Annotated in this window: 38 protein-coding genes and 1 pseudogene; 24 read left to right on the top strand and 15 right to left on the bottom strand. The window is 72.5% G+C overall.

Annotated features, from left to right (window positions below):
- The 3 genes from C1J01_RS15580 to C1J01_RS15590 all read left to right on the top strand — a co-directional run.
- A partial coding sequence (locus C1J01_RS15580; protein WP_220039930.1) for a LysR substrate-binding domain-containing protein occupies nt 1-234 on the top strand: 234 nt, incomplete at its 5' end.
- A 221-nt stretch (nt 235-455) separates the two neighbouring features.
- Complete coding sequence (locus C1J01_RS15585; RefSeq protein ID WP_111179685.1) at nt 456-1,202, top strand: sigma-70 family RNA polymerase sigma factor; 747 nt, start codon at nt 456-458, stop codon at nt 1,200-1,202.
- Nucleotides 1,203-1,306: 104 nt separating this feature from the next.
- On the top strand, nt 1,307-2,746 hold the full coding sequence (locus tag C1J01_RS15590) for an alpha/beta fold hydrolase (RefSeq protein WP_146615602.1): 1,440 nt from the start codon (nt 1,307-1,309) through the stop codon (nt 2,744-2,746).
- Between the two features lie 5 nt (nt 2,747-2,751).
- On the opposite strand, the gene C1J01_RS15595 is transcribed toward C1J01_RS15590, so the two are convergent.
- On the bottom strand, nt 2,752-3,240 hold the full coding sequence (locus C1J01_RS15595; RefSeq protein ID WP_181448764.1) for a GNAT family N-acetyltransferase: 489 nt from the start codon (nt 3,238-3,240) through the stop codon (nt 2,752-2,754).
- 33 nt (nt 3,241-3,273) lie between these two features.
- The gene (locus C1J01_RS15600; RefSeq protein WP_111179688.1) at nt 3,274-4,314 is read right to left on the bottom strand and encodes an aldo/keto reductase; all 1,041 of its coding nucleotides are present in this window, start codon (nt 4,312-4,314) and stop codon (nt 3,274-3,276) included.
- A gap of 114 nt (nt 4,315-4,428) precedes the next feature.
- On the opposite strand from C1J01_RS15600, the gene C1J01_RS15605 reads away from it, so the two are divergent.
- The gene (locus tag C1J01_RS15605) at nt 4,429-5,058 is read left to right on the top strand and encodes a TetR/AcrR family transcriptional regulator (RefSeq protein ID WP_111179689.1); all 630 of its coding nucleotides are present in this window, start codon (nt 4,429-4,431) and stop codon (nt 5,056-5,058) included.
- A gap of 6 nt (nt 5,059-5,064) precedes the next feature.
- On the opposite strand, the gene C1J01_RS15610 is transcribed toward C1J01_RS15605, so the two are convergent.
- Nucleotides 5,065-6,093 carry an NAD-dependent epimerase/dehydratase family protein gene (locus C1J01_RS15610; RefSeq protein WP_111179690.1) on the bottom strand — a complete coding sequence of 343 codons (1,029 nt, stop codon included), beginning with the start codon at nt 6,091-6,093 and terminating at the stop codon, nt 5,065-5,067.
- A gap of 136 nt (nt 6,094-6,229) precedes the next feature.
- Between C1J01_RS15610 and C1J01_RS15615 the strand changes: the two genes are divergently transcribed.
- Nucleotides 6,230-7,075: a helix-turn-helix domain-containing protein gene (locus C1J01_RS15615; RefSeq protein ID WP_111179691.1), complete on the top strand. Its 846-nt coding sequence runs from the start codon at nt 6,230-6,232 to the stop codon at nt 7,073-7,075.
- Here the strand turns inward: C1J01_RS15615 and C1J01_RS15620 are convergent.
- From C1J01_RS15620 to C1J01_RS15635, 4 genes are read right to left on the bottom strand one after another with little or no spacing between them, the layout of a single operon-like run.
- On the bottom strand, nt 7,065-7,784 hold the full coding sequence (locus C1J01_RS15620; protein ID WP_111179692.1) for an SDR family oxidoreductase: 720 nt from the start codon (nt 7,782-7,784) through the stop codon (nt 7,065-7,067). The two genes, C1J01_RS15615 and C1J01_RS15620, sit on opposite strands and share 11 nt — an antisense overlap.
- Nucleotides 7,781-8,584 carry a helix-turn-helix domain-containing protein gene (locus tag C1J01_RS15625; protein WP_111179693.1) on the bottom strand — a complete coding sequence of 268 codons (804 nt, stop codon included), beginning with the start codon at nt 8,582-8,584 and terminating at the stop codon, nt 7,781-7,783. Before C1J01_RS15625 ends, C1J01_RS15620 begins: the two co-directional genes overlap by 4 nt.
- A gap of 25 nt (nt 8,585-8,609) precedes the next feature.
- Nucleotides 8,610-10,157 carry an AMP-binding protein gene (locus tag C1J01_RS15630; protein WP_111179694.1) on the bottom strand — a complete coding sequence of 516 codons (1,548 nt, stop codon included), beginning with the start codon at nt 10,155-10,157 and terminating at the stop codon, nt 8,610-8,612.
- 32 nt (nt 10,158-10,189) lie between these two features.
- Complete coding sequence (locus C1J01_RS15635) at nt 10,190-11,467, bottom strand: cytochrome P450 (RefSeq protein WP_111179695.1); 1,278 nt, start codon at nt 11,465-11,467, stop codon at nt 10,190-10,192.
- Nucleotides 11,468-11,669: 202 nt separating this feature from the next.
- On the opposite strand from C1J01_RS15635, the gene C1J01_RS15640 reads away from it, so the two are divergent.
- From C1J01_RS15640 to C1J01_RS15660, 5 genes are all read left to right on the top strand, one after another.
- Nucleotides 11,670-13,091, top strand: a complete 1,422-nt coding sequence (locus C1J01_RS15640; protein ID WP_111179696.1) for an aldehyde dehydrogenase family protein — start codon at nt 11,670-11,672, stop codon at nt 13,089-13,091.
- Nucleotides 13,092-13,209: 118 nt separating this feature from the next.
- Nucleotides 13,210-13,983 carry an SDR family NAD(P)-dependent oxidoreductase gene (locus C1J01_RS15645; protein ID WP_111179697.1) on the top strand — a complete coding sequence of 258 codons (774 nt, stop codon included), beginning with the start codon at nt 13,210-13,212 and terminating at the stop codon, nt 13,981-13,983.
- Nucleotides 13,984-13,990: 7 nt separating this feature from the next.
- Nucleotides 13,991-15,040 carry an NAD(P)-dependent alcohol dehydrogenase gene (locus C1J01_RS15650; RefSeq protein ID WP_111179698.1) on the top strand — a complete coding sequence of 350 codons (1,050 nt, stop codon included), beginning with the start codon at nt 13,991-13,993 and terminating at the stop codon, nt 15,038-15,040.
- A gap of 63 nt (nt 15,041-15,103) precedes the next feature.
- A complete protein-coding gene (locus tag C1J01_RS15655; RefSeq protein WP_111179699.1) occupies nt 15,104-17,020 on the top strand; it encodes a flavin-containing monooxygenase in 1,917 nt (638 codons plus the stop codon).
- 21 nt (nt 17,021-17,041) lie between these two features.
- Complete coding sequence (locus C1J01_RS15660; RefSeq protein WP_111179700.1) at nt 17,042-17,488, top strand: NAD-dependent epimerase/dehydratase family protein; 447 nt, start codon at nt 17,042-17,044, stop codon at nt 17,486-17,488.
- Nucleotides 17,489-17,494: 6 nt separating this feature from the next.
- Here C1J01_RS15660 and C1J01_RS15665 read toward each other — a convergent pair whose 3' ends face one another.
- On the bottom strand, nt 17,495-18,193 hold the full coding sequence (locus C1J01_RS15665; RefSeq protein WP_111179701.1) for an SDR family NAD(P)-dependent oxidoreductase: 699 nt from the start codon (nt 18,191-18,193) through the stop codon (nt 17,495-17,497).
- Between the two features lie 102 nt (nt 18,194-18,295).
- On the opposite strand from C1J01_RS15665, the gene C1J01_RS15670 reads away from it, so the two are divergent.
- Nucleotides 18,296-19,162, top strand: a complete 867-nt coding sequence (locus C1J01_RS15670; RefSeq protein ID WP_220039931.1) for a helix-turn-helix transcriptional regulator — start codon at nt 18,296-18,298, stop codon at nt 19,160-19,162.
- Nucleotides 19,163-19,166: 4 nt separating this feature from the next.
- Here the strand turns inward: C1J01_RS15670 and C1J01_RS15675 are convergent, their stop codons facing one another.
- The 3 genes from C1J01_RS15675 to C1J01_RS15685 form a co-directional block, all read right to left on the bottom strand.
- Nucleotides 19,167-19,895 carry a TetR/AcrR family transcriptional regulator gene (locus tag C1J01_RS15675; RefSeq protein WP_111179702.1) on the bottom strand — a complete coding sequence of 243 codons (729 nt, stop codon included), beginning with the start codon at nt 19,893-19,895 and terminating at the stop codon, nt 19,167-19,169.
- 49 nt (nt 19,896-19,944) lie between these two features.
- Nucleotides 19,945-21,051, bottom strand: coding sequence for an aldo/keto reductase (locus C1J01_RS15680; protein ID WP_111179703.1), 1,107 nt, complete (start codon nt 21,049-21,051; stop codon nt 19,945-19,947).
- Nucleotides 21,052-21,137: 86 nt separating this feature from the next.
- Nucleotides 21,138-21,743, bottom strand: a complete 606-nt coding sequence (locus C1J01_RS15685) for a TetR/AcrR family transcriptional regulator (RefSeq protein ID WP_111179704.1) — start codon at nt 21,741-21,743, stop codon at nt 21,138-21,140.
- 338 nt (nt 21,744-22,081) lie between these two features.
- Here C1J01_RS15685 and C1J01_RS15690 point away from each other — a divergent pair, with 338 nt between their 5' ends.
- The 3 genes from C1J01_RS15690 to C1J01_RS15705 all read left to right on the top strand — a co-directional run bounded on the left by C1J01_RS15690 (nt 22,082) and on the right by C1J01_RS15705 (nt 27,139).
- Nucleotides 22,082-23,281, top strand: a complete 1,200-nt coding sequence (locus tag C1J01_RS15690; RefSeq protein WP_111179705.1) for a cytochrome P450 — start codon at nt 22,082-22,084, stop codon at nt 23,279-23,281.
- 283 nt (nt 23,282-23,564) lie between these two features.
- Nucleotides 23,565-26,708, top strand: a complete 3,144-nt coding sequence (locus tag C1J01_RS15700; protein WP_181448765.1) for a BTAD domain-containing putative transcriptional regulator — start codon at nt 23,565-23,567, stop codon at nt 26,706-26,708.
- 77 nt (nt 26,709-26,785) lie between these two features.
- A complete protein-coding gene (locus C1J01_RS15705) occupies nt 26,786-27,139 on the top strand; it encodes a hypothetical protein (RefSeq protein ID WP_146615603.1) in 354 nt (117 codons plus the stop codon).
- A gap of 80 nt (nt 27,140-27,219) precedes the next feature.
- Here the strand turns inward: C1J01_RS15705 and C1J01_RS15710 are convergent, their stop codons facing one another.
- On the bottom strand, nt 27,220-27,672 hold the full coding sequence (locus C1J01_RS15710; protein ID WP_111179709.1) for a hypothetical protein: 453 nt from the start codon (nt 27,670-27,672) through the stop codon (nt 27,220-27,222).
- 86 nt (nt 27,673-27,758) lie between these two features.
- On the bottom strand, nt 27,759-28,460 hold the full coding sequence (locus tag C1J01_RS15715; protein ID WP_111179710.1) for an SDR family oxidoreductase: 702 nt from the start codon (nt 28,458-28,460) through the stop codon (nt 27,759-27,761).
- A gap of 92 nt (nt 28,461-28,552) precedes the next feature.
- On the opposite strand from C1J01_RS15715, the gene C1J01_RS15720 reads away from it, so the two are divergent.
- From C1J01_RS15720 to C1J01_RS15735, 3 genes are all read left to right on the top strand, one after another.
- Entirely contained in the window at nt 28,553-29,134 is a 582-nt protein-coding gene (locus C1J01_RS15720; protein WP_111179711.1) for a TetR/AcrR family transcriptional regulator, read from the top strand.
- Between the two features lie 503 nt (nt 29,135-29,637).
- Nucleotides 29,638-30,096, top strand: a complete 459-nt coding sequence (locus C1J01_RS15730) for a histidine kinase dimerization/phospho-acceptor domain-containing protein (RefSeq protein WP_111179713.1) — start codon at nt 29,638-29,640, stop codon at nt 30,094-30,096.
- A gap of 100 nt (nt 30,097-30,196) precedes the next feature.
- Nucleotides 30,197-31,042 (top strand): helix-turn-helix transcriptional regulator, encoded by an 846-nt coding sequence (locus C1J01_RS15735; protein WP_111179714.1) that lies wholly within the window; start codon nt 30,197-30,199, stop codon nt 31,040-31,042.
- A gap of 9 nt (nt 31,043-31,051) precedes the next feature.
- Here C1J01_RS15735 and C1J01_RS15740 read toward each other — a convergent pair whose 3' ends face one another.
- Nucleotides 31,052-32,392, bottom strand: a complete 1,341-nt coding sequence (locus C1J01_RS15740) for an FAD-binding oxidoreductase (protein WP_111179715.1) — start codon at nt 32,390-32,392, stop codon at nt 31,052-31,054.
- A gap of 179 nt (nt 32,393-32,571) precedes the next feature.
- On the opposite strand from C1J01_RS15740, the gene C1J01_RS15745 reads away from it, so the two are divergent.
- Entirely contained in the window at nt 32,572-33,498 is a 927-nt protein-coding gene (locus C1J01_RS15745) for an RNA polymerase sigma-70 factor (RefSeq protein ID WP_111179716.1), read from the top strand.
- Nucleotides 33,499-33,509: 11 nt separating this feature from the next.
- Here C1J01_RS15745 and C1J01_RS15750 read toward each other — a convergent pair whose 3' ends face one another.
- On the bottom strand, nt 33,510-33,926 hold the full coding sequence (locus C1J01_RS15750) for an ATP-binding protein (protein WP_111179717.1): 417 nt from the start codon (nt 33,924-33,926) through the stop codon (nt 33,510-33,512).
- Between the two features lie 282 nt (nt 33,927-34,208).
- On the opposite strand from C1J01_RS15750, the gene C1J01_RS15755 reads away from it, so the two are divergent.
- The 6 genes and pseudogenes from C1J01_RS15755 to C1J01_RS15780 form a co-directional block, all read left to right on the top strand.
- A complete protein-coding gene (locus C1J01_RS15755; RefSeq protein WP_111179718.1) occupies nt 34,209-35,258 on the top strand; it encodes an NAD(P)-dependent alcohol dehydrogenase in 1,050 nt (349 codons plus the stop codon).
- A gap of 9 nt (nt 35,259-35,267) precedes the next feature.
- On the top strand, nt 35,268-37,097 hold the full coding sequence (locus tag C1J01_RS15760; protein WP_111179719.1) for a glycoside hydrolase family 15 protein: 1,830 nt from the start codon (nt 35,268-35,270) through the stop codon (nt 37,095-37,097).
- A complete protein-coding gene (locus C1J01_RS15765) occupies nt 37,094-38,440 on the top strand; it encodes a glucose-6-phosphate dehydrogenase (protein WP_111179720.1) in 1,347 nt (448 codons plus the stop codon). Before C1J01_RS15760 ends, C1J01_RS15765 begins: the two co-directional genes overlap by 4 nt.
- A gap of 254 nt (nt 38,441-38,694) precedes the next feature.
- Nucleotides 38,695-39,534, top strand: coding sequence for a universal stress protein (locus C1J01_RS15770; RefSeq protein ID WP_111179721.1), 840 nt, complete (start codon nt 38,695-38,697; stop codon nt 39,532-39,534).
- A 38-nt stretch (nt 39,535-39,572) separates the two neighbouring features.
- Nucleotides 39,573-40,409, top strand: coding sequence for a universal stress protein (locus tag C1J01_RS15775; protein WP_111179722.1), 837 nt, complete (start codon nt 39,573-39,575; stop codon nt 40,407-40,409).
- A gap of 64 nt (nt 40,410-40,473) precedes the next feature.
- Nucleotides 40,474-40,864, top strand: a pseudogene (locus C1J01_RS15780) (histidine kinase); the annotation flags it as partial.

The raw sequence follows: 40,864 nt of genomic DNA on the forward strand, positions 1-40,864 counted from the left end.
GTGCGGTATGAGGTGGGCGATTTCGCCGGGGTGGTGGATTTCGTGCATCACGGGCTGGCGGTGGCGATCGTGCCGCCGGCTGTCGTGGATCCGGCGGCGGGGGTGCGGTTGGTCCGGGTCGGCCGGCCTGCGCCGAGGGTGGTGATGTCGATCGCGGTGGCGGCGGATCGGGAGTTGAGCCGGGCGGCGTCGGCTCTGTTCGAGGCGATTCGGAGGAGCGCTTCGGACCGTTAGGGCGCGCGGCCCGGCATGTCGTCGATCAAGCGACTTGTCCCGTGCCGGAGGTGCGGGTGCTGCGCCGGGCCGGGTGTGGGGTGATCTGCGTCATGTGTGTCACAACGGGCGGGCGTGCGGTGTCTTGAGGGCGTAAGCCTGCGAGCGAAGGAGACGCCATGACCGGCACCACCGAAGCGGCGGTCCGCTACGACGATCAGGCAGTCTGAGGCGGCGGGCCGGTGACTTCCGGGTCGCCCCGCGCCTATCTGGTGCGGATCACGACCCGGCTGGCGCTCAACCGGCTGCGGACGATGCGGCGGCGCAAGGAGGCGTATGTCGGGCCGTGGTTGCCGGAGCCGCTGCTCACCGCGCCGGACGTGGCCGAGGACGCGGTGCTCGCCGAGAGCGTGTCGATGGCGTTGATGATCGTGCTGGAGCGGTTGTCGCCGACGGAGCGTGCTGTTTTCGTGCTGCGTGAGGCGTTCGATGTGGGTTATGACGAGATCGCGGCGGCGGTGGGGAAGAGTCCGGCGGCGGTGCGGCAGATCGCGCACCGGGCTCGGCGGCATGTCGATGCGTGCCGTCCGCGTGAGGTGGTCTCCCCGGGGCAGATGCGGGCGGCGCTGGAGTCGTTCCGGCGGGCGTTCGAGACGGGGGATCGGCAGGGGCTTCTCGACGTGCTGGCTCCTGAGGTGGTCTTCGTGAGCGACGCGGGCGGCGTCAAGCGGGGTGCGCTGCGGCCGGTGGCCGGGGCCGAGAGGGTGGCCCGGTTCATCGTGGGCGGTCTCGGCAAGGCCGGGGGTGCGCTCACCGGTGATCCGGCCGTGGTCAACGGCAGTCCGGGGCTGTTCGTCCGGGTGGGCGGCGAGCTCGACGGCGTGCTGGCGTTCAGTGTCGTGGACGGGCGGATCGCCGGTCTGTGCTACGTCCGCAATCCGGAGAAGCTGACCCGCGTCGGGGTCCGAGACCCGGTCACGTTGCGCTGAGCCCTCCGGAAGGGGGAGGAGCGGGGTCCCGGATCGCCGTCGTGGCAACGGTTCCGGGGGAGGAGGAAATCGGGCGGCCGCGCGAGCAGGCTGGAGCCATGAGGATGAGCGGATGGCTGGTCGCGGCGCTGGTGCCGGTGCTGCTGGCGGCGTCGGCGCCGGCGGTGCGGGGCGAGGAGCGGCTGCGGTGGCGCGAGTGCGAGGGCGCGGGCGTTCCGGCCGGGATGCGGTGCGCGGCGGTGGAGGTGCCCGTGGACTGGGCGGAGCCGGACGGGCGGAAGGTCACGCTGGAGCTGGCGCGGCTGCCCGCCACGGAGCCGGCGCGCCGGATCGGCGGCGTGCTGGGCGTTCCCGGCGGGCCGGGCGCCAAGGGTATCGAGGACCTGAAACGCGCCGCGGGCGATCTGACCGAACTGCGCAGGCGGTTCGACCTGGTCGCCTACAACCCGCGTAACACCGTCTGGCTGGATCGGCTGCCGCCGTCGTGTCTGGAGCCGGGGACGTCGCTGGACGAGCCCCGCGATCGCGGGCAGTTCGAGGCGCTGGCCGCGAGGATGGCCAAGGCGTTCCGGGCGTGCCGGGGCGATGATCGCACCGGACTGTTCGCTCACCTGGATTCGTTGTCGGTGGCCAGGGACATGGACGCCGTCCGCCGGGCGCTGGGCGAGGAGCGGCTGAGCTTCATGGCCAACTCCTACGGCGGGGTGCCCATGGCGGCTTACGCCCGGCTGTTCCCGCACCGTGTTCGGGCCATGTACGTCGACGGGGTGGTGAACCAGACGGTCGGCTGGCCGCGGCAGGCGTTGCTGACCTTGTCGCGCGCCGAGCGGGTGTTCGGCAGGTTCACCGCGTGGTGCTCGGCCACCCCGGCCTGTGCCCTGCACGGTGAGGACGCCGGTGCGGTCTGGCGCGAGCTCACCCGGGAGGCCGATCGCCGGCCGATCCCGGTCACCTCGCCGGAGTTCGGCAAGGGGGAGCTGACCGGGTCGCGGTTGAAGAGCTTCGGTTTCGCGGGATTCCTCGGCGATCCGGGGCCGGGGAACGCGCGCTGGCTGGCCTTCGCGGACGCGGTGGACAGGGCCAGGCGGGGGGACGGGTCCGGTTTCGCCGATGTGGTGCTCGGCAACGCGGCCGTCTGGGCCATGCCGGGAGCGCTCGCGATGACGTGCGGGGACGAGCGCGGGTACACCGGCTACGAGCAGCTCGCGGAGGCCCGACAGAAGGCGCGGAAGGTCTCGGCGAACCTGGCGGGCGTGTCGTTCGACGCGCTGGGCTGTACGGGGTGGCCGCTGAAGGTGGCCAACCCGTCGCGCCCGCTGCCGGTTCGCGGCCTGCCGCCGGTGCTGGGGGCCGGCAGCACGTGGGGCGACCAGGCGCTGACGGAGAGCTTCACCAGGATGATCCCTGGTTCGGTCACGGTCGGTTATGACGGGCCCGGGCACGTCATGTATCTGTCGGGCAAGCAGTGCCCGATCCGGCACGCCATCCGGTACCTGATCGACCTGAGGCTCCCCGGGCCGGGCACCGTCTGCCCTGCCGAATGAGCGGCTCACGCGTTCCCCTCGTCGAGGGTGCGCGTCAGGCGGATCGCCTCCTCCCGGAAGCCCAGGGCGGCGTAGAAGCGGCGGGCGGTGGTGTTGGCGGCGCCCGTCTCCAGTGTCAGGTGGCGCACGCCCTGCCGGCGGGCCCAGGTCTCGGCCGCGGCCATCAGCTGCCGGCCGACCCCGCCGCGTACCGCGTGCGGGGCGACCGCCAGCTCGCCGACGTAGGCGTCGACCGTTCCGGTGAAGTGCTGGTGGGTGTTGACGGAGACCACGCCGACGACGCCGTCGTCGGTCTCGGCGACGAACACGGCGCCGGGTCGGTCCCCCTCCGGGGTGAGGGATCCGGCGAGCCATTGCCGGGCCGCCTCCACGACCGCCTCGGGGTCGCGCCACTCCGCCACGCCTTCGGTCAGCCGGTGGGCCAGTGTCAGGACGGCGTGGCGGTCCTCTTCACGGATGGGCCGTATCCGCACGCCTGGGTGCTCGACGTTCATGGCCCTCAGCATGCCGAACGGCAGGGGTTCTGGTCAGGCCTGGTTGGCGGCCGGGGTCCGGGTCGGGGCGAACCACTGCTGGATCCAGTGCGGGTAGGCGGTCGGCGGCCGGCTGACCTCGTCGAGCTCGGCGAGGTCGTGCTCGGTGAGGGTCAGGTCGCCGGCCGCGATGTTGTCGATGAGCTGTTCCAGCTTGCGGGCGCCGACGATGACGCTGGTGACGGCGCGCTGGGCGAGCAGCCAGGCGATGGCGACGCGGGCCGGGCTGACCTCGTGCCGCGCGGCGACGGCCCGCAGCACGTCCAGCACCTTGAAGCCCTTGTCCTCGTCGAACGGCACGAAGTCGAAGCCGTTGCGGGCGCGGCGGGAGTCCGGTTCGGTGGTGGCTCCGCCGCGGTCGAACTTGCCGGTGAGGAAGCCGCCGACGAGGGGCTGCCACACGGTCAGGCTCATCCCGGCGTCTTCGGCCATGGGCACCAGCTCCTGCTCGGCGTCGCGTGACAGCAGCGAGTAGTACGTCTGGTTGGCGACGAACTTGGCCTGGCCGTGCAGCGCGGAGATGCCCAGCGCCTTGCTGATCTGCCAGGCGGTGAGGTTGGAACAGCCGATGTAGCGGACCTTGCCCTGACGTACGGCGTCGTCGAGTGCGCTGAGCGTCTCCTCCAGCGGCGTGAGGTGGTCGTAGTTGTGGATCTGGTAGAGGTCGATGTAGTCGGTGCCGAGGCGGCGCAGGCTGTCCTCCAGGGCGCGCATCACGTGCAGCCGGGTGAGCCCGTGGTCGTTGGGCCCGGGGCCGACCGGAGCGATCAGTTTGGTGGCGAGCAGCACGTCGCGCCGGCGTGGCCCGAGGGCCCGGCCGAGGAGTTCCTCGCTCTCGCCGTCGGCGTAGACGTCGGCGGTGTCGATGAAGTTGATCCCGGCGTCGAGGGCGGTGCCGACGAGCCGGTCGACGTCCTGCTGCCCGAGTGCGCCGTGGGTGCTGTACACCGGGTGGTCCTTGCCGCCGAACGTCATGGTGCCCAGGGCGATCTCCGAGACCCAGACTCCGGTACGTCCCAGCAGACGGTATTTCACCAGTTCTTCCTTCCAACAGATTCTTGGTCGCTACGTCTGGACAGCGTGTCCAGAAATTACGCTACACGAACGCCGGCGTGTGACGTACGCTGCCGGGCCGCCTAGGATCCGGACATGCCTTCGATCACCCGACGCCGCACCGTGAACGTCGGCCGGCCCACCTCGGCCGAGGCGGACATCCTGGCCGCGACGCAGCGTCTGCTGATCAACGGCGCGAATTTCACCGAGCTCGGCGTGCAGCAGATCTCGGCCGAGGCCGGCGTCGCCCGCTCGACGTTCTACAACCACTTCCGCGACAAGATCGACCTGCTCATGCGGCTGGCCACCGAGCTGATGAGCTCGTCGTTCGACGTCACCTCGGCCTGGGAGCCGTCGCAGGGCGTCGACCGTCTCGCGGAGGTCTTCGTGCAGGTGGTGCGGGTCTACCGGGAGCACGCCGCCGTGCGGCGGGCGCTCGCGGAGGTCGCCGCCTACGACGCGACCGTGCGCGACTTCTGGGGCAAGGAGCTCGACCACTTCACCGCCTGGACGCTGCGGGTGTTGCGGGCCGAGCAGGAGGCGGGCCGCACCCCCGCCGGCGTCGACCCGGTGAGCGCCACCCGGCTGATCGTCATGGGCGGCGAACGGGCCCTGGTCGACCACGTCACCGCGGGGGACCCCGGTCATGACGCCGCGTTCGCCCGCGAGCTGGCGCTGACCTGGTGGCACGGCGTCTACCGCCGTCCCGCCGACCAGCGGTCCTGAGGGTGATCAGGGGGTGACGAGCGACCTGGCGAGCATGCTCTCGGCGGCCGCGAGGATCGCCTCGCGGGACGGGCGGGGCCGCACCCCGAGGATGCGCCGGGCCTTGTCGGTGCACACGTCCTTCACGACGTTCAGGTCGGCCGCGACGGAGCGGAACTCGGGGTTGACGCGGGCGGCGAGGCGTACGACGAGGTCGGGGATGGTGCGGGTCGGAGCCTTACGGGCCGCCTCGCCGAAGTGTTCCCTGAGCAGGGCGCCGATCTGCTTCATCGCCATCGCCGGCGCGTCGCCGGCCAGCAGGAAGCGCTCTCCTGCGGCGCCGTCGGCGGTCATCGCGGCGACGTGGGCGGCGGCGACGTCCCGCACGTCGACGATCGGCACGTACAGGTTCGGGTATCCCGGCATCCGCCCGTCGAGGATGCGCTGCACGATGTGGTTCGCGCCTGAGACGTTCTCTCCCATCACGGGGCCCATGACCGCGACCGGCAGGATGGTGGTGAGCTCGAGGCCGCTGTGCGACCGCGCGAAGTCCCAGGCGGCCCGCTCGGAGAGGATCTTGCTCTTTCCGTAGGCGTCGACGCCCGGTCCGTCGAGGGGAGACCAGTCGTCCTCGGTGAACACGCCGTGGGGATGCGCGTGACCGAAGCCGGCGGCGTGGAAGGCCGAGGTCAGCACGCATTGTTTCACGCCCGCGTCGTGCGCCGCGCGCAGCACGCGCAGCGCGCCGTCGCGCGCCGGGACGATCACGTCGTCGTCGTCCTTCACCCTCCCGATGGGCACGGGCGAGGCGACGTGCAGCACGAAGTCCGCGCCGCGCGTCGCGGCGGCCCAGCCGTCGTCCTTCATCAGGTCGGCTTCGAGGACGTCGAGAGCGTCGCCGCGCGTCATGCCCGCGCGGGCCAGCGCCGCGCGGACGCCTGCCTCGCGAGACGACCATCGAACGGTGGTGCGGACCCGGTGGCCGCGTTCGAGGAGTTGGAGGATGCAGTGCCCGGCGATGAAGCCGGACCCGCCGGTGACCAGAACAAGACTCACAGCTGTTCGTCCCTTCGCGTGTCGGTGGGGCTTGCTCGGCCATGCTCGCCAGGGGCGGCTTCGTGGGCCAGGTTCCTCGTGACACTGGTAGCGGCAGGGACAGGACCGCGCGGCGTCCGGTGATTACCGTGGGGGCATGAGCGACGAGCAGAACCTCCTGGGTGACTTTCTCCGCGCTCGCCGGGAGCTCGTCAGCCCGCGGCAGGCCGGCATCCCGGTGCTGGGCGTGCGACGGGTGCCCGGTCTGCGCCGGGAGGAGGTCGCGATGTTGTCCGGCATCAGCGTCGAGTACTACCTGCGTCTCGAGCAGGGCCGGGACCGGCACCCGTCCGGGCAGGTCCTCGCCTCCATCGCGCGGGTGCTCCAGCTCGACGACGACTCCACCGCCTACCTGATGGGCCTGTCCGCCGGCCGGCCGCGCCCCGCCCGGCGGCGTCCCCGCCGGGAGGTGGTGCCGGACAGCACCCGCACGCTGCTGCCGCGGCTGCCGTTCCCCGCGTTCGTGGAGGGCCGCTACCTCGACGTCCTGGCGGCGAACCACCTCGCCGGCGCGCTGTCCCCGCGTTTCACACCCGGCCACAACCGGCTGCGGGACCTCTTCCTCGACCCCGCCGAACGCGACTTCTTCTCCGACTGGGAACTCGCCACCGAAGGCATCGTCGCGACCTTCCGCCAGTCCGTCGGCACGGACACCGACGACGTGCGCTTCATCGAGCTCGTCGGCGAGCTCTCCCTGGCCAGCCCCCGCTTCCGCGACCTTTGGGCACGTCACGACGTCCGGATCCGGCAGGGCGCCTCTCTCAGCTTCGACCATCCGCAGCTGGGCGAGCTCCGCCTGCATCGCGAGAAGCTCGCCATCGCCGGCACCGACGGCATCATGCTCGTCCTCTACCACCCCGAACCCGGCACGAGCGACGCCGACAAGCTCGCCCTGCTCTCTTCCGCGACGACGAGCACCCCCCACCAGGGGGTCACAGGATGAGGCCGCCGGTGGCGCGGAGGTTCTGCCCGGTGATCCACTGGGAGTCGGGGCCGGCCAGGAACGCGACGACGTTCGCGATGTCGGCCGGTCGCCCGAGCCGGCCGAGAGCGGTCAGGGCGGCGGTCTGCCGCAGCGCCTCGGGCGGGTTGACGGCGTGCAGCAGGTCGGTGTCGGTCGCGCCGGGCGAGACGGTGTTGACCGTGATGCCGCGTACGCCGAACTCGCGCGCCGCGACGGCGGTGCACTGTTCGAGAGCGGCCTTGCTGGCGACGTACAGCACGTGACCGGGGGCCGGGACGGCGGTGCTGAGCGTCGAGATGTTGACGACGCGGCCGTGGTCGCGCAGCAGCGCCGCCGCGCGCCGCATGGCCAGCAGCGGGTATTTGGCGTTGACGGTCATCACCCGGTCGAACTCTTCGGCGGTGACCTGCTCGATCGGCGCGCGCGGGTTGACGGCCGCGTTGTTGACCAGGATGTCCAGGCCGCCGGCGACGGGTTCGAACAGCGCCTCGAGGCTGGCGGGGTCCTCCTGGTCGGCGCGGACGGCGAGCGTCCCGGCGACCGTGCGGGTGAGGTGCTCGGCGGCCGCCTTGTCGTCCTTGAAGCTGAACACGACCGTGGCGCCGTCGCGGGCCAGCCGTTCCACGATGGCGCGGCCGATGCCTCGTGAGCCGCCGGTCACCAGTGCCGTCTTTCCCTTGAGCGTCATGGCGGGAAAGGTAGGCGAGCAGGCGCGCGCCTGTCTTGAACGAATGCGAACAACTGGGTGGGCGTCAGCCCGGTCATCGCGCGGAACTCGCGGTTGAAGTGGGGCTGGTCGGCGTAGCCGCAGGCGACCGCGGCCTCCAGGCGAGCGGACGGGCTGATCAGGGTGTGCACGGCCCGCTGGAAGCGGGCGATCCTGGCGACCGTCTTGGGCGGCAGCCCGATCCGCTCGCGGAAGCCGAGCTCCAGGTAGCGGGTGCTGACACCGAGCGTGCGGGCCAGCCCCGCGATCGTCGTCGGGCGCTGCAGGCGCCACCAGGCGCGCGTCACCAGGTCGTCGCGGTCAGCGCCGGGATCGAGGGAGGAAGTCAGCTGCTCGTCCAGCAGCGCGAACCGCGCCCGCCAGCCGGGGGCGGCGGCCAGGCGGTCCGACAGCTCGGCGGCCCGCGGGCCGAGCAGGGCGTCGAGCGGGGCGCTGGTGTGCGCGAGCTCGCGCATCGGCATGCCGAACAGCGCCGACACCCCGGCGGGGGACAGGCCGACGGTCACGCCGTGCCGCCAGTCGGCCTGGGCGGATATCTCGGGAACGCTGCGGGGGCCGGTGACGACCGTCCGGCGGCCCGCGAAGTCGATGATCACCGTGGCGGCGTTCAGGGGCAGGACCCTGCGCCGCGGTACGCCGTCGCCGGTGGTGCGGAACCCGGCGTAGCCGATCACGTAGGGGCGCAGGCGCGGCGGCGCCGCGCCGGTGACCGACTCGCACGGCGGCAGCCCCGCCTGCGCCGGCAGGGAGTGCAGGTGCATGACCCCATCCTCGCGGGGCGGCGGGTCAGATCCGGCGGGAGACGCCCTGCCAGTACGGCTCGCGCAGCAGCCGCTTGTACAGCTTGCCGGTCGGGGTGCGCGGCAGCTCCGGCAGGAAGTCGATCGAGCGGGGCACCTTGTAGCCGGCCAGCAGGTCGCGGCAGAAGGTCATCAGCTCGGCGGGCAGGTCGTCGGTGGGCTGCACGCCGTCGGTGAGTTCGACGGCGGCCTTGACCTGTTCGCCGAACTCGTCGTCCGGGATGCCGAACACCGCGACGTCGCGGACGGCCGGATGGGTGATGAGCACGTTCTCGATCTCGGCCGGGTAGATGTTCACGCCACCGCTGATGATCATGTCGATGGTGCGGTCGCAGAGGAACAGGTAGCCGTCCTCGTCGAAGTAGCCGATGTCGCCGGTGGTGAACAGGCCGGCCCGGTGGATGGAGGCGGTCTTGTCCGGGTCGCCCCAGTATTCGACGTCGTCGCCGTTGGTGTAGCGGAACCAGATCTGGCCCTGCCGGCCGGGTTTGACGGGCTCGCCGTCGGAGTCGAGGATGTGGATCTCCGTGGCGGGCTGCGGGCGTCCGACGCTGCCGGGCTTGGCCAGCCACTGCCGTGAGCCGATGATCGTGTTGACGCCCGCTTCCGTGGAGCCGTAGTACTCGTTGACGATCGGGCCCATCCACTCGATGATCTGGCGTTTGACCTCGGGTGAACAGGGGGCGGCGCCGTGCCAGACGGCGACGAGGCTGCCGCCGGAGAAGGACCGCCTGGCGGCGGGGTCCAGGCGCAGCAGGCGGACGAACTGGGTGGGCACGAGGTGCACGTTGGTGATCGCGTGCCGGTCGATCAGCCGCAGCGTCTCGGCGGGGTCGAACGAGCGGCGCATGACGACGGAACTGCCGCCGAGCAGCGCCAGGAAGGAGAACATCCACTGGGCGGAGTGGTAGACGGGGCCGGCCAGCAGCGTGCGGGCCTCGTCGGGCACGGAGAAGGTGGTGGCGAAGTGGCCGGAGGCCAGGCTGAGGGCCTCGACGGGCGTTCCCGTCGTCGGCCGTTTGCGGCTGACGCCCTTCGGCCGGCCGGTGGTGCCGGAGGTGTAGAACATCGGGCCGCCCATCACCTGCTCCTCCGGCTCGCCGTCGGGTGCGGCGGCGAGGAACTGCTCGTAGGAGGTGAAGCCCGGCATGCCGGTGCCGAAGGAGATCAGGATGGGCAGGTCGAGCCCGTCCACGGCCAGGGACGCCTGCGCGGCGAAGGCCGGGTCGGAGAACAGCGCGCGCACGCCGGCGTCGCGCAGGACGTAGCGGAGCTCGTCGGCGGTCCAGTGCCAGTTGACCAGGACGTAGCGCAGGCCGATGTGGCTGGCGGCGGCCATGACCTCGAAGTACTCGCGCCGGTTGGCGGAGTGGACGGCGATGGTGTCGCCGGCGCCGAGGCCGGCCTCGAGCAGCGCGCGGGCCAGGCGGTCGACGCGCGTGTTCAGCTCGCGCCAGGTGGTGACGCCGTCCTCGTCGGTCAGTGCGGGTGCCTCGGGCCGGGTCTCGGCGTACGGGCGCAGCAGTCGGGCCATCCCTGGTCTCCGCTCTCAAGCTCGTCGGGGTGTCATCGTGCGATGCGCAGGGGAAGAGTGCGGGGGCCGCGGACCTGGCCGGGGGCCCAGGTGACGGCGCCGGGGTCGGCGAGGGTGAAGGAGGGGATGCGCTCCAGCCACACCTCCAGCGCCACCCGCAGCTCCATGCGGGCCAGGTGGGAGCCGACGCAGCGGTGGATGCCCAGGCCGAAGGCGGCGTGCCGGTTGACCTCGCGGTCGATGACCACCTCGCCGGCGCGGTCGAACTGCGCGGGGTCGCGGTTGGCGGCGGGGAACGGCAGCAGCACCCAGTCGTCGGCCTTCATGTCCACGCCGTTCCAGTGCATGTCCTGTTTGACCAGGCGGGCCATGGTGACGGGCGCGTAGGCGCGCAGGAACTCCTCCATCGCGGTCGGCAGCAGCTCCGGCTCGGCGACGAGCCGCTCGCGGTCGGCCGGCGTCTTGGCCAGGTGCCACAGGGAGGCGCCGATCGCGCTCCAGGTGGTGTCGATGCCGGCGATGAGCAGCAGGTTGATCGTGCCGAGCACGTGGCCGGGCTCGAGCCGGCGGCCGTGCAGCTCGGCGTCGAGCAGGTGGGTGGTCAGGTCGTCGCGCGGGTGGGCGATGTGGTCGTGGATCTGCTCCAGCAGATACTCCGACAGCCTGGTCAGGCGCCGCAGGCGGACCTCGGCCGGGGCGTTGACGTCCTCCAGGGTGTTCTCGACGAACGCGCCGAACTTCTCGCTGTCCTGCTGCGGGAAGCCGAGCAGGTCGGCGATGACCCGGGTGGGGATCTGCTTGGCGTACTCGCGGGCGGCGTCCACGACGTCGCGGCCGTCGAAGGCGTCGATGAGGGCGTGGCAGTACGCCCTGGTGCCGGGCTCCTGCCGGGCGACGGCGTTCTTGGTGAAGGCGGGCAGCAGCAGCTTGCGGGCGTCGTGGTGGAAGGGCGGGTCGGAGGAGATCGGCGGCGCGCCGCCGGCCGGGGCCAGGTCGGCGGGCGGCCGCATGTTGCTGACGATGATCGCGCGGGAGGTGAAGTGCTCGGTGTCGTAGGCGATGGCCGCGACGTCCTCGTAGCGGGTGGGCAGCCACGCGCCGCCGAACCGGTCGGTGTGGGCGATCGGGCAGCTTCGGCGCAGCTCGTCCTGGATCGGGTACGGGTCGGCCGCCCACTCGGGGTCGACGTGGGAGAAGTCGGTGGCCCAGTCGGTGACGGGATCGGTGACGATCTCGCTCTGGTGGCCGCTGAGGAACCGCTGCCTGCGGGTGCGCTGGAGGTCTTCGCCGAAGCGGTCGTCCACGGTCATGGTGCGGCTCCTTGGGCGCGATCACCGCTGCGCGCCCGGTTGACCGGCATCGCGGGCGGGACGCCCGTGATGCGTTTCCTGCAGGTATCGAAAATCCATTCATTTGAACTGTCAAGGGTGAGCGGACGGGCCTTCCCAGCTCGCAGCCGCCGTGATCTAATCCTTCTAGAATTAGAATCTAGAATTTTCCGAGGTGAGGGCGATGCCGCACCGGATCTATGTCGACGGCGAGTGGGTGCAGCCGAGCGGCGGCGAGGTCATCCCCGTGGTCGATCCCGCCACCGAGGAGGTCATCGCCGAGGTTCCGCGCTGCGACGCCAAGGATGTCGCGCGGGCCGTGGAGGCGGCGGCGGCCGCGCTGCCCGCCTGGTCCGCCCGCCCGGCCGCCGAGCGGGCCGCGCTGTGCGCCGCCGTCGCCGCCGCGCTGGAGGAACGCGCCGAGCGGCTCACGGACACCATCGTCGACGAGCTCGGCATGCCGCGGAGGCTGACGCGGCTCATCCAGGTGGGGGCGCCCATCAGGACGTTCGCCTTGATGCCGGAGGTCGCCGCCGCCGTGGAGTTCGAGGAGCGGCTCGGCGGCTCGGTGGTCTACCGGGACCCGATCGGCGTCGTCGGCGCCATCACCCCGTGGAACTATCCGCTGCACCAGATCGCCGCCAAGCTCGCGCCCGCCCTGACGGCCGGCTGCACGGTGGTGCTCAAGCCGAGCGAGGTCACCCCGCTCAACGCGTTCGCGCTGGCCGAGGTGATGCACGAGGCGGGGTTCCCGCCCGGCGTGTTCAACCTGGTGTGCGGCGTCGGGCCGGAGGCCGGGGAGGCGCTGGCGGCGCACCCGCTGGTCGACATGGTGTCGTTCACCGGCTCCACCCGCGCCGGGCGGCGGGTCGCCGAGCTGGCCGCCGCGACGGTCAAGCGCACCGCGCTGGAGCTGGGCGGCAAGTCGCCGAACGTGCTGCTCGACGACCTGGACGACGCCGCCTTCGAGGATGCCGTGCGCAAGGGCGTGGCGGCGTGCTACCTGAACTCCGGCCAGACCTGCTCGGCGCTGACCAGGCTGCTGGTCCCGCGCGAGCGGCTGGCGGACGCCGAGCGGATCGCGGCCGAGGAGGCGGAGACGTACACGCCGGGCGACCCGCGCGACCCCGCCACCCGGCTGGGGCCGCTGGTGTCGGCCGTGCAGCGCGAACGTGTCCGCGAGCACCTGCGCGCCGCCGCCGAGGACGGCGCCGTCACCCTGACCGGCGGCACCGGCGCGCCGGACGGGCTGGAGCGCGGCTTCTACGTGCGGCCCACCGTGCTGACAGGTGTCGCCCCCGAGTCGCGGATCGCCCAGGAGGAGATCTTCGGACCGGTCCTGGTCGTCCTGCCCTACGCCGGTGAGGACGAGGCGGTCCGGATCGCCAACGGCACCGCGTACGGGCTGGCCGCCGGCGTGCGCGGCGCCGACGCCGAGCGCGCCCACCGGGTGGCGCGGCGCATCAGGGCCGGGCAGATCCGCGTCAACGACGGCGCGCACAACGGCCTGGCGCCCTTCGGCGGGTTCAAGCAGTCGGGGTACGGCCGCGAGTACGGCCGCTTCGGCCTGGAGGAGTTCCTCACCACCACGACCCTCCAGCTCTAGGCCGGGGGCGCGACGCGGGCACGCCTGTCGAGGTCAAGCGACGAGCCGGTGCCGGGCCGGCCAGGTGGTGGTGACCCGCTCGCCGGTCACGTTCTGACATCCGGGAAGGCAGGTGCGCATGGCGCTCGCGAACGGCGACTACGCAACGGAGTTCGAGGGGCGCGCCGCCCTCGTCACCGGCGGCGCGTCCGGGATCGGCCTGGCCGTCGCCCGGCGGCTGGCCGCCGGGGGCGCGGCCGTGGCGGTCGCCGACCTCGACGAGGCGGGGGCCGAGCGGGCCGTCCGCGAGCTGAGCGCCGCCGGGGCGCGGGCGCTCGCGGTGCCGGTCGACGTGAGCGACCCCGCGTCCGTGCGAGCCGCGGTCGAGGCCACGGTGGACGCGCTCGGCGGGCTGCACCTGGCCGTCAACAACGCCGGCGTGGCCGGCGCCGGCGGGCACGTCGGCGACCACGACCTCGCGGACTGGCGGCGGGTGATCGCCACGAACCTGGACGGCGTCTTCTACTGCCTGCATCACGAGCTGCCGGCGATCCTGGCCAGTGGCGGCGGCGCGGTCGTCAACATGTCCTCCGCCCTGGGCGTCAACGGCTTCCCCGGGCAGGCCGCCTACGTCGCGGCCAAGCACGGCGTCGTCGGGCTGACGAAGACGGCGGCGCTGGAGTACGCGCCGCGGGGCGTGCGGATCAACGCGGTCGGGCCGGGCTTCATCGAGACGCCGCTGCTGGACGACGTGGGCCAGGACGCCAGGCAGGTGCTGGCGAGCCTGCACGCCGCCGGGCGGCTCGGCCGCGCCGAGGAGGTGGCGGAGCTGGTGGCGTTCCTGCTGTCGCCGCGAGCGTCGTTCGTCCACGGCGGGTACCACCTCGTCGACGGCGCCTACTCGGCGCGCTAGGAGAGTCATGAGAGCGCTGTGTTACCGCGGCGACGCGGGCGCGCCCGTCGTGACCGCCGTGCCCGACCCGGAGCCGGGCCCGGGGCAGGTGCTGCTCAAGGTCGCCGCGGCCGGGGTCTGCCACTCCGACCTCGCCGTGATGAGCGTGCCCGGCCAGGCGCTGCCCTTCCCGCTGCCGCTGGTCCTCGGCCACGAGGGCGCCGGCACGGTGGCCGCGCTGGGCGCCGGCGTCACGCGCTGGCAGGTGGGCGACGCGGTCGCCGTGTACGGCGCGTGGGGCTGCGGCCTGTGCGCCGCGTGCGCCGAGGGCAGGGAGAACTACTGCCCGCGGGCCGCCGGGCTCGGTATCTTCCCGCCGGGGCTGGGCGCGGCGGGGGCGATCGCCGAGTACCTGCTCGTGGACGACGCCCGCCACCTCGTGCCGCTCGGCGATCTCGACCCGGTGCGGGCCGTGCCGCTCACCGACGCGGGGCTGACGCCGTACCACGCGATCAAACGCGCGCTGCCGAAGCTTCGGCCCGGCGGCGCCGCCGTCGTCATCGGCGTCGGCGGGCTCGGCCACGTCGGCGTGCAGCTGCTGCGCGCCCTGAGCCCCCCCACCGTCGTCGCGCTCGACGTGTGCGAGGACAAGCTGGCGCTGGCCCGCGAGGTCGGCGCCCACGAGACGCTGCTGTCGGACGAGCACGCCGCGGCGGCCGTCCGTGAGCTGACCGGCGGGGTGGGCGCCCGGGCGGTCTTCGACTTCGTCGGCGCGCCCGCGACCGTCGCCCTCGCCGGCGCCGTCGTAGGCATGGACGGCGACATCGTGATCGTGGGGCTGGGCGGCGGGCGGCTGCCCGTCGGGTTCGGCGCGCTCCCGTACGGGACGACGGTCTCCACCACCTACTGGGGCACGCGCGCCGAGCTGATCGAGGTGCTGGACCTCGCCCGGACGGGCGCTGTCGAGGTCCACCTCGAGACCTACACCCTGGAGCAGGCGCCGCAGGCGTACGCGCGGCTGCACGACGGCAAGGTGCGCGGCCGCGCGGTCATCCTGCCCGGCGGCCAACAATCTTGAAACCGGATTCCAGAATCTATGGCGTTCGAGGAGAGGCGTGAACCGCTACCGGGAGGTGACCGCATGACGTGGGCCGCCGAACCCATCACCGGCGGCGACGACGTCATCCGGCGCGCGCTGCTCGACGCCGAACTCCCGTCGCTGCTCGCCGCGCTCGGCGCCGCCACCGGCGATCCGGCGCTGCTGCCGGAGCGGCTGCGGCCGTCCCCGGCGAAGCGACTGCTGCCGCAGGGCGGCTACACGCTGCCGGAACAGGACGAGGCGCGCTCGCTGGCGTTCGCCGCGCTCACCGCCGCCCGCGACGGCCGGCTCCGGCTGCGCCGGGACCCGGTGGACGACGAGGCCACGATGCGCGCCGTGCGGTTCCTGGCCGGCGGCGACGCCGACCGCTACCTGCCGCTGCTGCTCGACGAACTCGCCGCCCCGCACGACCCGGCGGCCCCCCGGTGGCACAAGGACGACCTGGCCCCCGACCGGCCGTTCCACGTCGTCGTCGTGGGAGCGGGCATGTCGGGCCTGCTCGCCGGCCACCGGCTGGGGCAGGCCGGGATCCCGTACACGATCGTGGAGAAGAACGACGACGTCGGCGGCACCTGGCTGGAGAACGGCTACCCCGGCTGCCGCGTCGACGTCAGCAGCCACCTGTACGGCTACTCGTTCGTCGAGCACGACGACTGGCCGTCGTACTTCTCCACCCGCGACGTGCTGCTGGACTACTTCCGGCGCTTCGCCGACGACCGCGGCGTCCGCGAGCACATCCGGTTCGGCACGGAGGTGCTGTCGGCCGGCTTCGACGACGACACTCGCACGTGGAAGGTGCGGGTGCGCACCCCGGACGGCGGCGCCGACGTGCTCACCGCCCACGCCGTCGTCTGTGCGGTGGGCCAGCTCAACCGCCCCCACTACCCGGACATCGACGGCAGGCACGACTTCGCCGGGCCGAGCTTCCACTCGGCGCGCTGGGACCACGACGTCGACCTCACCGGCAGACGCGTCGCCGTGATCGGCACCGGGGCCAGCGCCTTCCAGTTCGTGCCGGAGATCGCCCGCACGGCCGGCAGCCTGGCCGTCTTCCAGCGCACCGCGCCATGGCTCGCGCCGACGCCCCACTACCACGACCCCGTCGCCGACGGCCTGCGCCGGCTGTTCCGGCAGGTGCCCGGTTACGCGCAGTGGTACCGCTTCTGGCTGTTCAACGCCAACGTTGAAGGCGGCCTGCCGAGCGTGCACGTCGACCCCGCCTGGCCCGCCGGCGAACGCGCGGTGTCGGCGGTCAACGACGAACGCCGAGCCCTGCTCACCGCGTACCTGGAGCACCTGTTCGCCGACCGGCCGGACCTGCTGCGCGCCGCCGTCCCCGACTACCCGCCCGGCGCCAAACGCATGCTGCGCGACAACGGCGTGTGGGCCGCGGCGCTCAAACGCGACAACGTCACCCTCGTCACCGACCCGATCCGCCGCATCACCGAGGACGGGATCGTCACCGCGCGGCAGGCCTACGACGCCGACGTCATCGTCTACGCCACCGGATTCTCCGCCTCCGACTTCCTCGTGCCGATGACGGTGACCGGCCGCGGCGGCGCGGACCTGCACAAGCGGTGGAACGGCGACGCCCGCGCCTACCTCGGCATGACCGTGCCGGAATTCCCCAACCTGTTCCTGATGTACGGGCCGAACACCAACATCGTCATCAACGGCAGCATCATCTTCTTCTCCGAGTGCCAGGCGCACTACATCCTGCAGTGCCTGCGCCTGCTGCTGCGCGACGGGCATCGGGCGCTGGAGTGCCGCGAGGACGTGCACGACGCGTACAACGAGCTGGTCGACGCCGCCAACCGGGAACGGGCCTGGGGGGCGTCCACGGTGAACAGCTGGTACAAGAACGCCCACGGCCGGGTCTCGCAGAACTGGCCGTTCACCCTCATGGAGTACTGGGAGAGAACCCGTCTGCCCGACCCGGACGACTACCGCCCGCGGTGACCCCCGCCGCCCGCTTCTGCCATGATCGGGCGGCACGCGCGGAGGGAGTCGTCATGGGAGGTGCTGGTGACCGGGGCCACCGGAGGGATCGGGACGGCGCTGGTCGGCGCGCTCACCGCGGCGGGGCATGAGGTGACCGCCGTCGGGCGCGACGTCGGGCGGCTCGGCGTACGGGGGATCGAGGCCGATCTGGCCGACCCCGGGACGCTGGCCGCCGCGGGGGAGCTGCGGGAGCTGGCCGACTCGCTGCGCGAGGAGGAGGCCGCCCACGGGATCCGCGTCACCACCGTCTATCCCGGGGCGACCGCGACCGACCTGCTGGGCGAGGTCAGGAACGCCTTCGGGAGCCCGTACGATCCCGAGGCGTGCATCCGGCCGCGGACGCTGGCCGAGATGATCGTCTGGGTGCTGAACGCCCCCGCCGACTCCTACCCGTGCGAGCTGTCGGTGCTGCCGTCGCCTCGTTGACGCCCTTCAGGACCAGGCGATCTCACCGGTGCGGCCGACGAAGCGCCCGGAGCCGGCGCCGGGCTGCTCGGTGGCGAGGCCGACGACGGCGTCCGTGCCCTCGGTGACGGTCTGGGGGCCGCTGAACCCGTTGAGAGCGGTCGCCGTGTAGCCGGGATCGGCGGCGTTGACGCGGATGTCCGGCAGCCCCTTGGCGTACTGGGTGGTCAGCATCGTGAGCGCCGCCTTCGAGGCGGTGTAGAGCGGCGCGACCACCGACGACTCGGCCCGCGACGGGTCGTGGGTGTAGGCGAGCGAGCCCATGCCGCTGCTGACGTTGATGATGACCGGATCCGCTGACCGGCGCAGCAGCGGCAGGAACGCCGTGGTCGTCCGCACCACCCCGGCCACGTTGACGTCGAGCACGCCGAGGGCGTCGGCGCCGGTCAGCGCGCCGGGGTCGCCGAACGGGCCGTGGACGCCCGCGTTGTTGACCAGGACGTCGATCCGGCCCTCGTGATCGGCCACGTCCGCGGCCGCGGCCGCGACGGAGGCGTCATCGGTCACGTCGATGTGCACGAAGCGCGCGCCGAGCTCGGCGGCGGCCTTCGCGCCCTGCTCGCGGTCGCGGGCCCCGACCAGCACGGTGTGACCGAGGCCGACGAGGCGGCGGGCGGTCTCACGGCCGAGCCCCTTGTTCGCCCCGGTGATGAAAGTGATCGTCATGTGGCCATGGTCGGATCGGCCGGGGCGTCCGGCCAGGGACGCCTCCACGGTAGGAACAGCAGTACCACCATCGGGGTCGCGTACTGACGGATGATGGATGTCATGATGACGAAACCCGGGGCCGGGCTCGGCGCGATGATCCGTACGTGGCGGGATCGGCTGCCCCCGTCGGCCGTCGCGCTGCCGGTGGGCCGGACCCGCCGGGCGACGGGGCTGCGCCGCGAGGAGCTCGCCGAACTCGCCGGCGTGTCGGTCGACTACATCGTGCGCCTGGAGCAGGGGCGCGCCACGACGCCCTCGGCGCAGGTGGTCGCCTCCCTGGCGCGTGCCCTGCAGCTGACCGTCGCCGAACGTGACCACCTGTACCGGCTGGCCAACCTCGTGCCGCCCGCGGATCGCATGATCTCCGACCACATCCCGCCGGGTGTCCACCGGGTGCTCTCCCGGCTGGGAGACGTCGCGGTCGCCGTGTTCGCGGCGGACTGGCAGCTGATCTGGTGGAACCGCAGCTGGTCCGCGCTGCTGGGCGACCCCTCGTCGGCGCCGCCGCGGCTGCGCAACTTCGCCCGTCACCGGTTCCCGGTGGGCGGCGGCCCCTCCCGCCTCGCGCCGTGGCCGGTGATCGAACCGGACAAGGACGCCGCCGACGTCGCCGTCGTGTCCGACCTGCGCCGCGCCACCGGCCGCTTCCCGCAGGACGCGCGCCTGGCGGCGCTGATCCACGAGCTGAACACCGGCAACGAACGCTTCGCCGAGCTGTGGGCGATGGGCACGGTGGGCGCCCACCGTGAGAACCACAAGACGGTCGAGCACCCCTCGGTGGGACCGGTCTCGCTGGACTGCGACGTGCTGACGGACGGCGACTCCGAGCTCAAGATCGTGATCTTGACTCCGGAACCCGGCAGCGAGCACGAGATCAAGCTGCGCCTCGCCGTGGTCGCCGGCCCGCCGGTCACCACGGGCGGCTGACCGCTCACGGGGCGTCGCGTCCGGGCCGGTCCAGGCCGGCGGCGAGCTCGCCGATCGCCGCGTCGAACCGGCGGCTCAGCGCCGCCATGTCCGCCGCCATGTCCGGCGGCATGTCCGGCGGCATGTCCGGCGGCACGTCCGGGTCGGCGGACTGCCGCAGCCATTCGTCCAGGACCACGCGCAGCGACGTCAGCACGGCGGCCGCGCACACGACCGGATAGATCGAGTCCGGGGACCCGGCGGGCAGGCCGACGCGTTCGGCGATCGCCTCGGCCAGCGCCCTCTCCTGGGCGGCGAGCACGGCCAGCTGCTGGGGCACCAGTGTGGGCGTGGAGCGGATCAGCCGCAGCGCCCGGATGTGGTCGCGGCTGACCGTGTCACCGTCGTTCATGACGACCATCACCGCCTCGCGGAACGCCCGCAGGACGGTCTCCGTGCGCGGCCTGGCCCTGAACTGGGTGATGAGCTCCTGCGCGGCCGACGCCACGGACGCCATGACCGCTTCTTCCTTGCTGGAGAAGTAGTTGAAGAAGGTCCGCAGCGCGATGTCGGCCTCTTCGGCGATCTGCTCGACGGTGACGTTCTCCACGCCGTGGCGCAGCGACAGGCGCAGGGCGGCCTCGCGAAGCGCGGCCCGGGTGGCCTGCTTCTTGCGCTCCCTGCGCCCGGCGACCGGTGCGGCGGCTGGTGTGGACGGGCCGGCCGCCGCGCCGGCCGATGTGGGACGAACCACCCAACCTCCTCCTCCACGCCAGGGTTCCCCATTATGAGGGGGTGCGGGATCAGGCGGCGCTGCCCGGCACCCAGTTCCGCACGGCCGGGGCGTATCCGGCGGGTTTGTCGGCGACCTTCAGACCGGGGTTGATCAACCAGCTCTGGTAGGCGGGCGTGAACATGCGGTAGACCGACGGCGGGGGCGCCGAGCTCGCCTCGTCGAGCTCGGCGCGCAGACCGGCCGGCAGCTCGAAGTCGAGCGCCGCCATGTTCGCGTCGAGCTGCTCCGCGCTGCCGGCCCCCACGATCGCCGAGCCGACGCCCGGCTGGGTGGCGACCCAGTTGAGCGCGACCTGCGCCATGCTCACGCCGAGTTCGGCGGCCACCTTCTCCAGCGTCGCCAGCAGCCGCCAGTCCCGCTCCGTGCGGGCCCCTCCGGACGCGTCGCCGGCCAGCCGGCCCTCCCCGGCCAGGCCCTGGCCGTCGGCGCGGTACTTGCCGGTCAGGAAGCCGCCGGCCAGCGGGCTCCACGCGGTGATGCCGAGCCCCAGACTGCGCCCCATGTCGACGTGTTCGAGCTCGATAGTCCGGTCGACGAGGGAGTAGGGCAGTTGCAGGCCCACCACCGGGACGAGCGAGTCGGCCTCGGCGAAGCTCTGGGCGCGGGCCGCGTACCAGGCGGGCACGTCCGACAGGCCCGCGTAGCGGATCTTCCCGGCCCTGGTGAGGTCGTCGAAGGTCCGCATGACCTCCTCGACGGGCGTGATCCGGTCCCACGTGTGCAGCAGGAACAGGTCGATGTAGTCGGTACGCAGGCGGCGCAGTGACGCCTCCACCGCCCGGATCATGTGCTTGCGCCCGTTGCCTCCGGCGTTAGGATCCGCGGGGTCGACGCTGTTGGTGAACTTGGTCGTCAGCACCACCCGGTCGCGCACGCCGGCCTCGGCGATCAGGTTCCCGAGGATGGTCTCGCTCTCCCCGGCGGTGTAGAAGTCGGCGGTGTCGACGAAGTTGCCGCCCGCTTCGAGGTAGTGGCGGAAGATCGGGCGGGCCTGCTGCTCCGTCTTGCCGTAGGCGGCGTGGAAGCCGCCGGTGCCGAAGTTCATCGTGCCGAGCGCGAGCCGGCTGACGCGCAGCCCGGAACGTCCGAGCAGGTAGTAGTGGTCCACAGGCATGAGGGTGTTGCTCCGTTCGCATTCCGTACCGTGCGGTCCACAGCCTGCGCGGTCAGAAATGGACTGTCAAGTCCAAACTTGTGGTGTCAGGACGACGGGGGGCGGCCGGTCCGCAGGTAGGCGAGGCCCAGGTCGAGGGCGGCTTCCAGGTGCGTGGTGCGGCCGGTGGACAGCTGGATCAGCACGCCGCCCTGGATGCCGGCGAGCAGCGCGGCCGCCGCCTGGCCGGGATCGAGGCCCGGGTCGATCTCGCCCGCGGCCTGCATATGCCGTACGCCGGCGGCGAGCTCGGCCTGCCAGTGGTTCATCAGCTCGGTGACCACGGCCTGGGCGCCGGGCGTGTTCCCGCGCAGCTGCGACATGACGGAGTTGAGCGGGCACTGGCTGCCCTGGGCGCGGTAACGCTCGACGACCCGGTCACGCCACTGCCGCCAGGCGTCCCAGGAGGTGAGGTCGCCGAGCTGGGGCTGCTGGTCCTCCAGCACGCGGTCGGCCTCGAGGCGGGCCACGGCGAGCAGCAGCTCCTCCCGGCCGCCGGGGAAGTAGTGGAAGAGCTGACTCTTGCTCGTCGACGTCCTGGCCAGGATGTCGTCGAGGGTCGTGTCGGCCACACCGTGCTCGCGGATGTGCAGGGCGGCCCCTTCGAGGATGCGCTGCCGCGTCGCGGCTCCCTTGCGTGTCAGCTGACGCATGACAACCCTCCCGACTGGACGTGGCAGTCCAGCCTATGCGGCCGCGGCCGCACCGCCGCGGCGGTCGGGCGGTCACGCGGGCGGGTGAGCGGGACCCGGAGTCATGTCAGCGGCCATGTCAGCGGCCATGTCAGCACGGCGACGGCCCAATGTCAGCGCGGTCGGCGATGGTGAAAGCCATGAACGGTTCAGCGAGTGCGCGGCGGAATGGCCCGCTCGCCGGCGAGGCCGATCACGGCGGCTCCCGCACCCGCCCCGGGCAGCGGTCGGGCACGGTCGGCAGGAACCCCGAACGCGGCCTCCGAGTTGCTGAACCGCCAGTGAACGGGAGGACGACCATGGAACACACCATCGCGACGATGCCGACCACGCGTCAGGCCGGCTGCCCCTTCGACCCGCCGAAGGAGCTGACCCAGGCCCGCGAGCAGAGCCCGATCAGCCGCTTCACCTTCCCGGACGGGCACCAGGGCTGGGTGGTCACCGGCTACGACCTGGTCCGGTCGATCCTGGCCGACCAGCGGTTCAGCTCCCGCAGGGAGCTCATGCGCCACCACCCGTTGATCGACTACGGCGACATCGAGGTGCCCCCGGCGCCGCCCGGCGAGTTCCTGCTCATGGACGAGCCGCAGCACAGCCGCTACCGCAGGCCGCTGGTGGGCAAGTTCACCGTCCGCAGGATGCGGCTGCTCACCGAGCGCGTCGAGCAGATCACCGCCGACCATCTGGACGCCATGGAGCAGGCCGGGCCGCCGGCGGACCTGGTGACCGCGTTCGCCAAGCCCATCCCCGCCATGGTGATCTGTGAGCTGCTGGGGGTGCCGTACGAGGACCGCGCCGTCTTCCAGGAGAACATCGACAAGTTCATGAGCGGCGAGACCAGCGACGAGGAACTGGTCGCCGCCTACACCGCGACCCAGCAGTACCTGGCCGAGCTGGTGGCCGCCAAGCGCGCCAACCCCACCGACGACGTGCTCAGCGACCTCACCGACGGCGATCTCACCGACGAGGAGCTCAAGGGGATGAGCCTGGTCCTGCTGGCGGGCGGGCTCGACACCACCACGAACATGCTGGCGCTCGGCACCTTCGCGCTGCTGCGGAACCCGGCGCAGCTGGCCGCGTTGCGCGCCGAGCCCGCGCTCGCCGACCAGGCCGTGGAGGAGCTGCTGCGGTATCTGACCATCGCCAAGACGGGCCAGCGGGTCGCGCTGGAGGACGTCGAGGTGGGCGGCCAGACCATCAAGGCCGGCACGACGGTCGTCCTGTCGTACAACACCGCCAACCGCGACCCCGAGCGCTTCCCCGACCCGCACGTGCTCGACCTGCGCAGGCGGGCAGGCGGACACGTGGCCTTCGGTCACGGCATCCACCAGTGCCTCGGTCAGCAGCTGGCCCGCGTCGAGATGCGGGTCGCGTTCTCCGCGCTGTTCGGCCGCTTCCCCACGCTGCGCCTGGCCGTGCCGGCCGACGAGGTCGCCCTGCGCCCGGAGACCGCCGACATCTACGGCGTGAAGAGCCTGCCGGTCACCTGGGACGCGTGACCGCGAACGCCGCCCACAAGATCGCCTGCCGGCCCTGACCGAGGCCATGAGCCTGCTGAAGAGGCATGCCCTGCTGGACATGACCTGCAAGATCACCGAAGCCCTCGACGCCGCCTGACCTCCCATCGACGCCGTCGGTACTCCTCTGGGCGGAGCCGTAGCGTCCGCCGGAGATAACCAACATTCGCCTGACCTGCGATGATTCGAGGAAAATGGTGGGATTCGCGGATTGCGTACGGCGGCGGTGACTCAATAACCGCCACGGTTCGGCACAATGACCGATGTGCGAGTTGGATTGCTCGGGCCGTTCGAGGTCCGGAACGGCGATGGGTCCGTGGTCGACGTTCCTGGGATTCGGCTGCGCGCCCTGCTCGCCGCACTCGCCCTCGAACCCGGCCGGATCGTCACGCGGGCGAGGCTGGTCGACTGGATCTGGGGGCAAAGGCCGCCCGCGGACGAGGTGAACGCCCTGCAGGCGTTGGTGTCCCGGCTGCGCAGGGTGTTGCCGGACGGTGTGATCGAGGCGGATTCGGGCGGGTACCGGCTGGCCGTGGCTCCCGATGCCGTGGACGTGTCCCGGTTCGAGCACCTGGTCGGCCAGGCCCGTGCCGCCGAGCCCGCGGCGCGGGCCGATCTGCTGCGCTCGGCCCTGGCGTTGTGGCGCGGCACGGCCATGGCGGACCTCGCACTGCGCGACAGCGACGCGTTCGACGCCGCGGTCGCGCGTCTGGACGACCTCTACGTCGCCGTGCTCGGGGACCGGGTGGACGCGGACATCCGCCTCGGCCGCGGCTCGGAGCTGATCTCGGAGCTGACCGAGCTGGTCGCCGCGTATCCGCTGCGGGAGGGGTTCGTCGCGGCCTTGATGCGGGCGCTCGCCGAGGCCGGCCGGGGGAACGAGGCGCTGACCGTGTACCAGCGGACGCGCGAGCGGCTCGCCGAGGAGCTGGGCGCCGACCCGTCGGCCGAGCTGTCCGCGCTGCACACCGCGCTGCTCCGTGGTGAGCTGGGCGAGCGGGCGGAGAACCGCAGGACCAACCTGCGTGCCGAGCTGACGAGCTTCGTCGGCAAGGACGATGACATCGCCGCGGTCGCCGCCCTCGCCGTCAAGCACCGGCTGGTCACCTTGACGGGGCCGGGCGGCTCCGGCAAGACGAGATTGGCCACGGAGACCGCGCGGACGATGCTCACCGAGCTGCCCGACGGCGCGTGGCTGGTCGAACTCGCCTCGGTGCCGGCCGGCGGTGACCTGGCGCAGGCCGCACTCACCGCGATCGGCCTGCGTGACCAGCCGATGCTCGGCGGCACGCGGGGCGGCGAGCCGATGGACCGGCTCATCGCCGCGATCCGGGAGCGCGCGATCCTGCTGGTCCTGGACAACTGCGAGCACGTGATCGAGGCGGCCGCGGCTTTCGCGGATCGGCTCCTGGGAGAGTGCCGGAGGTTGCGGATCCTGGCCACGAGCAGGGAACCGCTCGGCATCACCGGGGAGGTGCTGTGGCAGGTCGAGCCGCTCGCGCTGCCCGCGGCCGACGCCTCAGAGGCCTCGCCCGCGGTGCGGCTGCTGCGGGACCGCGCGGAGCTGGTGCGCAAGGACATCGGCAACGACGCGCGCACCTTGTCGGCCATGGCGCGGATCTGCCGGGCGCTCGACGGGATGCCGCTGGCGATCGAACTGGCCGCAGCACGGCTGCGCACCATGTCCATCGACCAGCTGGCGCACCGGCTCGATGACCGGTTCCGCCTGCTGACCAGCGGCAGCCGTACGGCGCTGCCCCGGCACAAGACGCTGCGCGCGGTCGTGGACTGGAGCTGGGACCTGCTGACCGAGGCCGAACGCGGCGTGCTGCGGCGGCTGTCGGTGTTCTCCGGCGGGGCGAGCCTGGAAGCGGCCGAACGCGTGTGTGGCGGCGAGGCGTTCGCCGGCGAGCAGGTGCTCGACGTGCTGACCACGTTGATCGAGAAGTCGCTGCTGGTCGCCGACGGCGAGGCCACGCCGCGCTACCGGATGCTCAACACCATCAGGGAGTACGCGGCGCACCGGCTCGCCGAAGCGGGGGAGGACGAGCGGGCGCGCCGGGCGCACCTGGCCTACTTCACCGAGCTGGCCGAGACGGCCGATCCGCACCTGCGCCGGGCCGAGCAGCTGGAATGGCTGTCCGCGCTCGAGGCCGAGCACGACAACCTCAGTGCGGCCCTGCGCGGGGCGATCGCCGAGGGATGGGCCCAGGAGGCGATGCGGCTGGTCGGGGCCCTGGGCTGGTACTGGGTCCTCAGCGGCCGCAAGGCCGAGGGCACCGACCTGAGCGTCGCGGCGGCCTCGCTGCCGGGTGAGGTGTCGGACGAGGTGCGGGCGATGGCGTACACCATCGTGGCGGTCCTGGTGACCTCCTGGCCCGGCCGCGACCAGTATCAGGCGCGGGAGTGGATCGTCGGGGCGCACCGGTTCACCCAGCGCAGCGGATATCGCCACCCGGTGCTCGGGTTCGTCGAGCCGCTGGCACGGATGCTGGAGGGGCCGGGGGAGTTCCTGCCCGCGTTCGAGCCGCTCATCGCCGACGACGATCCGTGGGTGCGCGCGCAGGCCAGGCTCGCCCGCGGCCGGCTGCGGCTCACGCTCGGCCGCGACGAGACGGACGTGGACGCCGACATCGAGCTGGCCCTGGCCGAGTTCCGCACGCTGGGCGACCGGTGGGGGATCTCCATGGCGCTGACCTTCCTGGCCGACCGGCTCGCCATGCGCGGCGAGTTCGCCCGCGCGTGCGCGTACTACGAAGAGGCCCTCACGGCGTTGCCCGGGGTGGGCGCCACCGAGGACGTGGTCAGCGTACGGACGCGGCAGGCCCAGCTGTACTGGCTGCTCGGCGACGAGCGCTCCAGCGCGGCCGCCATGGCGCAGGCGCGGCGGGGCGCGAGCGGGATCACCTGGCCGGACGTGCTCGCCGAGCTGGCGCTTTCTGAGGCGCAGCTGGCGCGCTGGGGCGGCGAGCCGGACGCGGCGCACCAGCACCTGGCCACGGTGCTGGCGATGCTGGGCAACGCCGAGGTGAACGCCGAGCTGAGCGACATGGTCCGCGCCAGGGCCCTGGACCTGTACGGCTACCTCACCGACGATCTCCAGGAGGCGAGCGCGCATCGGGGCGAGGCGCTGCGCGCGGCCGTGGAGACGACGTATCCGCCGCTGATCGCCGAGGTGCTGATCGGGATCGCGGATCTCGCGCTGCGCCGGGGAGAGCACGAGCAGGCCGCCCGGTTGCTCGCGGCGAGCGACGGCGTGCGCGGGACGCAGGACCGTTCGCAGCCGGACTTCTCCCGGATCACGGCGGAGACGCGGAATCACCTCGGCGAAGCCGCGTTCACCGAGGCGACCGGCGACGGACGACGGCGGGATTGGCGCGAGCTGGCCGAGACCACGCTCGCTTCGTGAACGTCGTAGTGCCCGGTCCCATCAGCAACGCACGCCGGATCGTGGTCTTGCCCGGTTGTGTGAGGGATGCCGATTTTGTGAAGGTTGATCTGCGGAGCTGGTGGGGGGTGCTGTGGGGCGGCCGGCTCACCCGGCGGCTCGGCGTCCTGACCCCGCCGGACGCGGCCGCCTCGCGCGGATACCCGGGAGTCAGCGCGCCGGCGTTCTCGCCCGACGGCCGCGTGCTCGCCGTCGCGAGAGGCAGGGAGTCGGTGCAGCTCTGGGACACCGTCGCCCACCGGCCGATCGGATCGGGCCTGCCGACGGCCGGCGACCACATCCTCGCGCTGGCCTTGAGCGCCGACGGGCCGCACCTTGTACGCCTCCGGCCGGCACGTGCCGCCGCAGACGTACACGATCAGCCCGGAGCGCGCCGCCGCCCGCGTCTGTGACCGCGCCGGCGGCGGCCTGTCGCCCGAGGAGTGGGAGACCTACTTCCCGCACCACGACCACCGGCCGACCTGCCCGCCGGTCACGGGTGTACGGCGCGGATCTCCGTGACGGTGAACTCGTCGACGACGTGCCGGTTCTGCACCAGGAACCCGACGACGCCGGCCACCGCCTCCGCGGCCATCGCCGCTCGCACCTGGCCGCTCAGGAGGTAGACGAGCGGCGTGGAGGGCTGGGTGAGGGCGAGACCGCGGTCGTGGCGGTGGATGTCCTGCAGCGCCCTGATCGGGATCGGCCGCGCGGTGGTGAACCACGCCGCGACGTCCCACAACGGCAGGGACGGATCAGGATCGGCGGAGGCGTGGTAGCAGGCGACACAGCCCTGACCGGCGTGCTGGCCGTGCGGGCACGTCCACTGGGCGACGTCGGCCTGCCGGTGGTCGCGCGGGTTCAGGATCGCCGACTCGACGACGCGGCGGCGCGGCGGTCGTGGCGAATCGGGCGGAAAGGGGAAGGAATCGGTGCTGATGATCAAACCCCTTCGCGCCGCGTCACATGCCTGAGCCCAGTCTCGCACGCGCCGGCGCCGGTGGAGCGTTCCGCCGCCCTGCGTTCCCGGCCCTACCCGGCCAGCTGCGGGTACAGGGCCGTGAGGTCGCCGGACAGGGCGGCCTTCACTTGCCGCGAGACGTCGTCGGCCAGGACCTCATGAGCGCCCTGCTCGATGCCGTCGAGCGCGAGCGCGGCGACGTCGTGGGCGTTCGCCTTGGGCGCGTCGACGTCCACGGTCATGTCGGTGTCGACGTAGCCGACGTGCAGCCCGGTGACGGTGATGCCACGCGGGTGCAGTCGCAGCCGCAGGGAGTTGGTCTGCGACCACAGGGCGGCCTTGGAGGCGCTGTAGGAGTTCCCGCTGGCCATCCAGGACAGCACGGAGTGCATGGTGAGGATGTGGCCGCCGCCGTTGCGCTCGATGATCGGCACGAAGGCGCGCGTGACGAGCAGCGGCCCGTAGAAGTTGATCTCGAACTCCTGCCGCACGTCGTCGGTCGTGGGGGCGAGGTAGTCGCCGCGGACCGCCGCGCCGGCGTTGTTGATCAGGATCGTCGTGTCCTGCGCCTGGGCGGCCGCCGCGGCCACGGAGGCGGCGTCGGTGGCCTCCAACGCCACGGGGACGGCGTCGGGGTGCGTCACCGTGCGCGGGTCGCGAGCGGTCGCGTAGACCTTCGCGGCGCCGCGCTCGTAGAGCTGCTCCACCAGTGCTTTCCCGATGCCGCGGCTGCCGCCGGTGACGAACGCCACCGAGCCTTTGATGCTGGTCATGAGACACCTTCCGCTGTGGAAACCGATCGGTTTCCACCTCAGCGTAAACCGATCGGTTTCCACATGGCAAGTGGGGCGGTAACCTGGGGCACATGACGAATACGACGCAGGCGGCTCCGGCCTCGACCCGCGATCGCCTGCTCGACGCCGCGGCGGAGCTCTTCTACCGGGACGGCATCGGCGTGGGCGTCGAGGAGCTGTGCCGCGCGGCAGGGGTGTCCAAGCGCTCGATGTACCAGCTGTTCGGCAGCAAGGACGAGGTGGTCGCGGCGAGCCTGGAGCGCAGGGTGCCCGCCTCGGAGGCGGTCCTGCTGCCGCCCGCCGACGACGACCGGCCGCCGCGCGCCCGGATCCTGCACGTGTTCGAACGCCTGGAGGCGATGGCGGCCGCGGCGGACTACCGGGGGTGCCCGTTCGTGGCGGCGGCCGTCGAGGTCAAGTCGCCCGAGCACCCGGCGAGCCTCGTCGCCCGCCGGGCCAAGGACGCGCTGACCGCGTTCTTCCAGCGAGAGGCCGAACGCGGCGGTGCCCCGGACGCCGTCCTGCTGGCCCGGCAGCTGACCGTCGTGTTCGACGGCTGCAGCGCGCGCGCCGTCGTGCAGGCGCGGCCGCTCGACGGACTCGCCGTCACCACGGCCGCCGCCCTGCTCGACGGCGCCGGCATGCGTGCGTGACCCGCGCTCGCGGCGCCCGCGTCAGGGCCTGACGAGGACCTTCAGCGCGTCACGCCGGTCCATGGCGCGGTAGGCGCCGGGAGTCTCGGCGAGATCCACGGTGGCTCGGAGTCCTCGGTCACCGGGGCCTTGACGAGCGTTCCGTCGGTCAGGGGGATGCGCACCGCCTCCGCCTGGCCGCCGCCGATCCCGCCGCCGATCCCGCCGCCGATCCCGCCGCTGGCCCAGAAACACGCAGGCGGTCTGCAGACCCTCCCGGCAGATTCCACCGGAGCACCGGTAGAGAGCACCGGCTGGTGGGCGCGGACGCCTTGAGCGCACCCAGCACGGCTGCCGGCGACGGGGGATCGGCGGGCCTTGGTACGTCGTGCCTCGACGGGGCGCGGAAGGTGGTACTGGCCAGACCTAGTCAGGGAAGGACCAGCCGGGGTCGCTCGCGCGCATGCCTTCCGGTGTTTCACAGGAGGGACGCCCGGAAGCCAGACACCGGAAGAGGGATCGACGTGAGCGCCATCAGCACCTCGGAGCCGCGACCGTGCACGTACCTGCTGCAGGCCATGGCCGGCGAGCTCGAACTGATCAACCGCTGCGACACCGGCGGGCGGATGAAGGAGAGACCGGATGCCGCGGCGACGCGGCTGGTCCGGGCGATCAACGCCGCGCTCGTCCGCAGCGAGGAGGCCGAGAAACGTGCCCGGTGCCTGCTGGAGGAGCAGTGCCGGCTCGGCGCGGACGCCGCGCACGCGCTGCGTACGCCCGTCGCCGCCCTGCGCGCGGAGCTGGAGGAGGCCGTGCTGAACCCGGCCCACGTCGACCTGGACGAGCTGCTGACCCGTACCCTCAGCGCCGTGGGGCGGCTCCAGGAGGTCATCGAGCAGCTGCAGCTGCTCGCCGGCCCGTCCGTCGCCGTACTGGAAGCGGGCGGGTACGGCGAGCGGCTCCGGCGGTTCGCGCCCAGGTGAGAAGGCCCAGGTGAAGGCAGAGTGAAGGCACAGGTGAAGGCACAGATGAAGGCCCGGGTGGGGCCCATGGCCTCACCTGAGCACATGCGATACTGGCCGCATGAGGCAGCCGGAGGAGCTGCGTGAGTTCCTGCGGTCCCGCAGGGCCAGAGTGACGCCCCGGGACGTGGGCCTCCCATGGCGCGCCGACGGCCGCCGGGTCGCGGGGCTGCGCCGCGAGGAGCTCGCCCTGGCGGCCGGGGTCAGCGTCGACTACTACACGCGGATGGAGCAGGGCCGCGTCGGCAACGTCTCCGACCAGGTGCTGGATGCGGTGGCCAGTGTCCTGCGGCTGACCTCCGAGGAACGGCGCCACCTGCGCGAGCTCGTCAACGGCCGGCGTGAGGCGCCGGCGCGGTCGCCGGGCCCCTCGCCGATCCGGCCGCGGGCCGCGCTGCGGGAGATGCTCGCGATGCTCGACCCCGTGCCCGCGCTGCTGATGACCGAGGTCCTGGACATCGTGGCGATCAACCGGATGGGCACCGTCCTCATGACCGACTTCACCGCCATGCCTCTCTCCGAGCGCAACGAGATCCGCTGGTTGTTCCTCGATCCCCACGCCCGCGAGGTCTTCGCCGACTGGGAGGAGACCGCGATCGAGACCACGGCCTGGCTCCGAGGCGCGCTGGGCCGGGCCGGCGCCAGCACCCGCCCGCGTGAGCTGGTCGAGGAGCTGACCGCCCGGTCCGCCGACTTCGTGCGGTTCTGGGCCGAGCATCGCGTGACGTACTGCACGTACGGGGTCAAGCGCTTCCACCACCCGGAGGTGGGCACGATGGCGCTCCACTGGGAGTCGTTCGCGCCCACCGCCGACCCCGACCTGTATCTCGTGATGTACACCGCTCCGACCGGCTCCCCGTCCGAGGAGAGACTCACGGCGCTGGCGGCGTCGGCCCTGACGCCATGAGCGGGCGGCCTACCGAGGCCGGATGTTGTGGTTGCCGGCGAACAGGTTGCCGGGGTCGTACTCCCGCTTGACCGCCGCCAGCCGCCGGTAGGTCGGCTCCGGATAGACGGCGGCGACGTCCTCCTCGGTGGCGGAGGACAGGAAGTTCGCGTACGCGCCGTCGACGTGAGGCGCGAGTCTGCGCCAGATCCCCTCCAGCGCGGGACCGGCGGCCTCCACGACCGGCGCCGGGCCCACGACGGTGGTCACCACCATCAACTCCGCCCGGCGATACGCGTAGGCGGTGGCCTCCCCGGGAACCCGGGACACCGCGCCGCCGACGCTGCGGACGGAGATGGCCGGCGGCCGCCCCGACGTCCCCACGTCGGCGAGGACCCCGAGAGCCTCCGGCACCGACTCCTCCGCCACGAACGCGCTCCGGGCCAGGAACCGGATGCCGGGCGGCGGGACCATGCCGTCCACCAGCGTGTCCGCATAGGGCCTCAGCGCGACGTCGTCGTCGATCACCGTGCCGAGCCGCCGGATCGGGTCGATCGCCTTGGCCGCGAGCCCCGCGTCGTCGCCGTCGAAGGCCACGCAGATCTCGACCGGCGCTTCGGCCCCTCCGGCGAAGGGATTGGCGAGGTTCGCGAGGGAGGTGAGCTCTTCCGGGGCGGCACGCAGGTGGTCAGCCCACCCCTGGAGCACGGTCGCCGCCTCCGCCGCCGGGAAGGTGATCCTGCCGTGGAAGACGTCCGTCGTCGGGTGCGCCGCGAAGTCGAAAGCGGTCACGATCCCGAAATTTCCACCGCCGCCGCGCAGCGCCCAGAACAGCTCCGGGTTCTCCTCCGCGCTCGCCCGCACGACCTGTCCGCCGGCCGTGACCAGCTCCGCGGCGACCACGTTGTCCAGGGCCAGGCCGTACTTCCTGACCTTCCAGCCGATGCCGCCGGTCAACGTCAGCCCGCCGACGCCGACGCTCCTGGTGTCGCCCGAGGAGATCGCCAGGCCGTGCGGGGCCAGGGCGTCCGCGACCTGGCCCCAGGTGGCGCCGCCGCCGATCCGCACGAGGTGACGCTCCGCGTCGATGATCTCCACGTCGGCGAGCTCGCGGAGGTCGATGACGACGCCGCCGTCGTTGGTGCCGAAGCCGGGAAAGGCGTGGCCGCCGCCGCGTACGGACAGCGGCGACCCCGTGGCGGCGGCGAACCGGACGCCCGCCCGCACGTCCCCGACACTCCTGGGCCGCAGCACATAGGCCGGGCTGCCCGCGGCCAGCACCGAGCGGCCGGCCGCCTCGTACTCCGCCGCGCCCGGTTCGATGATGTCGCCGCCGAAGTCGCGGCGAAGGGTCTCAAACGCTGAACTCATGACGTTCCTCTGTCGTGTGCTCCACTGAACGGACAGAAGACGCCGGCGCCCTGATCGTTGTGACAGCGCCTTCGTGTGACGTGCGCCACAGGGGGCGCTCCGGCGGCGCACCGCCGTCACAAAACGGCGGAGCCCGGAGTCAGATGGGTGACACATCGGAACGTGAAGAGGAGCCACCCATGGCCGGCACGTCGACCGCGCCCGAGGACCGCGGCGGGGACATGAGCCAGGACGACCGACCGGACGCCGCGACCACGGCGTTCCTCACCCACCGCAACCTGCTCTTCACCGTCGCCTACGAGCTGCTCGGCTCGGCCGCCGACGCCGAGGACGTCCTGCAGGAGACCTGGCTGCGGTGGGCGGGCGTCGACCTCGGCGCCGTACGCGACCAGCGCGCCTATCTGGTCCGGATCGCCACCCGGCAGGCACTGAGCCGGCTGCGCGCGCTGGGCCGGCGCAAGGAGTCCTACGTCGGCCCCTGGTTGCCCGAGCCGCTGCTCACCACGCCGGACGTGGCCGAGGACGTGGAGCTGGCCGACAGCGTGTCGATGGCGATGCTGCTGGTGCTGGAGACGCTCCAGCCGACCGAGCGGGCGGTGTTCGTGCTGCGCGAGGTGTTCGACCTGGACTACGACGAGATCGCCGAAGCCGTCGGCAAGAGCACGGTCGCGGTCCGCCAGATCGCCCACCGGGCACGGGCCCACGTCGCCGCGCGCCGGCCGCGCGGGGTGGTGTCCCAGGCCGAATCCCGCGACGCGCTCAGGGCGTTCCAGCGGGCGGTCCGGACGGGCGATCTGCAACGCCTGCTCGACGTCCTCGCGCCGGACGTCGTCCTGCTGACCGACGGCGGTGGGATCAAGCGGGCCGCGCTGGCGCCCGTCGTGGGAGCCGACCGGGTGGTCGCGTGGCTGGACAGGATCCCCGCCATGGTGTCGATGGAGCCTGTGCAGGTCAACGGGCACCCGGCGCTGATCGTCCGGCAGGACGGCGAGATCGAGACCGTCATCGCGGTGCGCGTCGACGACGGCCTGATCACCGGGCTGTACGCCGTGCGCAATCCCGAGAAGTTGTCGCACATGGAGCGGGAGACCGCCCTGCGCCGCTGAACCGGTCCGGGTCACGCCGTGATCGTCATCTCGAACCACACCGTCTTGCGGCCGCATTCCGGGCTCCAGCCGACGTCCCACTGGTCGGTGAGATCGTCGACCAGGTTCAGCCCGCGGCCGCACGCGGCCAGGGAGCCGGACGAACGCGGCGCCAGCGTCGTGTGCGGGCCGCGGTCGGTGATCTCGCCGCGCAGGCCGCCCGGCGTCCGCCCCAGGCTGAAGGTGACGGGCGGCAGGGCGTGGCTGATGGCGTTGGTGACGAGTTCGCTGACGACGAGCGTGGCGTCGTCGATCGTCGGCGGCGTCACGCCCCACGCGGCCAGCGTGGTGCGGGTGAGCCTGCGCGCCAGGGCCACCGACCGGGGTTCCGCCGGAAGGATCCAGCACTGGTCGAGCCGGCAGGGTGTGCACGCCTGGTCTGAGGACATCTCGGTCTCCGAGGACGGTCGGGTACTCACCGGGTGCAACACCGGACGACCGCCGGACACGCGGCTCGACCTGGCTCCTTCGAAACCAGGTCTGGCCAGGACCACCCTCGGGACCGGCACAGGCACGGTCCCCTAAAAATTCCTCCTTTTCATGACATCGACCGGGGCGGTGGGCCAAACACTTGGGCGGCTGGTGCTCCGGAGCGAGGAAGCCGGCGTAAGGCGGCGAACCAGGAAGGGTAGACGAGCCTCTCGGAGGGCGGCGTGCCACGAGGGGGCAGCATGAAGGCGTTCGTGATGAAGGAGATCGGCCGTGTCGGTTTCATGGACAAGCCGGTCCCGCGGCCGGGCCCCCTCGACGCCGTCGTACGCACCACCACCGCCCTGATCTGCACGTCCGACTCCCACACCGTCAAGGGCGGCATCGGGCCCCGCGAGAACCTGACGCTCGGTCACGAGGCGGTCGGCGTGGTGCACGAGACGGGCGCGGAGGTCAAGGGCTTCCGGCCCGGCGACCGCGTGCTCGTCGGCGCCATCACCCCCGACTGGGGCGACCTCGCCTCCCAGAACGGGTACCCGTCGCAGTCGGGCGGGCCGCTCGGCGGCTTCAAGTTCGCCAACATCAAGGACGGCGTCTTCGCCGAGTACTTCCACGTGAACGAGGCCGACGCCAACCTGGCGAAGATTCCCGACGAGGTCCCCGACGAGATGGCGGTCTACTGCGCCGACATGCTCTCGACGGGCTTCATGGGCGCCGAGCACGGCGACATCCCGATCGGCGGGACGGTCGCCGTCCTCGCGCAGGGCCCGGTGGGCCTCATGGCGACCGCCGGCGCCCGGCTGCGCGGCGCCGGCCGGATCATCGGGATCGAGTCGGTCCCGAGCAGGCAGAAGCTCGCCCGTCTCTACGGCGCCGACGAGATCGTCGACTTCACCACCGAGGACGTCGTCGAGCGCGTCCTCGACCTGACGGACGGGCAGGGCGTGGACACCGCCATCGAGGCCCTTGGCGCCGACGCGACCTTCCAGACCGCCATCAAGATCACCAAGCCCGGCGGCACGGTATCCAACACCGGCTACTACGGCGAGGGCGAATTCGTTCGCATCCCGCGCGTCGCGTGGGGAGTCGGCATGGCCGACAAGACGATCAGGACCGGCCTGTGCCCGGGCGGCCGGCTGCGCATGGAGCGGCTGCTGCGCGTCCTTGCGGCCAAGCGGCTCGACCCCACCCCGATGACGACCCACACGTTCCCCTTCGACGAGATGGAACGGGCCTTCGAGGTGTCGGACAAGAAACTCGAGGACGTCGTGAAAGTGCTGATCAGGTTCTGAGAGGCAGGCATGCTCGATCTCGACCCGCCGTTCCGCCCGGTTCGCCGGCCCGACGGCTACCTACCGCTGGAGGACCTCGGCATCATCGGCGACGGCTCGACGGCGGCGCTGGTCGGCCTGGACGGCTCGATCCCGTGGCTGTGCCTGCCCCGCTTCGACGGCGAGCCCCTGCTGTGCGGCCTGCTCGACCACGCCGCGGGCGGGCACTTCACCCTGACCGTCGAGGACCTGCGGGAGGCCAGGCAGCGGTACGAGCCCGACACCGCGGTGCTGGTCACCGAGCTGCGCGGCGCGACCGGCGTGGTCAGGATCACCGACGCGCTGGTCCTGCGGGCGGGCGCCGACCTCACCGACGACGCGGGCGGCGGCCGGTCGGAGCTCGTCCGCTCCGCCGTCGTGGTGAACGGGACCGTACGCCTGCGGGCGGAGCTGGAGCCGCGCGGCGGCGGGCAGTCCCGCCTGCTCGGCAGCGGCCTGGAGGTACGCGCCTTCCGCCATCCCGACCTGCGCCTGCACCTGCGCTCCAACCGTCCGCTGACCGGGCTGCGCTCCGAGCACGACCTGGCGGAGGGCGACCGGCTCGAGCTGGTGCTCTCCTGGGGCCGCATCCACCGCCACCACCGGTTCGACCCCGAGGCGATGTTGCGGGACACCGCCGACGCCTGGCGCCGCTGGATGCGCGCCTGCACCTACGCCGGTCCGCATGACGCGCTGGTCCGGCGATCGGTGATCACGCTGAAGCTGCTGGACGACTGGGCCAACGGCTCCGTGGTCGCGGCCCCCACCTCCTCGCTGCCGGCCCCGATCGGGGGTGTGCGCAACTGGGACTACCGCTACACCTGGATCAGGGACGCCGCCTTCGCCGTGTTCGCTCTGCGCCGCGTCGGCTTCGGCGAAGAGGCCGACGCCTTCCTCGGCTGGGTCCTCGACGCCTTCGAACGCAGCGGTCTGCCGCGCATCATGTACACCCTGAACGGCGACCCCGTACCCGAGGAGGTCCAGGACGGCGAGCTGGAGGGCTACCGGCGCTCGGCTCCGGTGCGGTGGGGCAACGGCGCGGCCGACCAGCGCCAGCACGACGTCTACGGCGAGGTGCTCGACTGCGCCGACCAGTGGCTGCGCCCCGGCCGCGAGCTCCAGCCCACGCTGTGGCACGGGTTGTCGGAGCTCGCCGAGGCGGCCGCGCACACGTGGCGGCAGCCGGACCAGGGCATCTGGGAGATCCGTTGCGAAGGCCGGGTCTTCACCTACTCGGCCGGCATGTGTCAGGTGGCCCTGGACCGGGCGGCGGCCATCGGTGAACGGCTCGGGCTGTCCGGGCCGATCGCGGAGTGGCGCGCCACCGCCGAGAAGTTGCGCGGGCTCATCCTGGAGCAGTCATGGGACGAGCAGGCGCAGTGCCTGAGCGAGCACCTCGACGGCGGCGGCGGTCTCGACGCCAGCCTGCTCGCGCTGCCGCTGCGGAAGGTCATCCCGGCCGACCACCCGCGGATGGCGGCCACCACCGCGGCCATCGCCGAACGCCTGTCCGCCGGTGACGGCCTGCTCTACCGATACCTGCACGATCGCTCGCCCGACGGCCTGCCCGGAGACGAGGGCGCCTTCGTCCTGTGCAGCTTCTGGCTGGTCGACAACCTGATCCTGCAAGGCCGCCTCGAACAGGCCGAGCACCTGTACGACGCGCTGTGCGCCCGCGCCAGCCCGCTGGGCCTCCTGCCGGAGCAGATCCAGCCGTCGACGGGCACGTTCATGGGCAATTTCCCGCAGGCGTTCAGCCACATCGGGATCATCGCGAGCGGTGTCAACCTCGCACGAGCGAAGGCAGGCGGCACGACATGATCAACCGACTCGTCGTCGTCGGCGCCACCGGCGACCTCAACGCCCGCTACCTCCTGCCGGCACTGGCCGCCCTGCGCGCGGGCGGACACCTCGACGACCGGTTCGAGCTGACGTGCGCCGACAGGGGGGAGCGGACCGACGAGGAGTTCCGGCGCTGGGCGGCCGCCCAGCTCGACCGGCACTGCCCGTCCGAGCCGGCCCACGCCAGGAAGGCGATCGCGGACTCCGTCCGCTACCGGCGGGCGGACGCCACCGACCCCGCCGACGTCGCCTCGCTCGTCGCGGGCGACGGGCCCGTCGCCGTCTACCTCGCCCTCCCACCGGGGATCTTCCCCGGCACGGTCACCGCCCTGCACCGGGCGGGCCTGCCGCCGGGCAGCCGGATCGTGCTGGAGAAGCCGTTCGGCGAGGACCTGGACAGCGCGGTGGAGCTGAACCGGCTGCTGGCCGGCGTGGTGCCGGAGCAGGCGGTGTTCCGCGTCGACCACTTCCTGGCCATGACGACCGTCCAGAACGTGCTCGGCTGCCGGCTGGCCAACCGCGTGCTGGAGCCCATCTGGAACAGCGCGCACATCGCCGAGGTGGAGATCGTCTGGAACGAGACGCTCACCCTGGAGGGCCGGGCGGGCTACTACGACGGCGTCGGCGCGCTCAAGGACATGGTGCAGAACCACCTGCTCCAGGTGTTGTGCCTGGTCGCCATGGAGCCACCGCTCAGCCTCGGTGAGCGCGACCTGCGCGACCGGAAGATCGACGTGCTGCGCTCCGTGCGCCCCCTCACGGACGACGACGTCGTACGCCGGACGCGCCGGGCCCGCTATCTGGCCGGCCGGATCGGCGACCGCGTGATCCCCTCCTACGTCGACGAGGACGGCGTGGACGCCCGCCGCCGCACCGAGACGTTCGCCGAGATGGAGCTGGAGCTCGAAAGCTGGCGCTGGTCCGGCACGACGTTCCGGCTCCGCAGCGGCAAGGCGCTCGCGGACGACCGCAAAGAGGTCGCCGTGCGCTTCCGGCCCGTGCCCCACCTGCCGTTCGAGCAGGACTGGGAGGTCACGCCGAACGTGCTGCGCTTCGGGCTCGAACCCGAGAGCATGACCTTGGCCCTGACCGGCACCGGCTCCGGCGGGCGTGCCCTCGCACCGCTCACCCTCACCGCCGCGATGGAGCCGCCCGACCTCCCCCCGTACGGCCGGCTGCTGCTGGACGTGCTCCACGGGAACGCCGCCCTGTCCATCAGGGGCGACGAGGCCGAAGAGGCGTGGCGCGTGCTCGCCCCGGTCATGTCGGCCTGGTCCAGAGACGTCGTCCCGCTGGAGGAGTATCCCGCGGGCCTGCTGTAGCGCGCGCCGACCCGTGGGCGGCCCTCAGGGTTGCGCCCGCTCCGCCCGTCGCCTACGGCTCCTACGCGGTCATGGCCTTTCACCGCCCTCGCAATCGTGGCGGTGCTCGCCGTCCTGTGGGAGCCGTACGTTCCCCTGCACTGACCGGGTTCGGGACCAAAGGCACCGTTCAGGGGGACTTCCTCCTCCGGTGTCGCGGCGCCGCCTTCGGGGAGTGTGGAGGTGACAGTTCCCGCTCGTGAAGGAGATGGGTGATGACCGGTCAGATCGTGGTCGCCGTGGACGGGTCCGCGCCGGCCGCCGCAGCGGTGGAATGGGCGTCCGCCGACGCCCGGAGACGAGGGCTCGATCTGCGGATCGTGCACGTGGGCGAGCCGTGGCCGTACGACGAGAACGCCGAGTACTGCCGTACGACGCTGGAGAACGCCGTGGAGCGGGTGCGTGCGCTCACCGACGGCGTCAAGATCGAGACCGAGCTGCTGGCCGGGAACGTGATCGAGCAGCTCATCGGCGAGTCGGCGCGGGCCGACACGCTGGTGCTGGGCAGTCGCGGGCTCGGCGGGTTCACCGGGATGGTCGTCGGGTCGATCGGCATGGGCGTGGCCGGGCACGCCTCCGGGCCGGTCGTCGTGGTGCGCGCCCCTGCCGAGGTCGTGCACGGCCGGGTCGTGGTGGGCTACGACGGCTCCGAACACTCGCGGGCCGCCATGGAGTACGCCATCGAGCAGGCCCGCGCCCGCCACGCCGAGCTGCGCGTGGTCTCGGCCTGGCAGGCGCCGCTGCCCGCCCCGTACGCGCTCGCCTACGCGCCGCTGATCGAGCAGATCACGGAGGAGGAGAACCGGGAGGCGCACGCCCGGGTCGCCCCGTGGCTGGAGAGCAACCCGGATCTCGTCATCACGCACGAGATGCCGCGGGCGCACCCGGTCGCGGCCCTGATCCAGGCCGCCGAGACGGCCGACCTGGTCGTGGTGGGCTCGCGCGGGCGCGGCGGCTTCGCCTCGGCGGTGCTGGGCTCGGTCAGCCACGGCGTGCTGCACCACGTGACCTGCCCGGTGGCGGTCGTCCGGCCCCGCGACGCGCAGGCGTCCTGAGCCTCGCCCGGATCGGGAGTGGGACGCAGGAGGACGTCATGATCATCGTTGGAGTCGACGGCTCGGTGACCGCGAGGGCAGCGGTGGAGTGGGCGGCGAACGATGCCTTCCGCATGCGGTTGCCGCTGCGGATCGTGCATGCCGTGGACCGCACGCCGTACCAGATCAGTAAATATCCGGAGCGGCCCGATGCGTTGCTGCTCGAAGGGGCGAGGGTCCTGCGCGAGGCGGTGGCGCTCGTCCACGAGCGCCGGCCGACGGTCGAGGTCACGACGCGGCAGGTGGAGGGCACTCCGGCCACGGTGTTGCAGGAGCAGGCGGAGGAGGCCGCCGAGATCGTGGTCGGCAGCCGCGGCCTCGGCGGGTTCGCCGGAATGCTGCTCGGCTCGGTCAGCATCCACGTCGCCGGACACGCCCGCTGCCCCGTCGTGGTGGTGCCCGGCGGGCGCCGGCCGGTGTACGGGGAGGTCGTGGTCGGCGTGGACGACTCGCCGGAATGCGAGCCGGCGCTCGCCTACGCCTTCGAGCAGGCCGCGTTGCGCGGCGCCACGCTCAGGGCGGTGCACGCCTGGCAGCTCATGGTGCCGGCCTTCGCCATGGACGCCCCGTACGACGTGGAGGAGCTCCGCGCCACGCAACACGAGGTCGTCGGCGCCAAACTGGCGGCCGCCCGCGCACGGTACCCGCAGGTGACGGTGGTGGAGAACGACGCCTCGGCGACCCCGGTGGACGCCCTCGTCGAGGCGTCGGGACAGGCGGACCTGCTGGTGGTCGGCTCGCACGGGCGCGGCGCCCTGGGCTCGGTGCTGCTCGGCTCGGTCAGCCGCGGCGTGCTGCACCATGCGCACTGCCCGGTCGCCGTGGTCCGTGCCTGAACGTCACCGGTTCTGATCATCGGAGGGGAGGCGTGGCGGTCGTCTCCGTGAGAGATTGATCGCCATGGAAAGCAGGCACCCCCCGTTGCTGCCCCAGATGCGGCTCGACGAGCTGCTGGCCGAGCTCCAGGTGCGGCTCGACGCCGTGCTGTCGACCCGCGACCGGATCCACGCGTTGCTCGAAGCCGTCGTCTCCATCGGCAGCGACCTCGACCTGGAGACGGTGCTGGGCAGGATCGTGGAGACCGCGACCCGGCTCGTCGACGCCAGTTACGGCGCGCTGGGCGTGGTCGGGCGGGGCCACACCCTGCTGCAGTTCATCCCGGTGGGGCTGAGCGAGGAGGAGATCGCCAGGATCGAGCACTGGCCGCACGGGCTCGGCCTGCTCATCAAGGACGCCCGCCCGCTGCGCCTGGGCCGCATCTCCGACCACGTCGAGTCGTACGGCTTCCCCC

Source organism: Nonomuraea aridisoli (assembly GCF_003236395.1).
GTDB lineage: Bacteria > Actinomycetota > Actinomycetes > Streptosporangiales > Streptosporangiaceae > Nonomuraea > Nonomuraea aridisoli.

Bases quoted from the DNA above. Each gene is read 5' to 3' on its own strand.
- C1J01_RS15590 (WP_146615602.1), top strand. From the start codon at position 1,307: ATGAGCGGATGGCTGGTCGCGGCGCTGGTGCCGGTGCTGCTGGCGGCG.
- C1J01_RS15595 (WP_181448764.1), bottom strand. From the start codon at position 3,240: ATGAACGTCGAGCACCCAGGCGTGCGGATACGGCCCATCCGTGAAGAG.
- C1J01_RS15605 (WP_111179689.1), top strand. From the start codon at position 4,429: ATGCCTTCGATCACCCGACGCCGCACCGTGAACGTCGGCCGGCCCACC.
- C1J01_RS15615 (WP_111179691.1), top strand. From the start codon at position 6,230: ATGAGCGACGAGCAGAACCTCCTGGGTGACTTTCTCCGCGCTCGCCGG.
- C1J01_RS15620 (WP_111179692.1), bottom strand. From the start codon at position 7,784: ATGACGCTCAAGGGAAAGACGGCACTGGTGACCGGCGGCTCACGAGGC.
- C1J01_RS15625 (WP_111179693.1), bottom strand. From the start codon at position 8,584: ATGCACCTGCACTCCCTGCCGGCGCAGGCGGGGCTGCCGCCGTGCGAG.
- C1J01_RS15630 (WP_111179694.1), bottom strand. From the start codon at position 10,157: ATGGCCCGACTGCTGCGCCCGTACGCCGAGACCCGGCCCGAGGCACCC.
- C1J01_RS15635 (WP_111179695.1), bottom strand. From the start codon at position 11,467: ATGACCGTGGACGACCGCTTCGGCGAAGACCTCCAGCGCACCCGCAGG.
- C1J01_RS15640 (WP_111179696.1), top strand. From the start codon at position 11,670: ATGCCGCACCGGATCTATGTCGACGGCGAGTGGGTGCAGCCGAGCGGC.
- C1J01_RS15645 (WP_111179697.1), top strand. From the start codon at position 13,210: ATGGCGCTCGCGAACGGCGACTACGCAACGGAGTTCGAGGGGCGCGCC.
- C1J01_RS15650 (WP_111179698.1), top strand. From the start codon at position 13,991: ATGAGAGCGCTGTGTTACCGCGGCGACGCGGGCGCGCCCGTCGTGACC.
- C1J01_RS15655 (WP_111179699.1), top strand. From the start codon at position 15,104: ATGACGTGGGCCGCCGAACCCATCACCGGCGGCGACGACGTCATCCGG.
- C1J01_RS15660 (WP_111179700.1), top strand. From the start codon at position 17,042: ATGATCGGGCGGCACGCGCGGAGGGAGTCGTCATGGGAGGTGCTGGTG.
- C1J01_RS15665 (WP_111179701.1), bottom strand. From the start codon at position 18,193: ATGACGATCACTTTCATCACCGGGGCGAACAAGGGGCTCGGCCGTGAG.
- C1J01_RS15670 (WP_220039931.1), top strand. From the start codon at position 18,296: ATGATGACGAAACCCGGGGCCGGGCTCGGCGCGATGATCCGTACGTGG.
- C1J01_RS15680 (WP_111179703.1), bottom strand. From the start codon at position 21,051: ATGCCTGTGGACCACTACTACCTGCTCGGACGTTCCGGGCTGCGCGTC.
- C1J01_RS15685 (WP_111179704.1), bottom strand. From the start codon at position 21,743: ATGCGTCAGCTGACACGCAAGGGAGCCGCGACGCGGCAGCGCATCCTC.
- C1J01_RS15690 (WP_111179705.1), top strand. From the start codon at position 22,082: ATGGAACACACCATCGCGACGATGCCGACCACGCGTCAGGCCGGCTGC.
- C1J01_RS15715 (WP_111179710.1), bottom strand. From the start codon at position 28,460: ATGACCAGCATCAAAGGCTCGGTGGCGTTCGTCACCGGCGGCAGCCGC.
- C1J01_RS15720 (WP_111179711.1), top strand. From the start codon at position 28,553: ATGACGAATACGACGCAGGCGGCTCCGGCCTCGACCCGCGATCGCCTG.
- C1J01_RS15735 (WP_111179714.1), top strand. From the start codon at position 30,197: ATGAGGCAGCCGGAGGAGCTGCGTGAGTTCCTGCGGTCCCGCAGGGCC.
- C1J01_RS15740 (WP_111179715.1), bottom strand. From the start codon at position 32,392: ATGAGTTCAGCGTTTGAGACCCTTCGCCGCGACTTCGGCGGCGACATC.
- C1J01_RS15745 (WP_111179716.1), top strand. From the start codon at position 32,572: ATGGCCGGCACGTCGACCGCGCCCGAGGACCGCGGCGGGGACATGAGC.
- C1J01_RS15750 (WP_111179717.1), bottom strand. From the start codon at position 33,926: ATGTCCTCAGACCAGGCGTGCACACCCTGCCGGCTCGACCAGTGCTGG.
- C1J01_RS15755 (WP_111179718.1), top strand. From the start codon at position 34,209: ATGAAGGCGTTCGTGATGAAGGAGATCGGCCGTGTCGGTTTCATGGAC.
- C1J01_RS15760 (WP_111179719.1), top strand. From the start codon at position 35,268: ATGCTCGATCTCGACCCGCCGTTCCGCCCGGTTCGCCGGCCCGACGGC.
- C1J01_RS15765 (WP_111179720.1), top strand. From the start codon at position 37,094: ATGATCAACCGACTCGTCGTCGTCGGCGCCACCGGCGACCTCAACGCC.
- C1J01_RS15770 (WP_111179721.1), top strand. From the start codon at position 38,695: ATGACCGGTCAGATCGTGGTCGCCGTGGACGGGTCCGCGCCGGCCGCC.
- C1J01_RS15775 (WP_111179722.1), top strand. From the start codon at position 39,573: ATGATCATCGTTGGAGTCGACGGCTCGGTGACCGCGAGGGCAGCGGTG.